This window comes from Pseudomonas sp. RA_15y_Pfl1_P11, assembly GCF_963970975.1.
GTDB lineage: Bacteria > Pseudomonadota > Gammaproteobacteria > Pseudomonadales > Pseudomonadaceae > Aquipseudomonas > Aquipseudomonas tritici.
The window spans coordinates 113,189-168,907 of the sequence record NZ_CAXAOY010000013.1 but is presented as its reverse complement, the minus strand read 5'-3'; the positions used below and the strand labels follow the sequence as shown (position 1 = coordinate 168,907).

Genomic DNA, 55,719 nt, shown 5'->3' with positions numbered 1-55,719 from the left:
CGACCACCTGGGTAACCGTCGTGTTCGCTGCGTAGGCGAAATGGCCGAGAACCAGTTCCGCGTTGGTCTGGTGCGTGTTGAGCGCGCGGTCAAAGAGCGTCTGTCGATGGCCGAAAGCGAAGGCCTGATGCCGCAAGACCTGATCAACGCCAAGCCGGTGGCTGCGGCGGTGAAAGAGTTCTTCGGTTCCAGCCAGCTCTCGCAGTTCATGGACCAGAACAACCCGCTGTCCGAGATCACCCACAAGCGCCGTGTATCTGCACTGGGCCCGGGCGGTCTGACGCGTGAGCGTGCGGGCTTTGAAGTTCGTGACGTACACCCGACGCACTACGGTCGTGTTTGCCCGATCGAAACGCCGGAAGGTCCGAACATCGGTCTGATCAACTCCCTGGCTGCCTATGCGCGCACCAACCAGTACGGCTTCCTTGAGAGCCCGTACCGTGTCGTGAAAGACGCTCTGGTCACCGACGAGATCGTGTTCCTGTCCGCCATCGAAGAAGCTGATCACGTGATCGCTCAAGCTTCGGCCACGATGAACGACAAGAAAATGCTGATCGACGAGCTGGTAGCTGTTCGTCACTTGAACGAGTTCACCGTTAAGGCGCCGGAAGACGTCACCTTGATGGACGTATCGCCCAAGCAGGTAGTTTCGGTTGCAGCGTCGCTGATCCCGTTCCTGGAACACGATGACGCCAACCGTGCGTTGATGGGTTCCAACATGCAGCGTCAAGCTGTACCCACCCTGCGTGCTGACAAGCCGCTGGTAGGTACCGGCATGGAGCGTAACGTAGCCCGTGACTCCGGCGTATGCGTTGTGGCTCGTCGTGGCGGCGTGATCGACTCTGTTGATGCCAGCCGTATTGTGGTTCGTGTTGCCGATGACGAAGTTGAAACTGGCGAAGCCGGTGTCGACATCTACAACTTGACCAAGTACACCCGCTCCAACCAGAACACCTGCATCAACCAGCGTCCGCTGGTGAGCAAGGGTGATCGGGTTCAGCGCAGCGACATCATGGCAGACGGTCCTTCCACCGATATGGGTGAGCTGGCACTGGGTCAGAACATGCGCATCGCGTTCATGGCCTGGAACGGTTACAACTTCGAAGACTCCATCTGCCTGTCCGAGCGTGTGGTTCAGGAAGATCGCTTCACCACGATCCACATTCAGGAACTGACCTGTGTGGCACGTGACACCAAGCTTGGGCCAGAAGAGATCACTGCAGACATCCCGAACGTGGGTGAAGCTGCACTGAACAAGCTGGACGAAGCCGGTATCGTTTATGTAGGTGCTGAAGTTGGCGCAGGCGACATCCTGGTCGGTAAGGTCACTCCGAAAGGCGAGACCCAACTGACTCCGGAAGAGAAGCTGTTGCGTGCCATCTTCGGTGAAAAAGCCAGCGACGTTAAAGACACCTCCCTGCGTGTACCTACCGGTACCAAGGGCACCGTCATCGACGTACAGGTCTTCACCCGTGACGGCGTTGAGCGTGATGCTCGCGCACTGTCCATCGAGAAGACCCAGCTCGACGAGATCCGCAAGGACCTGAACGAAGAGTTCCGTATCGTTGAAGGCGCGACCTTCGAACGTCTGCGTTCCGCTCTGGTAGGCCACAAGGCTGAAGGCGGCGCAGGTCTGAAGAAAGGTCAGGACATCACCGACGAAATCCTCGACGGTCTCGAGCATGGCCAGTGGTTCAAACTGCGCATGGCTGAAGATGCTCTGAACGAGCAGCTCGAGAAAGCCCAGGCTTACATCGTTGATCGTCGCCGTCTGCTGGACGACAAGTTCGAAGACAAGAAGCGCAAACTGCAGCAAGGCGATGACCTGGCTCCAGGCGTGCTGAAAATCGTCAAGGTTTACCTGGCAATCCGTCGCCGCATCCAGCCGGGCGACAAGATGGCCGGTCGTCACGGTAACAAAGGTGTGGTCTCCGTGATCATGCCGGTTGAAGACATGCCGCACGATGCCAATGGCACTCCGGTGGACGTGGTCCTCAACCCGTTGGGTGTACCTTCGCGTATGAACGTTGGTCAGATCCTTGAAACCCACCTGGGCCTCGCGGCCAAAGGTCTGGGCGAGAAGATCAACCGCATGATCGAAGAGCAGCGCAAGGTCGCAGACCTGCGTAAGTTCCTGCACGAGATCTACAACGAGATCGGCGGTCGCAACGAAGAGCTGGATACCTTCACTGACCAGGAAATCCTGGATCTGGCGAAGAACCTGCGCGGCGGCGTTCCAATGGCTACCCCGGTGTTCGACGGTGCCAAGGAAAGCGAAATCAAGGCCATGCTGAAACTGGCAGACCTGCCAGAAAGCGGCCAGATGCAGCTGTTCGACGGCCGTACCGGCAACAAGTTTGAGCGCCCGGTTACTGTTGGCTACATGTACATGCTGAAGCTGAACCACTTGGTAGACGACAAGATGCACGCTCGTTCTACCGGTTCGTACAGCCTGGTTACCCAGCAGCCGCTGGGTGGTAAGGCTCAGTTCGGTGGTCAGCGTTTCGGGGAGATGGAGGTCTGGGCACTGGAAGCATACGGCGCTGCTTACACTCTGCAAGAAATGCTCACAGTGAAGTCGGACGATGTGAACGGTCGGACCAAGATGTACAAAAACATCGTGGACGGCGATCACCGTATGGAGCCGGGCATGCCCGAGTCTTTCAACGTGTTGATCAAAGAAATTCGTTCCCTCGGCATCGATATCGATCTGGAAACCGAATAACACGTGACGCGAATCGAGAGCGGGGCTGTTTAGCCCGCTCTCTGCTCCGCCAGGAGGAAAGGCCTTGAAAGACCTACTGAATTTGCTGAAAAACCAGGGTCAAGTCGAAGAGTTCGACGCCATCCGTATTGGATTGGCATCGCCTGAGATGATCCGTTCGTGGTCGTTCGGTGAAGTTAAAAAACCGGAAACCATTAACTACCGTACGTTCAAACCTGAACGTGACGGCCTGTTCTGCGCCAAGATCTTTGGCCCGGTTAAGGATTACGAGTGCCTGTGCGGTAAGTACAAGCGCTTGAAGCACCGTGGTGTGATCTGCGAGAAGTGCGGCGTTGAAGTCGCACTGGCCAAGGTTCGTCGTGAGCGTATGGCGCACATCGAACTGGCTTCGCCGGTTGCGCACATTTGGTTCCTGAAATCGCTGCCGTCCCGTATCGGCTTGCTGATGGACATGACCCTGCGTGATATCGAACGCGTTCTCTACTTCGAGAGCTATGTCGTTATCGACCCGGGCATGACCACCCTTGAAAAAGGTCAGCTGCTGAACGACGAGCAGTACTTCGAAGCGCTGGAAGAGTTCGGCGACGATTTCGATGCCCGCATGGGTGCTGAAGCTGTCCGTGAACTGCTGCACGCTATCGACCTGGAACACGAGATTGGCCGTCTGCGTGAAGAAATTCCGCAAACCAACTCCGAAACCAAAATCAAGAAGCTGTCCAAGCGTCTGAAGTTGATGGAAGCCTTCCAGGGTTCCGGCAACTTGCCAGAGTGGATGGTGCTGACCGTTCTGCCGGTTCTGCCGCCAGACCTGCGTCCGCTGGTACCGTTGGACGGTGGTCGTTTCGCGACGTCCGACCTCAACGACCTGTACCGCCGCGTGATCAACCGTAACAACCGTTTGAAGCGCCTGCTCGATCTGTCCGCTCCGGACATCATCGTGCGCAACGAAAAGCGTATGTTGCAAGAAGCTGTCGATGCCTTGCTCGACAACGGTCGTCGTGGTCGTGCCATTACCGGTTCCAACAAGCGTCCTCTGAAATCCCTGGCTGACATGATCAAGGGTAAGCAAGGTCGTTTCCGTCAGAACTTGCTCGGTAAGCGCGTTGACTACTCCGGTCGTTCGGTAATTACCGTAGGCCCGACCCTGCGTCTGCACCAGTGCGGTCTGCCTAAGAAGATGGCACTTGAGCTGTTCAAGCCATTCATCTTCGGCAAGCTGGAAATGCGCGGTCTTGCGACCACCATCAAAGCGGCCAAGAAAATGGTCGAGCGCGAACTGCCAGAGGTTTGGGACGTTCTCGCTGAAGTGATTCGCGAACACCCGGTTCTCCTCAACCGTGCACCGACCCTTCACCGTCTGGGTATCCAGGCGTTTGAACCAGTACTGATCGAAGGTAAGGCTATCCAGCTGCACCCTCTGGTCTGTGCTGCGTACAACGCCGACTTCGACGGCGACCAAATGGCCGTGCACGTACCGCTGACACTGGAAGCCCAGTTGGAAGCGCGTGCGTTGATGATGTCGACCAACAACATTCTGTCGCCAGCCAACGGTGAGCCAATCATCGTTCCGTCGCAGGACGTTGTATTGGGTCTGTACTACATGACCCGTGAAGCGATCAACGCCAAAGGCGAAGGTCGTGTGTTCGCTGACCTGCAAGAAGTTGACCGTGTGTTCCGTGCCGGCGAAGCCGCACTGCACGCCAAGGTCAAAGTGCGGATCAACGAAACCGTCAACGACCGTGACGGTGGCAGCGTGAGCGGCACTCGTATTGTCGACACCACTGTCGGCCGTGCGCTGTTGTATCAAGTTGTGCCCAAAGGTCTGTCGTACGACGTCGTCAACCTGCCGATGAAGAAAAAGGCGATCTCCAAGCTGATCAACCAGTGCTACCGCGTGGTTGGTTTGAAAGAGACCGTGATCTTCGCTGACCAGCTGATGTACACCGGTTTTGCTTATTCGACCATCTCCGGCGTTTCCATCGGCGTTAACGACTTCGTTATCCCTGATGAAAAAGCGCGCATCATCGCGGCTGCAACCGATGAAGTGAAAGAGATCGAGAGCCAGTACGCCTCGGGCCTGGTAACACAGGGTGAGAAGTACAACAAAGTGATCGACCTTTGGTCCAAGGCCAACGACGAAGTGTCGAAGGCGATGATGGCTAACCTCTCGAAAGAGAAGGTTATCGACCGTCATGGCGTAGAAGTCGATCAAGAGTCGTTCAACTCGATGTACATGATGGCCGACTCGGGCGCACGGGGTTCTGCCGCGCAGATCCGTCAGCTCGCCGGTATGCGTGGCCTGATGGCCAAACCGGACGGTTCCATCATCGAAACGCCGATTACTGCGAACTTCCGTGAAGGTTTGAGCGTACTTCAGTACTTCATCTCGACTCACGGTGCTCGTAAAGGTCTGGCGGATACCGCGTTGAAAACCGCTAACTCCGGTTACCTGACTCGTCGTTTGGTAGACGTTGCGCAAGACTTGGTTGTGACTGAAGTTGACTGCGGTACCGAGCACGGTCTGCTGATGACTCCGCACATCGAAGGCGGCGATGTTGTAGAGCCTTTGGGCGAACGCGTACTGGGCCGAGTCATTGCCCGTGACGTATTCAAGCCAGGTACCGAGGAAGTTATCGTTCCTGCTGGCACCCTGGTGGATGAAAAGTGGGTCGAGTTCATCGAACTCAACAGCATCGACGAAGTGATCGTTCGCTCGCCGATCAGCTGCGAAACCCGCTACGGCATCTGCGCCAAATGCTACGGCCGTGACTTGGCTCGTGGTCACCAGGTGAACATCGGTGAAGCGGTCGGCGTTATCGCTGCTCAGTCCATCGGTGAGCCGGGTACCCAGCTGACCATGCGTACGTTCCACATCGGTGGTGCGGCAAGCCGGACCTCCGCAGCCGACAGCGTTCAGGTGAAGAATGGCGGTACCGTCCGTCTGCACAACCTGAAACACGTTGAGCGAGTGGATGGTTGCCTGGTTGCGGTGTCCCGTTCCGGTGAGCTGGCGATCGCTGATGACTACGGTCGTGAGCGTGAGCGTTACAAGCTGCCGTACGGTGCTGTGATTTCGGTTAAAGAAGGTGACAAGGTCGACGCTGGCGCAATCGTGGCCAAGTGGGATCCGCACACTCACCCAATCGTTACCGAAATGAAAGGTACCGTGACCTACGTGGGCATGGAAGAAGGCATCACGATCAAGCGTCAGACTGACGAATTGACCGGTATGACCAACATTGAAGTACTCGACGCGAAAGATCGTCCAGCTGCCGGTAAAGACATCCGTCCTGCCGTGAAGATGGTTGATGACAACGGCAAGGATCTGTTGCTGCCAGGCACTGACGTAATCGCTCAGTACTTCCTGCCAGCCAACGCCCTGGTCGGTGTAGCGGATGGTGCGAAGATCGCGATCGGTGATGTTATCGCGCGTATCCCGCAAGAAACTTCGAAGACCCGTGACATCACCGGTGGTCTGCCGCGTGTTGCCGACTTGTTCGAAGCGCGTCGTCCGAAAGAAGCGTCGATTCTGGCTGAGGTCAGCGGCACCATCGCGTTCGGTAAAGAGACCAAAGGCAAGCGCCGTCTGGTCATTACCCCGAACGACGGTAGCGATCCGTACGAAGAGCTGATTCCGAAGTGGCGTCACCTGAACGTCTTCGAAGGCGAACAGGTAAACCGCGGCGAAGTTATCTCCGACGGCCCAAGCGATCCACACGACATCCTGCGTCTGCTGGGTGTGAGTGCGCTGGCCAAGTACATCGTTAACGAGATCCAGGACGTTTATCGCCTGCAAGGCGTGAAAATCAACGATAAGCACATCGAGACCATCCTGCGTCAGATGCTGCGTAAAGTTGAAATCGCTGAATCCGGCGATTCCAGTTTCATCAAGGGTGACCAGATGGAATTGACTCACGTACTCGTAGAGAACGAGCGTCTGGCTGGCGACGAGAAATTCGTTTCCAAGTTCACTCGCGTGCTGCTGGGTATCACCAAGGCGTCGTTGTCCACTGAGTCGTTCATCTCGGCGGCCTCCTTCCAGGAGACCACTCGCGTACTGACCGAAGCAGCGGTAACCGGCAAGCGCGATTACCTGCGCGGCCTTAAAGAAAACGTGGTTGTGGGTCGTTTGATCCCAGCCGGTACCGGTTTGGCTTACCACAGCGAGCGCAAGCGCCGCCGTGATGCTGACAAGCCGCTGCGCGTGAGCGCCAGTGAAGTGGAAGCTGCACTGACCGAAGCGCTGAACTCTAGCGGTAACTGAGTTCTGCGATAAATAAGTCTGGGCCCTGGCAGCCCCCATTCGTCGGATCGAGGCAGTTTTGCCCCGTTTCGATGAGAGGGGATGTCGGGGCCTTGCCTTGACTGGGGGCAAGATCCTCTTTAGACTCTTGTACCCCTAAATTTGGCGGGAATTCGTTCCTGCCATTTTGCTTTTCTTGCAAGACAATAGCGTCGCAAGACAACAGTGGAGCTAGTAGATGGCAACTATCAACCAGCTGGTACGTCAGCCGCGTAAGCGTATCGTCGAGAAATCCGACGTGCCTGCGCTGCAGAACTGCCCGCAACGTCGTGGCGTATGCACTCGCGTGTATACCACTACGCCGAAAAAACCTAACTCGGCACTGCGTAAAGTATGCCGTGTGCGTCTGACCAACGGTTTCGAGGTTTCCTCGTACATCGGTGGTGAAGGCCACAACCTGCAAGAGCACAGCGTGGTGCTGATCCGTGGCGGTCGTGTAAAAGACTTGCCAGGTGTTCGTTACCACACCGTACGCGGCTCCTTGGATACCTCCGGCGTTAAAGGTCGTAACCAGGGTCGTTCGAAGTACGGTACCAAGAAGCCTAAGTAGTAGCGGCTTTTTGTAAACTGAATCATCTTATTTTCTGAGTCGATAAGAGTAAGGTCGGAGGCGTCCCGCAAGGGCACTGATTCCGAACGAACCTGAAGACCGTTTGAGGGCTTATCCATGCCAAGAAGACGCGTAGCAGCCAAGCGCGAAGTGCTTGACGATCCAAAATACGGAAGCCAAATCCTGGCCAAGTTCATGAACCACGTGATGGAAAGCGGCAAGAAAGCCGTTGCCGAGCGTATTGTTTATGGCGCGCTGGAAAAGGTTAAAGAACGCAAGAACAGCGATCCCCTGGAAATCTTCGAGAAAGCTCTCGACGCCATCGCTCCGCTGGTCGAAGTAAAGTCGCGCCGTGTAGGCGGTGCTACTTACCAGGTTCCGGTCGAAGTTCGCCCGTCCCGTCGTAACGCGCTGGCAATGCGCTGGTTGGTAGACTTCGCCCGCAAGCGCGGCGAGAAGTCTATGGCTCTGCGTTTGGCTGGCGAGCTGTTGGATGCTGCTGAAGGTAAAGGTGCTGCTGTTAAGAAGCGTGAAGACGTGCACCGTATGGCCGAAGCTAACAAAGCTTTCTCGCACTACCGCTTCTAATTTCAGCTTCACTAATTTTGCGAGGGCTTTATGGCTCGTACTACTCCGATTAGTCGCTACCGTAACATCGGTATCGTCGCTCACGTGGATGCTGGTAAAACCACCACCACCGAGCGCGTCCTTTTTTACACTGGCAAAAGTCACAAGATGGGCGAGGTGCATGACGGCGCCGCGACCACAGACTGGATGGTGCAGGAGCAGGAGCGTGGTATTACCATTACTTCTGCTGCCATTACCGCCTTCTGGAAAGGTTCTGCGAAGCAGTACAAGGACGAGCACCGCTTCAACGTCATCGATACCCCGGGCCACGTAGACTTCACCATTGAAGTTGAGCGTTCCCTGCGTGTACTCGACGGCGCGGTCGTTGTGTTCTGCGGTACCTCGGGCGTTGAGCCTCAGTCGGAAACCGTATGGCGTCAAGCCAACAAGTACGGCGTTCCGCGTCTTGTTTACGTCAACAAGATGGACCGTGCAGGTGCGAACTTCCTGCGCGTGATCGGTCAGATCAAGCAGCGTCTGGGTCACACTCCGGTGCCTATCCAGTTGGCTATCGGTGCCGAAGACAATTTCCAGGGCCAGATCGATCTGCTGACCATGGAAGCTGTTTACTGGAACGATGCTGACAAGGGCATGACTCCTCGTCGCGAAGCTATTCCTGCTGAACTGCAGGAGCTGGCTGACGAGTGGCGTAACAACATGGTTGAAGCTGCGGCCGAAGCCAACGAAGAGCTGATGAACAAGTACCTCGAAGGTGAAGAGCTCACCAACGAGGAGATCAAGGCTGCTCTGCGTCAGCGTACTATCGCTGGTGAGATCGTCTTGGCTGTTTGCGGTTCCTCGTTCAAGAACAAGGGTGTTCCCCTGGTTCTCGACGCTGTTATCGACTACCTGCCTGCTCCTACCGACATTCCTGCCATCAAGGGTACTGACCCGGATGACGAGGAAAAGGAAATGGAGCGTCATGCAGACGACAACGAGCCGTTCTCGGCTCTGGCGTTCAAGATCGCTACCGACCCATTCGTGGGTACCCTGACTTTCGTCCGTGTTTACTCGGGCGTGTTGAACTCCGGCGACGGCGTCATCAACTCGGTCAAGGGCAAGAAAGAGCGTGTGGGTCGTATGGTGCAAATGCACGCAAACGCCCGTGAAGAGATCAAGGAAGTGCGCGCTGGCGACATCGCGGCCCTGATCGGCATGAAGGACGTCACCACTGGTGAAACTTTGTGCAACGCTGACAAGCCAATCATCCTGGTTCGCATGGACTTCCCGGAGCCGGTAATTTCGGTTGCCGTTGAGCCCAAGACCAAGGATGACCAGGAAAAAATGGGTATCGCTCTGGGCAAGCTTGCTCAGGAAGACCCATCTTTCCGCGTCAAAACTGATGAAGAGACTGGTCAAACGATCATCTCTGGCATGGGCGAGTTGCACCTGGACATCCTGGTTGACCGGATGCGCCGTGAGTTCAACGTCGAAGCCAACATCGGTAAGCCTCAGGTTTCCTATCGTGAGCGCATCACGAAGAACTGTGAAATCGAAGGCAAGTTCGTTCGTCAGTCCGGCGGTCGTGGCCAGTTCGGTCACTGCTGGATCCGTTTTGCTCCTGCTGACGAAGGTCAGGAAGGTCTGCAATTCGTGAACGAAGTGGTTGGTGGTGTGGTTCCTAAGGAATACATCCCGGCGATCCAGAAGGGTATCGAAGAGCAGATGAAGAACGGTGTTGTTGCCGGCTATCCGCTCATCGGCCTGAAGGCGACCGTTTTTGATGGTTCTTACCATGACGTCGACTCCAACGAGATGGCGTTTAAGGTGGCTGCTTCCATGGCTACCAAGCAACTGGCCCAGAAGGGCGGTGGTGAGTTGCTTGAACCAATCATGGCAGTAGAAGTTGTTACGCCTGAAGACTATATGGGTGACGTGATGGGCGACCTTAACCGTCGTCGCGGCATGATCCTGGGTATGGAAGACACGGTTTCCGGCAAAGTAATTCGTGCCGAGGTTCCGTTGGGTGAGATGTTCGGTTATGCAACCGACGTTCGTTCCATGTCCCAAGGTCGCGCAAGCTACTCTATGGAATTCAAAAAATACAATACAGCGCCGTCGCATATCGTCGAAACTGTTACCAAAAAACAAGGCTGATTCAGTCCTTTAGGCAAGGAGTTAATTGTCGTGGCTAAAGAAAAATTTGATCGTTCCCTACCGCACGTCAACGTTGGCACTATCGGTCACGTTGACCACGGTAAAACCACTCTGACTGCTGCTCTGACTCGCGTTTGCTCCGAAGTTTTCGGTTCTGCAATCGTTGATTTCGATAAAATCGACAGCGCACCAGAAGAGAAAGCTCGTGGTATCACCATCAACACCGCTCACGTTGAATACAACTCGCTGATCCGTCACTACGCTCACGTCGACTGCCCAGGTCACGCTGACTATGTGAAGAACATGATCACTGGTGCTGCTCAAATGGACGGCGCTATCCTGGTTTGCTCGGCCGCTGATGGTCCGATGCCACAAACCCGTGAGCACATCCTGCTGTCCCGTCAGGTAGGCGTTCCGTACATCGTGGTTTACCTGAACAAGGCTGACCTGGTAGACGACGCTGAGCTGCTGGAACTGGTTGAGATGGAAGTGCGCGATCTGCTGAGCACTTACGACTTCCCAGGCGACGACACTCCGATCATCATCGGTTCTGCTCGTATGGCTCTGGAAGGCAAAGACGACAACGAAATGGGCACCACGTCCGTTCGTAAACTGGTTGAGACTCTGGACAGCTACATCCCAGATCCAGTTCGTGTTATCGACAAGCCGTTCCTGATGCCAATCGAAGACGTATTCTCGATCTCCGGTCGCGGTACTGTTGTGACTGGTCGTATCGAGCGCGGTATCGTTAAGGTTCAAGATCCACTGGAAATCGTTGGTCTGCGTGACACTACTGTCACCACCTGCACCGGTGTTGAAATGTTCCGTAAACTGCTCGACGAAGGTCGTGCGGGCGAGAACTGCGGCGTTCTGCTGCGTGGTACCAAGCGTGACGACGTTGAGCGTGGCCAGGTTCTGGTTAAGCCAGGTTCGGTTAAGCCGCACACCAAGTTCGAAGCAGAAGTGTACGTGCTGAGCAAAGAAGAAGGCGGTCGTCACACTCCGTTCTTCAAAGGCTACCGTCCACAGTTCTACTTCCGTACTACTGACGTGACTGGTAACTGCGAGCTGCCGGAAGGCGTTGAGATGGTAATGCCGGGCGACAACATCAAAATGGTTGTTACCCTGATCAAAACCATCGCAATGGAAGACGGCCTGCGTTTCGCTATTCGCGAAGGCGGCCGTACCGTTGGTGCTGGCGTTGTAGCTAAAATCATCGAGTAATTATCTCTTCTGAGGTAGTTTCGATGTTTTGAGAGGGCCCCCGCTTAGCGGGGGCCTTTTTTATTGGGTTGACACCTATCTGGGGCGTCTATAGAATTGCGCCTCCTTTTAACGGGCGTATTGCGCTCGCTGGGAATAGCAGCCGGAGTCTGAAATCCAATGCAAAATCAGCAAATCCGTATCAGGTTGAAGGCTTTTGACCATCGCCTGATCGACCAATCCACCCAGGAAATCGTGGAAACCGCGAAACGTACTGGTGCTCAAGTGCGTGGTCCAATTCCACTGCCTACCCGTAAAGAGCGGTTCACCGTTCTGGTCTCCCCGCACGTCAACAAAGACGCGCGTGACCAGTACGAGATCCGTACTCATAAGCGCGTACTGGACATCGTCCAGCCAACGGATAAAACCGTTGACGCACTTATGAAGCTCGATCTGGCGGCCGGTGTGGAAGTACAGATCAGCCTCGGCTAAGACTTGGGTCTTAGTCGTGTAACGCTCTGAAATGGGCGGCCATAGCGGGTGAAAGCCCCGTACACTCATGAGGTTTACAACATGACTATTGGTGTAGTCGGTCGTAAATGCGGTATGACCCGTATTTTCACCGAAGAAGGTGTCTCCATTCCGGTTACGGTCATTGAGATCGAGCCGAATCGCGTCACCCAGTTCAAAACTGAAGAGACCGATGGCTATCGTGCAGTGCAAGTCACTGTCGGCGAGCGTCGTGCTTCGCGTGTGACTGCTGCTCAAGCAGGTCACTTCGCTAAAGCAAACGTTGCAGCTGGTCGCACTGTTATGGAGTTCCGTCTCGAAGACGGCGACTACCAGGCTGGCGATCTGATCAACGCTGAAATCTTCGCCGCTGGTCAACTGGTTGATGTAACCGGTCAGTCCAAAGGTAAAGGCTTCCAGGGTACGATCAAGCGTTGGAATTTCCGTGGCCAAGACAACACTCACGGTAACTCCGTCTCCCACCGCGTCCCGGGCTCTATTGGCCAGTGCCAGACTCCTGGTCGTGTATTCAAGGGCAAAAAAATGTCCGGTCATATGGGCGCTGAGCGCGTGACCGTGCAGTCCCTCGAAGTAGTGCGCGTCGACGCTGAACGCAATCTGTTGTTGGTCAAGGGTGCTGTTCCTGGCGCTACTGGCGGCAACCTGGTTGTACGTCCAGCGGCCAAGGCTCGCGGTTAAGGGGAAGCTGACATGCAATTAAATGTAAATGACGCTCAAGCGATCGAAGTTTCCGAACTGACATTTGGCGGCGAATTCAACGAGACGCTCGTTCACCAAGCAGTCGTGGCCTACATGGCCGGCGGCCGTCAAGGTAGCAAGCAGCAAAAGACCCGTTCCGACGTTCGTGGTGGCGGTAAGCGCCCTTGGCGTCAGAAAGGTACTGGCCGTGCTCGTGCCGGTACTATCCGTAGCCCAATCTGGCGTGGCGGTGGTACCACTTTCGCAGCTCGTCCACAGGATCACTCGCAGAAGCTCAACAAGAAGATGTATCGCGCAGCACTGCGCTCTATCCTTGCTGAACTCGTGCGTACCGATCGTCTGGTTGTGGTTCAGGACTTCGCTGTTGAAAGTCCAAAAACTAAAGACCTGCTGGGCAAACTGAACGACATGAGCCTGACCGACGTTTTGATCGTGTCTGAAGCTGTTGATCAGAACCTGTACCTGGCTGCTCGCAACCTGCCACACGTTGATGTACGTGACGTGCAAGGTTCCGATCCAGTTAGTCTGATCGCATACGACAAGGTGTTGATCACCGTGTCGGCCGTGAAGAAATTCGAGGAGCTGCTGGGATGAACCAGGAACGCGTATTTAAAGTTCTGCTTGGCCCGCACGTTTCCGAAAAGGCTACGGTTCTGGCTGACAAGAAAGGCCAGTTCGTTTTCAAGGTTGCAACTGACGCAACCAAGCTGGAAATCAAGAAGGCCGTCGAAAGCCTGTTCAGCGTGAAAGTAGAGCGTGTTACTACCCTGAATGTTCTGGGTAAGAGCAAGCGCACTGCTCGCGGTCTGGGCAAGCGTAATGACTGGAAGAAGGCAGTTATCTCCCTTCAGCCAGGCCAAGATCTCGATTTCAGCAGCAGTGCTGAGTAAGGAAGGGGTGCATCATGGCAATCGTTAAATGCAAACCGACTTCCCCTGGCCGCCGTTTTGTGGTCAAGGTGGTCAACCAGGAGCTGCATAAAGGCGCTCCTCACGCACCGCTGCTCGAGAAAAAATCGAAGACTGGTGGTCGTAACAACAATGGTCGTATTACCACTCGTCACATCGGTGGTGGCCATAAGCAGCATTATCGTCTGGTCGATTTCCGTCGCAACGACAAAGATGGCATCTCTGCCACTGTCGAGCGTATTGAATACGATCCAAACCGTACTGCTCACATCGCTCTGCTGCTGTACGCAGATGGCGAGCGTCGCTACATCATCGCCCCTAAAGGCGTGAGCGCTGGCGACCAGCTGATCGCAGGTGCCTTGGCACCGATCAAGCCGGGCAACGCTCTGCAACTGCGCAACATTCCAGTTGGTAGCACCGTACACGGCATCGAATTGAAGCCAGGTAAAGGCGCACAGATCGCTCGTTCCGCTGGTGCTTCGGCTCAGCTGATCGCTCGTGAAGGTGTCTACGTGACCCTGCGTCTGCGTTCTGGTGAGATGCGTAAAGTGCTGGCTGAATGCCGCGCGACCTTGGGTGAGGTCTCGAACTCCGAGCACAGCCTTCGTTCGCTGGGTAAAGCTGGTGCCAAACGCTGGCGTGGCGTTCGCCCAACCGTTCGTGGTGTTGCCATGAACCCGGTTGACCACCCACACGGTGGTGGTGAAGGTCGTACCTCTGGTGGTCGTCATCCGGTATCGCCATGGGGCTTCCCGACTAAGGGCGCGAAGACTCGTGGTAATAAGCGTACCGACAAAATGATCGTCCGTCGTCGCAAGTAAATAGAGGGATACGACAGTGCCACGTTCTCTGAAAAAAGGTCCTTTTATTGATCTTCACCTACTGAAGAAGATCGAAGTGGCGGCGGAAAAGAACGATCGCAAACCAGTTAAGACCTGGTCGCGTCGTTCGATGATCCTGCCACAAATGGTCGGTTTGACCATCGCTGTACACAACGGTCGCTTGCACGTCCCAGTTCTCGTGAACGAAGACATGGTCGGCCACAAACTAGGCGAGTTTGCCGGTACCCGCACATATCGTGGGCACGTGGCAGACAAGAAAGCCAAGCGTTAAGGGGTTAGGAAATGGAAGTAGCCGCTAAGTTGTCGGGCGCTCGAATCTCCGCCCAGAAAGCCCGCTTGGTCGCCGACCAGATCCGCGGGAAGAAGGTGGGCGAAGCGCTCAACCTGTTGGCTTTCAGCAGTAAGAAAGCCGCCGAGATCATGAAGAAAGTGCTGGAGTCGGCCGTAGCCAACGCCGAGCATAACGAAGGCGCAGACGTTGATGATCTGAAGGTCAGCACCGTTTTCGTCAACGAAGGGCGTTCGCTGAAGCGCATCATGCCACGTGCCAAAGGCCGTGCTGATCGCATCGTCAAGCGGTCTTGCCATATCACTGTCAAGGTTGCTGACAAGTAACGGAGTCGAAGAGATGGGTCAGAAAGTACATCCCATTGGCATTCGCCTGGGAATCGTCAAGGAGCACACCTCCGTCTGGTACGCAGACGGTCGGACTTATGCGGACTATTTGTTCGCTGATCTGAAGGTGCGTGAGTATCTCCAAGACAAACTAAAAAGCGCGTCCGTAAGCCGTATCGATATCCATCGTCCGGCACAAACTGCACGTATCACCATCCACACAGCTCGTCCAGGTATCGTTATCGGGAAGAAAGGTGAGGATGTTGAGAAACTGCGTCAGGACCTGACCAAGCAAATGGGTGTGCCTGTGCACATCAATATCGAAGAGATCCGCAAGCCGGAGCTCGACGGTATGCTGGTTGCGCAGAGCGTAGCTCAGCAGCTGGAGCGTCGCGTAATGTTCCGTCGCGCTATGAAGCGCGCTGTACAGAACGCCATGCGCATTGGTGCCAAAGGTATCAAAATCCAAGTGAGCGGTCGTCTCGGCGGTGCTGAAATCGCACGTACTGAATGGTATCGCGAAGGTCGTGTGCCACTGCACACCCTGCGTGCCGACATCGACTATGCCAACTACGAAGCTCACACCACTTACGGTGTGATCGGTGTAAAGGTTTGGATCTTCAAAGGCGAAGTAATTGGTGGTCGCCAAGAAGAACTGAAACCACAAGCACCAGCGCCTCGTAAAAAAGCTGCTAAGTAAGGGGTACGCCAAATGTTGCAACCTAAGCGTACGAAGTTCCGCAAGCAGATGACAGGCCACAACCGTGGTCTGGCTCAGCGCGGTAGCAAAGTCAGCTTCGGCGAGTTCGCGCTGAAGTCTGTAGCTCGTGGTCGTCTCACCGCTCGTCAGATCGAGTCAGCGCGTCGTGCTCTGACCCGTCACGTTAAACGTGGCGGCAAGATCTGGATCCGTGTATTCCCGGACAAGCCTATCTCCAAAAAACCCCTCGAAGTTCGTATGGGTAAAGGTAAGGGTAACGTGGAGTACTGGGTTGCCCAGATTCAGCCAGGCAAAGTCCTGTATGAAATCGAGGGTGTTACTGAAGAGCTGGCGCGTGAGGCTTTTGCCCTGGCTGCTGCAAAGCTGCCGCTCGCCACCGCCTTTGTTAAACGGACGGTGATGTGATGAAAGCGAATGAACTTCGTGAAAAATCCGCACAGCAGCTGAACGAGCAATTGCTCGGCTTGCTGCGCGACCAGTTCAATCTGCGTATGCAGAAAGCAACTGGCCAGTTGGGGCAGTCTCATCTGCTCTCGCAAGTTAAGCGTGACATCGCTCGCGTGAAGACTGTGCTCAACCAGCAGGCAGGTAAGTGATCATGGCTGAAGCCGAAAAGACTGTCCGTACGCTGACTGGCCGTGTTGTCAGCGACAAGATGGACAAAACCATCACCGTACTGATCGAGCGTCGCGTTAAGCACCCGATCTACGGTAAATATGTTAAGCGTTCGACTAAGCTGCACGCGCACGACGAAACCAACCAGTGCCACATCGGCGACAAAGTCACTATTCGTGAAACTCGTCCGCTGGCCAAGACCAAGTCTTGGGCATTGGTTGATGTTCTCGAACGCGCTGTGGAAGTCTAAGGACTAGGGGTCGGAGAAATTATATGATTCAGACTCAATCCATGCTCGATGTGGCCGATAACAGCGGCGCTCGCCGTGTTATGTGCATCAAGGTGCTGGGTGGCTCCCATCGTCGTTACGCTGGTATCGGTGACATCATCAAAGTTACCGTGAAGGAAGCAATTCCTCGCGGTAAAGTGAAAAAAGGCCAAGTGATGACTGCTGTAGTAGTCCGCACTCGTCACGGCGTACGTCGTGCTGATGGCTCCATTATCCGCTTTGATGGCAACGCTGCTGTTCTTCTGAACAACAAGCAAGAGCCGATCGGCACCCGTATCTTTGGGCCAGTGACCCGTGAACTTCGCACTGAGAAGTTCATGAAGATCGTCTCGCTCGCCCCAGAAGTGCTGTAAGGAGATCCGACATGCAAAAGATTCGTCGTGACGACGAGATCATCGTGATCGCCGGCAAAGACAAAGGTAAGCGCGGTAAGGTGCTTAAGGTTCTCGCTAATAACCGTTTGGTTGTCGGTGGTCTGAACCTGGTTAAGCGCCATACCAAGCCTAACCCGATGTCGGGCGTACAAGGCGGTATCGTCGAGAAAGAAGCTCCACTGGACGCTTCTAACGTCGCCATTTTCAACGGTGAAACCAACAAGGCTGACCGCGTTGGTTTCAAAGTAGAAGATGGCAAGAAAATTCGTGTCTTCAAGTCGACCCAAAAAGCGGTTGATGCTTGAACACTGCTAGGTAGAAGACCATGGCACGACTAAAAGAGATTTACTGGAAAGAAATCGCACCGAAACTTAAGGAAGAACTTAAGCTTTCGAACGTGATGGAAGTTCCACGCGTTACCAAAATTACCCTGAACATGGGTCTGGGCGAAGCGGTCGGCGACAAAAAAGTCATCGAACACGCCGTTGCTGACCTGGAAAAGATCACCGGTCAAAAAGTCGTTGTGACTTACGCTCGGAAATCCATCGCTGGCTTTAAAGTCCGTGAAGGTTGGCCGATCGGCGTCAAAGTGACTCTGCGCCGTGAGCGTATGTATGAATTCCTGGATCGTCTGCTGTCGATCTCCCTGCCTCGGGTTCGCGACTTCCGCGGCCTGAATGCCAAGTCCTTCGATGGTCGTGGTAACTACAGCATGGGCGTGAAAGAGCAGATCATCTTCCCGGAAATCGACTACGACAAGATCGATGCTCTCCGCGGTCTGGACATCACCCTGACCACCACTGCCAAGAACGATGATGAAGGTCGCGCCCTGTTGCGTGCTTTCAAATTCCCGTTCCGCAACTGATTGGAGTAGGACCATGGCCAAGATGAGCATGAAAAACCGCGAGCTGAAGCGTCAGCTCACGGTTGCCAAGTACGCCAAGAAGCGTGCAGCACTGAAAGCAATCATCGTTGATCTGAACGCAAGTCCAGAAGCACGTTGGGAAGCTACAGTTGCTCTGCAGAAGCAGCCACGTGACGCAAGCGCTTCGCGTATGCGTAACCGCTGCCGCCTGACCGGTCGTCCACACGGCGTTTACCGCAAGTTCGGCCTCGGCCGTAACAAACTGCGTGAAGCGGCAATGCGTGGTGACGTACCAGGTCTGGTTAAAGCCAGCTGGTAAGTACTTTCAGCGTCCAGGTGGTCGGTATCGCAAGATAACGACCGCCGGTGACCTTGAATCTGGAACAAGCCCCTTTTGGGGCTTGTTTCATTTCTGGAGTGTGTTTAAAATACGCGGCTCGCCTGAGCCCGTGTTATTTATGCCCGGAGATTCTCGGCGACATATGTAGCCGCAAGGCTAATTTTTTTGTATTAGGAGCGTCTAGCCCATGAGTATGCAGGACCCGTTAGCGGACATGCTAACTCGTATCCGTAATGCCCAGATGGCTGAAAAGTCCGTCGTAAGCATGCCATCTTCCAAGTTGAAGGTAGCTGTTGCCAAAGTCCTGAAAGACGAAGGTTACATTGCGGGTTATCAGATCAGCAGCGAAATCAAACCACTGCTGTCCATCGAGCTGAAGTACTTCGAGGGCCGTTCGGTCATCGAGGAAGTGAAGCGCGTTAGCCGTCCAGGCCTGCGTCAGTACAAGTCCGCTGAAGATCTGCCGAAAGTTCGTGGCGGTCTGGGCGTGTCTATCGTCTCCACCAACAAAGGTGTGATGACGGATCGTGCTGCGCGCGCTGCCGGTGTCGGCGGCGAAGTTCTTTGCACTGTGTTCTAAGGGGGGATAAGCATGTCTCGCGTCGCTAAGAACCCCGTTAAGCTGCCAGCTGGTGTCGAAGTAAAATTCGCAGGCCAACAGCTTTCGGTGAAGGGTGCCAAGGGCACTCTTGAACTGAACATCCATTCGTCCGTTGAGATCGTTGAAGAAGCTGGTGAGCTGCGTTTCGCTGCTCGCAATGGCGATCAACAAACTCGCGCAATGGCCGGTACCACGCGTGCGTTGGTAAACAACATGGTCCAAGGCGTAAGCCAAGGCTTCGAGCGTAAGCTCCAGCTGGTCGGTGTTGGTTACAAAGCGCAAGCAAAAGGCACGGTTTTGAACCTGGCCCTTGGCTTCTCGCACCCAGTGGATTACGAACTGCCGGAAGGCATCACCGCTGAGACCCCTAGCCAAACCGATATCCTGATCAAGGGCATCGATAAGCAGCTGGTAGGTCAGGTGGCCGCTGAGATCCGCGACTTCCGTCCACCAGAGCCGTACAAAGGCAAAGGTGTGCGCTACGCGGACGAAGTCGTCCGTCGTAAAGAAGCCAAGAAGAAGTAGGGCATAGCAAATGACCGACAAAAAAGTTACTCGACTGCGTCGCGCTCGCAAAGCACGCCTGAAAATGCACGAACTCGAAGTCGTGCGTCTCTGCGTGTATCGCTCGTCGCAGCACATCTACGCCCAGGTCATCTCGGCCGACGGCAACCAGGTCCTGGCAAGCGCCTCGACTTTGGATAAAGAACTGCGTGATGGTGCCACCGGCAACATCGACGCGGCCACTAAGGTTGGCCAGCTGGTCGCTACGCGTGCTAAGGCCGCTGGCGTCTCGCAAGTGGCTTTCGACCGCTCTGGCTTCAAGTACCACGGTCGCGTGAAAGCGCTGGCTGATGCTGCTCGTGAAGCTGGGCTGGAGTTCTAAGTTATGTCAAATAACGACCAAAAGCGCGACGAAGGCTACATTGAGAAGCTGGTTCAAGTTAACCGCGTAGCCAAAACCGTTAAAGGCGGCCGTATCTTCACTTTCACCGCGTTGACCGTGGTTGGTGATGGTAAAGGGCGTGTTGGCTTCGGCCGTGGCAAGTCACGTGAAGTGCCTGCCGCGATCCAGAAGGCAATGGAAGCTGCTCGTCGCAACATGATCCAAGTTGATCTGAACGGCACCACTCTGCAGTACGCAATGAAGTCCGCCCATGGCGCTTCGAAGGTGTACATGCAGCCTGCTTCTGAAGGTACCGGTATCATCGCAGGCGGCGCTATGCGTGCTGTCCTCGAAGTTGCTGGCGTTCAGAACGTTCTGGCCAAGTGCTACGGCTCGACTAACCCGGTAAACGTGGTTCACGCCACTTTCAAAGGTTTGAAAGCTATGCAATCTCCTGAGTCCATCGCTGCGAAGCGTGGTCTGACTGTCAAGGAGATCTTCTGATCATGGCTACCGTTAAAGTAACGCTGATCAAAAGCATGACCGGCCGCATCCCTAACCACAAACTGTGCGTTAAAGGTCTGGGTCTGCGTCGCATCGGTCACACTGTAGAAGTCCAGGATACTCCCGAGAATCGCGGGATGATCAACAAGGCTTACTACATGCTGCGTGTAGAGGGTTAATCGATGAAACTCAATGATCTGAGTCCAGCGCCGGGTTCCCGTCGCGAAAAGCATCGTCCGGGCCGTGGTATCGGTAGCGGTTTGGGTAAGACTGGTGGCCGTGGCCACAAAGGTCAAACCTCCCGCTCCGGTGGCACAATCGCTCCGGGCTTTGAAGGCGGTCAACAGCCGCTGCATCGTCGCCTGCCTAAGTTCGGTTTCGTATCCCTGAAAGCCATGGACCGCGCAGAAGTGCGCTTGTCCGAGCTGGCCAAAGTGGAAGGCGACATCGTTACTGTGCAGACCCTGAAAGATGCCAACGTGATCAACGTCAACGTACAGCGTGTGAAAATCATGCTGTCCGGTGAAGTGACTCGCGCTGTCACTATCGGCAAGGGAATCGGCGCCACCAAAGGTGCGCGTTCGGCTATCGAAGCAGCTGGCGGCAAGTTCGAGGAATAAATGGCTAAGCAAGGTGCTCTCTCAGCGCTCGGCAAAGGCGGTATGTCTGAACTTTGGGCTCGTCTGCGTTTTCTGTTCCTGGCGATTATCGTCTACCGAATAGGCGCACACATCCCGGTTCCAGGTATCAACCCGGACCGACTCGCAGACCTGTTTCGACAGAATGAGGGGACCATTCTTAGCTTGTTCAACATGTTTTCCGGCGGCGCGCTGGAACGTATGAGTATCTTTGCACTGGGGATCATGCCGTATATTTCGGCATCGATCATCATGCAACTGATGACAGCCGTCAGCCCGCAGCTGGAGCAGTTGAAGAAGGAAGGTGAAGCTGGCCGTCGCAAGATTAGCCAGTACACCCGCTACGGCACTGTCATCCTCGCCTTGGTTCAAGCTATCGGCATGTCCGTTGGTCTGGCCGGGCAGGGTGTTGCGTTCACTGGTGACTTTGGCTTCCATTTCGTCGCGGTATCCACTTTTGTGGCTGGTGCGATGTTCATGATGTGGCTGGGTGAGCAGATTACTGAGCGTGGTGTTGGTAACGGTATCTCGATGTTGATTTTCGCAGGTATCGTCGCCGGTCTTCCGAGAGCAATTGGGCAGTCTTTCGAGTCTGCACGTCAGGGTGATATCAATATTTTCGCTTTGGTTGCTATCGGTTTGCTGGCAGTAGCGATTATCGGTTTTGTGGTGTTCATTGAGCGTGGCCAGCGTCGTATTGCTGTTCATTACGCCAAGCGTCAGCAGGGCCGTAAGGTTTTTGCTGCGCAGACCAGCCACTTGCCGCTGAAAGTGAATATGGCCGGCGTTATTCCGGCAATTTTCGCGAGCAGCATTTTGCTGTTTCCGGCTTCGTTGGGTACCTGGTTTGGTCAGTCTGAAAATATGGGCTGGCTGCAGGACCTCTCTCAGTCGATCGCTCCTGGTCAGCCGTTGAATATTCTGCTGTTTAGTGCAGGGATTATTTTCTTCTGCTTCTTCTATACGGCGTTGATGTTCAATCCGAAAGACGTAGCGGAAAACCTGAAGAAGTCCGGTGCCTTTATTCCGGGTATCCGTCCAGGTGAGCAGTCTGCACGCTACATTGATGGCGTTCTGACCCGTTTGACCCTGTTCGGTGCTCTATATATGACGGCCGTGTGCTTGCTTCCCCAGTTCCTGGTGGTTGCAGCAAACGTTCCGTTCTACCTTGGCGGGACCTCGTTGCTGATCGTGGTCGTGGTTGTGATGGACTTCATGTCCCAAGTACAATCGCACCTCGTTTCGCACCAGTACGAATCCCTGATGAAGAAAGCCAACCTGAAGGGCTACGGCAGCGGCATGTTGCGCTGAGTACCCCATAAGGTTCGAGGAGTTGGTGATGAAAGTTCGTGCATCGGTGAAAAAGCTGTGCCGTAACTGCAAGATTATTCGCCGCGAAGGTGTTGTTCGAGTAATTTGCAGCGCGGAACCGCGTCACAAACAGCGCCAAGGCTGAGTGTGATCCGCTTGAAGCCCGGCAGCTAGTGCGCTGCCGGGTTGATTATTTGTTATTACAGCGATATTATCTCGCGCCCTATTTCTTGGCTTCCGGGGCGTAGGTAGCTGTCAATTGGAGTCCCACTGAATGGCCCGTATTGCAGGCGTTAACATTCCAGATAACAAGCACACTGTTATCTCGCTGACCTACATCTATGGTGTTGGTCGCACTACTGCGCAGAAAATTTGCGCAGACACTGGGGTAAACCCAGCCGCAAAGATCAAAGATCTGAGCGACGAGCAGATTGAGCTGTTGCGTGGCGAAGTGGCGAAGTTCACCACTGAAGGTGACCTGCGTCGCGAAATCAACATGAAAATCAAGCGTTTGATGGACCTCGGTTGCTACCGTGGTCTGCGTCATCGTCGTGGTCTTCCAGTACGCGGTCAGCGTACCAAGACTAACGCGCGTACCCGTAAAGGTCCGCGTAAGCCGATCCGCAAGTAATCGCCCACGCGAATCGACAGGAAAATTATCATGGCTAAACCTGCTGCTCGTCCTCGTAAAAAAGTTAAAAAGACAGTGGTTGATGGCATCGCCCACATCCATGCTTCTTTTAACAACACAATCGTGACCATCACCGACCGTCAAGGTAACGCGCTTTCTTGGGCTACCTCCGGTGGTTCGGGTTTCCGCGGTTCCCGCAAGTCCACCCCGTTCGCTGCTCAAGTAGCTGCTGAACGTGCTGGTCAAGCTGCGCTGGAATATGGCCTGAAAAACCTTGACGTTAACGTCAAAGGTCCAGGTCCAGGTCGTGAGTCTGCTGTCCGTGCTTTGAACGGCTGTGGCTATAAGATCGCCAGCATCACCGACGTGACGCCAATCCCGCACAACGGGTGCCGTCCGCCGAAGAAGCGCCGCGTGTAATCCAGGAGATTGTAAAGAATGGCTCGTTACATTGGTCCAAAATGCAAACTCGCTCGTCGTGAAGGCACCGATCTCTTCTTGAAGAGCGGCGTGCGCGCGATCGAATCGAAGTGCAACATTGAAGCAGCACCTGGTATCCACGGCCAACGCCGCGGTCGCCAGTCCGATTACGGCACCCAACTGCGTGAAAAGCAGAAGGTCCGTCGTATCTACGGCGTTCTCGAGCGTCAATTCAGCGGCTACTACAAAGAAGCTGCTGGCAAGAAAGGTGCAACCGGTGAAAACCTGCTGCAACTGCTCGAATGCCGTCTGGACAACGTTGTATACCGTATGGGCTTTGGTTCGACTCGCGCCGAATCCCGTCAGCTGGTATCGCACAAATCCGTCAGCGTAAACGGCCAAACCGTTAACGTCCCGTCCTACCAGGTTCGTGCTGGTGACGTGGTCGCGATTCGCGAGAAAGCAAAAAACCAACTTCGCATTGTCCAAGCTCTCGATCTGTGTGCCCAACGTGGCCGCGTAGAATGGGTAGAAGTAGACACTGAGAAGAAGTCGGGCGTTTTCAAGAACGTTCCTGCTCGCAGTGATCTGTCCGCCGACATCAACGAAAGCCTGATTGTCGAGCTCTACTCCAAGTAAGGGCTAGAAAATAGGTGCATCCATGCAGATTTCGGTAAATGAGTTCCTGACACCCCGCCACATTGATGTGCAGGTTGTCAGTCCAACCCGCGCCAAAATTACTCTCGAGCCTCTCGAGCGTGGTTTTGGCCACACCCTGGGCAACGCGCTGCGCCGCATCCTGTTGTCCTCAATGCCCGGCTGTGCAGTAGTCGAGGCCGAGATTGACGGTGTGCTCCACGAGTACAGCGCCATCGAAGGTGTACAGGAAGACGTAATTGAAATCCTGTTGAACCTTAAAGGTCTGGCTATCAAGCTGCACGGCCGTGACGAAGTTACGCTGACCTTGTCGAAGAAGGGTTCGGGGGTGGTTACCGCTGCCGATATTCAGCTGGATCATGATGTCGAGATCGTTAATCCCGATCACGTAATCGCTAACCTGGCGTCTAACGGCGCCCTGAACATGAAGCTCACTGTAGCTCGTGGTCGTGGTTATGAACCGGCCGACTCGCGTCAGAGCGATGAAGATGAAAGCCGCAGCATTGGTCGCTTGCAGCTTGATTCTTCGTTCAGCCCGGTTCGCCGTATCGCATACGTGGTGGAAAACGCCCGTGTCGAGCAGCGTACTAACCTGGACAAGCTGGTTATTGATCTGGAAACCAACGGTACTCTCGATCCTGAAGAGGCTATACGCCGCGCTGCAACCATTCTGCAACAGCAGTTGGCTGCGTTCGTCGACCTCAAAGGTGACAGCGAACCAGTGGTAATCGAGCAGGAAGACGAGATCGATCCGATCCTGCTTCGCCCGGTTGACGATCTGGAACTGACTGTACGTTCGGCTAACTGCCTTAAGGCGGAAAACATTTACTACATCGGTGACCTGATTCAGCGCACCGAAGTAGAACTGTTGAAGACTCCGAACCTCGGCAAGAAATCCTTGACTGAAATCAAGGACGTTCTGGCCTCCCGCGGTCTGTCCCTCGGCATGCGCCTCGACAACTGGCCGCCTGCAAGTCTTAAGAAGGACGACAAGGCGACTGCCTGATCGTCGTAATCACCGAACGTGAGTTTGGTAAGGAATGAACCATGCGTCATCGTAAAAGTGGTCGTCACCTGAGCCGTACCAGCTCGCACCGCAAGGCCATGTTTCAAAACATGGCGGTGTCGCTGTTCGAGCACGAGCTGATCAAAACTACACTGCCAAAAGCTAAAGAACTGCGTCGCGTTGCTGAGCCGCTGATCACTTTGGCTAAGACAGACAGCCTGGCTAACCGCCGTTTGGTTTTCGACCGTACTCGTTCGAAAGCTATCGTTGGTAAGCTCTTCAACGACCTGGGCAAGCGTTACGCTACCCGTGAGGGTGGCTACCTGCGCATCCTCAAGTGCGGTTTCCGCACTGGCGACAACGCGCCAATGGCGTACGTCGAGTTGGTTGATCGTGCTACTGCCGGCGAAGCTGTAAGCGCCGAGTAAGACGACAAGCTGTAACGAAGAACCGGGCCTAGTGCCCGGTTTTTTGTGTGCGTAATAAAAGCGCGATTTTACAAGCGTTCACGGGCTGTGCTCGGCACTATGAGTGCTGGGGATGTTGTTAGTTATTTTCTATCGATGCCGACAATTTAATAAATTTGATAGCTTCATATCGATGATCAATACTCCCTCCAAGCCGACTAGCCGGCAGTTCCAAGTCCGACCTGAGGAAGATTGCATGAGCCAGAATAAAATCCTTACTACCGCCAGCGGCGCGCCCGTTGCGGACAATCAGAATTCCCGTTCCGCCGGTCCACGTGGCCCATTGCTGCTCGACGATTTCCACCTGATCGAGAAGCTCGCGCACTTCAACCGTGAAAACATTCCGGAACGTCGCGTGCACGCGAAAGGTTCGGGTGCCTTCGGTACTTTTACGGTGACTCAAGACATTACCCGATACACCAGCGCCAAGTTGTTTGAGTCTGTTGGCAAGCAAACCCCGACCTTCTTGCGCTTTTCCACCGTTGGTGGTGAGCGCGGTTCGGCTGATACCGAGCGCGATCCACGCGGCTTCGCCTTGAAGTTCTACACCGAAGAAGGCAACTGGGACGTCGTCGGTAACAACACCCCAGTGTTCTTCATTCGCGATCCTTTAAAGTTTCCGGACTTCATCCACACCCAAAAGCGCCTGCCGCAAAGCAATCTCAAAAGCGCTCAGATGATGTGGGACTTCTGGTCGCACTCTCCGGAGGCACTGCACCAGGTCACCATTCTGTTTTCGGACCGTGGCATCCCTGATGGCTATCGCCACATGCACGGCTTCGGCAGTCACACCTACAGCCTGATTAACGCCAATGGCGAGCGCCACTGGGTGAAGTGGCACTACAAGACTAAGCAAGGCATCAAGAACTTGGCGCCGGCTGAGGCCGCGCGCCTGGCCGGTACCGACCCGGATTACGCCCAACGCGATCTGTTCGGCGCGATTGAGCGCGGTGATTTCCCGAAATGGCGGGTCTGCATCCAGATCATGACGGAGGCCCAGGCTAATGCCCACTACGAGAACCCCTTTGACGTGACCAAGACCTGGTCGCAGAAGGAGTTCCCGTTAATCGAGGTTGGCGAGCTCGAACTCAACCGCAATCCGCAGAACTACTTCGCTGAAGTGGAGCAGGCTGCGTTCGGCCCGAGCAACATGGTGCCAGGTGTAGGCCTGTCGCCAGACCGTATGCTGCAAGGTCGTGTGTTCGCATACGCAGATGCTCACCGTTACCGCGTCGGCACCAATCACCAGCAACTGCCGGTGAATGCCCCGCGTAACCAGGTGAACAGCTATCAGCGTGATGGTTCGATGGCATTTGGCAGCAACGGTGGTGCGGCGCCCAATTATGAGCCGAACAGCTACGCAGACGCCCCGAAGCAGGCACCACAATACGCAGAGCCTGTGTTGGCATTGAGCGGTGCTGCTGACCGTTATGATCACCGGGAAGACACCGATTACTACAGCCACGCAGGTGCGCTGTTCCGCCTGATGAACGATGAGCAGAAAGCGTTGCTCACCAACAACATCGCCGGTGCAATGGGGGGCGTTTCCAGTGATGTGGTTCAGCGCCAGTTGCAGCATTTCTACAAAGCAGATCCTGCTTATGGAGAAGCAATCGCAAAGGCACTGGGTGTATCGCTTAACTAACTCTAAACGATAAGCAGAACCGCCCTCAATTGGGCGGTTTTTGCGTTATTTCAGCCACTTTTCTCGGGAAATCTTCACTTTTCTGCCGTTGATCCCGTGACCTCCGGGTCATCATGGTTCAAACTACAGACTTTCAAGCAGGGAGATGTAGGGCGATGCAAGGTCACCCCGACGTAATCGATTACCTCAACACGTTGCTGACGGGCGAACTGGCTGCTCGTGACCAATATTTCATCCATTCGCGCATGTATGAAGACTGGGGCTTTACCGAGCTCTACGAGCGTATCAACCATGAGATGGAAGAAGAGGCACAGCACGCCGACGCACTGATGCGCCGTATCCTCATGCTCGAAGGCACGCCACGTATGCGTCCCGATGATCTGGATGTGGGCACCACGGTGCCTGACATGCTCGCTGCCGACCTGCGCCTCGAGTACAAGGTCCGTGCCGCGCTCTGCAAAGGCATCGAGCTCTGTGAGCAGCATAATGACTATGTCACCCGGGAAATCCTGCGGGTGCAGTTGAATGACACCGAAGAAGATCATACCTATTGGCTTGAAAAGCAGTTGGGCCTGATCAAGCTGGTCGGCTTGGAGAATTACCTGCAATCGCAGTTCTGATTCCCGGCTACAAAAAAGCCCCTCTCACCGCAACGTGACAGGGGCTTTTCATTGGGCCTGAAAAATTCAGGCCCGGTCGCGCTCCAGTAACGGCTTCAAGTAGAAGCCCGTGTGTGATTGCGTCATTTCGGAAACTTGCTCCGGTGTGCCTACCGCGATGATCTGGCCACCTTTCGAGCCACCTTCAGGCCCCAAGTCAACCAACCAGTCGGCGGTCTTGATCACATCCAGGTTGTGCTCGATCACTACAACGGTGTTGCCGTGGTCGCGCAGGCGGTGCAACACGTCCAGCAGTTGCTGTATATCCGCAAAATGCAGGCCGGTGGTCGGCTCATCGAGGATGTACAGGGTCTTGCCGGTGTCGCGCTTGGACAACTCGCGGGACAGCTTCACCCGTTGCGCCTCACCACCGGACAACGTGGTCGCCGATTGACCCAGCTTGATATACGACAGGCCTACATCCATCAGTGTCTGCAGCTTGCGCGCCAACGCCGGAACCGCGTCAAAGAACACCCGCGCTTCCTCGATGGTCATCTCCAGGGTTTCGTGGATGCTTTTGCCCTTGTATTTGATCTCCAGGGTCTCGCGGTTATAGCGCTTGCTCTTGCACACATCGCACGGCACGTAAATGTCCGGCAGGAAGTGCATCTCCACCTTGATCAAGCCATCGCCTTGGCACGCTTCACAGCGACCGCCCTTGACGTTGAACGAGAACCGGCCCGGCCCATAACCCCGCGAGCGGGACTCCGGAACGCCAGCAAACAACTCACGAATGGGTGTAAACAACCCGGTGTAGGTCGCCGGGTTGGAACGCGGCGTGCGGCCAATAGGGCTCTGGTCGATATCGACGACTTTGTCCAGCAGCTCCAAACCCTTGATGCTGTCGTGAGCAGCCGCTTCCAGAGTCGTCGCGCCGTTCAAGGCGGTGGCACTCAAGGGGAACAGCGTGTTGTTGATCAGCGTTGATTTGCCCGAGCCGGAAACACCGGTCACGCAGGTCAGCAGGCCCAGCGGAATTTCCAGGTCGACATTGCGCAAGTTGTTGCCGCGCGCGCCCTTGAGGTGCAGCGCCTGCTTCTTGTTGCGCGGTGTACGTTTGGCCGGCACGGCAATTTTCACACGGCCAGACAAGTACTTGCCGGTCAGCGAGTCCGGATGGGCCATGACTTCTGCAGGCGTACCTTCGGCGACAATATGGCCGCCATGCACACCCGCGCCCGGGCCAATATCAACCACGTAATCCGCCAGGCGAATCGCATCTTCATCGTGCTCGACCACGATCACCGTGTTGCCGATGTCCCGAAGGTGTTTCAGCGTGCCCAGCAGGCGATCGTTGTCGCGTTGGTGCAAGCCAATCGACGGTTCATCGAGGATGTACAGCACCCCCACGAGCCCGGCACCAATCTGGCTGGCCAAGCGAATTCGCTGGGCTTCACCACCAGACAAGGTGTCGGCACTTCGATCCAGCGACAGGTAATCCAGGCCAACGTTGACCAGGAACTGCAACCGCTCGCGAATTTCCTTGAGAATCTTGTCGGCGATTTCCCCACGGCGACCGGTCAACTTGAGCACACCAAAGTACTCGCAGGCATCACCGATGGGCAGGTTGGTCACCGCAGGCAATGTCTTCTCGCCCACCCACACATGCCGCGCCTCTCGACGCAGGCGAGTACCACGGCAATCCGGGCAAGGCTGGGTGCTGAGGAATTTTGCCAACTCTTCGCGCACGCTGGCCGATTCAGTCTCGCGGTAGCGACGCTCAAGGTTCGGCACGATGCCTTCGAACGGGTGCGAGCGCTTGACGATATCGCCACGGTCATTCAAGTACTTGAAGTCGACATTCTGCGAACCACTGCCGTGGAGGATGACCTTCTGTTGGTCCGCCGGCAGTTGGTTGAATGGCACTTCCAGGCTGAATTTATAATGCGACGCCAACGACCCCAACATTTGGAAGTAGTAAACGTTACGCCTGTCCCAGCCACGTATCGCGCCTTCCGCCAGGGTCAAGTCACCGTTGACCAGACGCTTGATGTCGAAGAACTGCTTCACCCCCAGGCCATCACAGGTCGGGCACGCGCCGGCCGGGTTGTTGAAGGAGAACAGCTTGGGTTCCAGCTCACTGATGGCGTGCCCGCAGATCGGGCAAGCAAAGCGCGCGGAGAAGATGATCTCTTCGCCCGGCTCGTCATCCATCGGGGCCACGAGGGCAATGCCGTCGGCCAGCTTCAACGCGGTTTCGAAGGATTCCGCAAGGCGCTGCTGCAGGTCTGCCCGTACCTTGAAGCGGTCGACTACCACATCAATCGAGTGCTTCTTCTGCTTGTCGAGCTTCGGCGCTTCGTCCAGCTCGTAGAGCTTGCCGTTGATTCGCGCCCTTACAAAGCCTTGCGCACGCAGTTCTTCGAAGACGGAAAGGTGTTCGCCCTTGCGCTCACGAATCACCGGTGCCAGCAGCATCAGCTTGGCGCCTTCCGGCTGGGCGAGCACCAAGTCGACCATTTGGCTCACGGTCTGGGCTTCCAGGGGAATATCGTGGTCCGGGCAACGCGGAATACCCACGCGTGCGTACAGCAGACGCAGGTAGTCGTAGATTTCGGTAATGGTGCCCACGGTGGAGCGCGGGTTATGGGAAGTCGATTTTTGCTCGATGGAAATGGCCGGCGACAGGCCTTCAATGGTGTCGACGTCGGGCTTTTCCATCATCGACAGGAACTGGCGGGCATAGGCCGACAGCGATTCCACATAGCGACGCTGGCCCTCGGCATACAGCGTGTCAAACGCCAGCGACGATTTGCCGGATCCGGACAAGCCGGTGATGACAATCAGTTTGTCCCGTGGCAGGGTCAGGTCGATGTTCTTCAGGTTGTGGGTTCTAGCCCCACGAATCAGGATCTTGTCCAAGATGGCCTCGCACGGCGGGCGTAAATAATGCCGGAGTATACGGCTAAAGACTGGATGAATATACACTGCCAAAAGGCCGCTTGCAGCCTTAGATGAAAGCTGCGCGGCAAAGCGCCGCATATACCCTCTCAATCGATGGGACTGGTAGAATCGCCGCCGGTTCACACGAGGTTTTTCCATGCACGATCCCCACAGCGAACGCATGAGTAGCGGCGAGACCCGAGCGGCAAGCGGTCTTGCCCTGGTGTTCGCCTTCCGTATGCTGGGCATGTTTATGGTGTTGCCGGTGCTGGCGACCTATGGGATGGACCTCCCAGGCGCGACCCCGGCATTGATCGGCCTCGCCATTGGCGCCTATGGCCTGACCCAGGCGATTTTTCAGATTCCATTCGGGATCATTTCTGACCGCATCGGCCGCCGTCCGGTGATCTATCTGGGTCTGATCGTGTTCGCTCTCGGCAGTGTGCTCGCGGCGCAATCGGATTCGATATGGGGCGTGATTGCCGGACGCATCCTGCAAGGGGCCGGTGCGATTTCCGCCGCGGTCATGGCGCTGCTATCAGACCTGACCCGTGAACAACACCGCACCAAGGCCATGGCCATGATCGGCATGACCATCGGCCTGTCGTTTGCCGTGGCCATGGTCGTCGGCCCCCTGCTGACACGCGCGTTCGGCTTGCACGGGCTGTTTCTGGTCACCGGCGGCATGGCGCTGTTCGGTATCGTGATCGTTGCCTTTATGGTGCCGCGCTCCACCGGTACGTTGCAGCACCGCGAGTCGGGCGTCGCGCGCAAGGCGTTATTGCCGACGCTCAAGCATCCCGACCTGCTGCGCCTGGATTTAGGTATCTTCGTATTACACGCCATGCTCATGTGCAGCTTCGTCGCCTTGCCCCTGGCGCTGGTGGAAAAAGCCGGGCTACCCAAGGAACAGCACTGGTGGGTCTACCTCACCGCGCTGTTGATTTCGTTCTTCGCCATGATCCCGTTCATCATCTATGGCGAGAAGAAACGCAAAATGAAACGAGTTCTCTTGGGTGCCGTCGCGACGTTGATGCTCACTGAGCTATTCTTCTGGCAGTTCGGCGACAGCCTGCGGGCGCTGGTAATCGGCACGGTGGTATTTTTCACCGCGTTCAACCTGCTGGAGGCTTCATTGCCTTCGCTGATCAGTAAGGTTTCACCGGCCGGTGGCAAAGGGACGGCCATGGGGGTGTATTCCACCAGCCAGTTCCTGGGTTCTGCACTGGGCGGCATCATGGGTGGCTGGATGTTCCAGCATGGCGGTTTGTCGGTTGTGTTCCTTGGATGCGCAGGGCTGGCTGCACTTTGGCTGGCCTTTGCTGTTACCATGCGCGAACCTCCATACGTCACAAGCCTGCGCCTGCCGTTGTCGCCCGAAGCCATTCGTGACGCTGGCCTGGTAGAGCGCCTTAAGGCCGTTGTTGGAGTAACAGATGCAGTCGTGGTCGCTGAAGAAGCGGCCATTTACATCAAATTGGACACCGAATTATTGGATCGCGCGACGCTTGAGCAACTGGTCAACCCAGTGCCGACAGCGCGCCCAGCCTAGGAGAACGTTATGGCCCGTGGGGTTAACAAAGTCATATTGGTCGGTACATGCGGCCAGGATCCCGAAGTTCGCTACTTGCCTAACGGTAACGCCGTGACCAACCTGAGTCTGGCGACCAGCGAGCAGTGGACCGACAAGCAGACCGGTCAGAAGGTCGAGAAAACCGAGTGGCACCGTGTGTCGATGTTTGGCAAAGTGGCTGAAATCGCCGGTGAGTACCTGCGCAAAGGTTCGCAGGTCTACATCGAAGGCAAGCTGCAAACCCGTGAGTGGGAAAAAGACGGCATCAAGCGTTACACCACTGAAATCGTGGTCGACATGCAAGGCACCATGCAACTGCTGGGCGGCCGTCCACAGCAGGGCGACCAACAAGGCGGGGGCAATAACTACCAGCAGTCCGCCCCGGCCCCACGCCAGCAGGCTCCGCGTCCGCAGCAGTCGGCACCGCAACAGTCGCGCCAGGCGCCGCCTCCACAGCAGGCTGCTCCGCAACCGGCTCCGGATTTCGACAGCTTTGATGACGATATTCCGTTCTAGGATATAGCCAAAGTTGTAGAGTGTTCCCGAAAGCCCCTGAGCCCTGCGCCAGGGGCTTTTTGTTAATACCCGCAAGAGCACGCACCCCACATACTCATGGACGAACACCGTGTATAAAAAACGTCTCTCATGGGCATTGAGCACCGTTCTACTCACCGGCTGCACTGCCCTCCAGGGAAACCCGAAGCCCGAAGTCTCCCTCGCTGACGACAAAAGCCAGATCGTAGGCCTCTGGGCCATGCAAGCGCTGAACGAAGGTCAAACGACCGTGGCTGACTTCAGGGCAGACGGCCAACTGGTGCTGCACGCGTTCGATTGCGTGACGTCCAGCCAGAAGCCGCCTGATGTAATGGGCTATTCCGTGGTCGAGGATGGGCAGGTGATCAACATGATATTGCCGTCCAAAACCCTCGAACTGAAGGTGCTGACCTTCTCTCCTGAGTTCATGCAGTTCACCAGCCGGACCGGCGGAATGACGATCAGATACGATTTTGAAAAAGTCGACAAGGTCGACTCCTTATGTGAACGCTACCCCGATCTCAAGGCTGAACAGGCCCGAATTGCACCCTATAAGGCCAGCGATTTTGTGGCCGCTCCAACCATTCCCAAACATCCGGGCATCGACCGCTATGTCGGTACCTGGGGCTCCGACAACGTAATGATGGTCACCATCGCGCGCGATGCCAGCGGCGGCTTTTATCTCAGTACGCCCAGTGACAAGAACTGGCATTACCTCTACAACAACGTCCATTGGGTGGGCGATGTGCTGCACTTTCAGCGTTACACCTATTCGGACAGTGAAGCCTCCTTTCGCTCCCCCAAGCACAGGCTACAAACCCCGACCAGCCTTGAACCGATGCCCGACGGCAGCCTGCGTGAGGACTTCATCCTCAATGGCGACCCCTACATGAGCACGTTGACACGGATGAAATAACGCAGCGCCTAATCGGTGATCAGGCGTCCGCCTCGGCCGCCGTCACCACCATCTCTTTGAACCGGCGTAACACTGCGGATCCGTCATCAATCCGCGTCGCCAAATGCAGTGGCGCCACCAGGCTCTGACACTCCGTCAGTTCCCGGTACACGATGCCGTCCCCGCGCAACCGCTGCATCGACGCTGGCACGATGGACACCCCAAGTCCCGCCGCTACCAGGCTGAGTGTCGCGGTCATGCGCGGGGCTTCCTGCACCACCTGCGGGCTGAACCCCGCTTCGCGGCACGCCACCAGAATCGCGTCATACAAACCCAACCCAACGCGGCGGCGATAGAGCACGAAGGACTCGCTCGCCAATGCCTTCAAGGGCAGGGGAGAGCCCGCATCGAGTGCCAGCGGATGATCAGTGGGCAGCGCCAGCAGCATCGGCTCCACCAGGATGGGGTCGTCCTGCAGCGATTGAGTCCCGCTGAGGGGCGAGCGGATAAACGCCGCGTCCAGTTTCTCGTGCCCCAACGCGTCCAGCAGTTCGCCGGTGCCAGCTTCTTCCAACACCACCGTGACGCCGACATAGGTTTCGCGAAACAACCGCAACACACTCGGCACAAAGGGATGCAGTGCAGCCGAGCTGGTGAACCCGATTGCCAGCCGTCCGCGCTCGCCCCGTGCGGCACGGCGCACTACATCGGCAATGCCTTCAGCCTGCGCGAGTAGTTCACGGGCTTCGTCCAGTAAAGCGAGCCCAGCGGTAGTGGGTCGCACGCCTCGGGGCAAACGCTCCATCAGCATCACGCCCAACTCGGCTTCGAGGCTTTGCAGCATCCGTGTCAACGGCGGCTGCTGCATGCCCAAGCGTTCGGCAGCGCGGGTGATATAACCTTCTTCGGCGATGGCAACGAAGGCCTTGAGTTGGCGAAGCTCCAGCATATGGATACTTTTCAGGTATGGGAGAGTGCCAATCTTGGCATTTGTTCTCATGGCTCACAAGATTTAGGCTGTGGCCAGCCTCAAACAGAAGGAAGCCGCGATGACCTGGTCAGCCAAGCAATACACGATGTTTGAACAACAACGCACTCGTCCCGTCCGCGACCTGGTCGCGGCCATTCCGAATACCGAGGTGCGCACGGCTGTCGACCTGGGCTGCGGCCCCGGCAACTCTACCGAGGTGCTGGCCGAGCGCTTCCCGCATGCGCACGTTACCGGCATGGACAGCTCCGACGACATGCTGGTCGATGCACGCCAACGGCTACCGGCGCAGAACTTCGAACTGGCGGACATCGGCGCCTGGAACCCCGCGCAGACTTTCGATGTGATCCTGGCCAACGCTTCGCTGCAATGGCTGCCTGACCACGCCACGCTTTACCCGCACTTGGTCCACCAACTGACACCCGCTGGCACGCTGGCGGTGCAAACGCCGGACAACCTCGATGAGCCTGCCCACCGACTTGCCGGTGAAGTTGCCGCTGATGGCCCGTGGTCTGCCAAGATCGGCGCGGTCAAACACAATGAACGCCACGCCGCGAGCTACTACTACGAGCTGCTGAGCAACCATTGCAGCACCGTCGATGTGTGGCGCACCACCTATCAGCACCCGCTGGCGGATCACGCTGCGGTGGTGGAGTGGTTCAAGGCCTCGGCCCTAAGACCCTTCCTGGCGCCGTTGACCGATCGCGAAAAGGCTGCCTTCCTGCAGGAGTACCAGGCGCGGATTACCCAGGCTTACCCAGCCCTGGCCGATGGCACCGTGCTGCTGCCTTTTCCGCGCCTGTTCATTATCGCTACCCGCTAACTTCGCCAAGACACGTGGCGGTTATGCCGCCGCCGCTTGCGCCTTCAAATACTCATTTGCCGACACCACGCCCGCATACCCGAATGCCAGCGACGCCATATACGCCCCATGCACCTGCGCAGCCGGGATCACCTGGCCATTGAACTCCAGGTCCCGGGTCGCACACGCGTCATGAATGACCGTGACCTTGTAGCCCAGGTCCGCCGCCGCCCGCACCACCGCATCGATACACATATGGCTCATGCTGCCGACCACCACCAGTTCGGTGATGCTGCGTTGTTCCAGCAGCGCGCGCAGGTTGGTCTCGCGAAACGAATTCACAAAATGTTTAAGCACCACCGGCTCATTGTCTTCGTTCAGCACTTTGGTATGCAGATGCGCACCCTCGGAGCCCGGTGTGAAGAACGGCGCGTCCTCAGACGTGAACTCATGACGCACATGAATCACCGCATCGCCCGCCTGGCGAAACGCCTGCAACACCTGCACGGCCTTGTCCGCTGCGGCTTCGACGCCGTCGAGTGGCCACTTGCCTTGAGGGAAGTAGTCGTTCTGGATATCGATTAGGATGAGCGCTTGCTTGGCCATGTGTGTTGCCTCGTGATGGGTTGATGGGCCCAGTATCTTAGCTGGCGCCTGCACTTGGGATTGGCTGCACCGACAATAACAGGGGGAAAACTGACAATGGTCGTGGTTGAGTTGGGCGTGTTGATCTATCAGGGGGCGCAGATGGCGGCCGTGCACGGCCTGACCGACCTGTTCGGCGTCGCCAACCGCATCGCCGCCGAGCACCAGTCCGCGCAATTGCCGCTGTTGCGGATCAGCCATTGGCAGGTGGAGGCTACCGGTGAAACGGTGCGCGTATTCGATAGCCACCCCGGCCCTGATCAACCCATGATGGCCGTACTGGTGCCCCCGTCGATTGGTGAGTTCACCGAAGAACAAGCGCCGCCTGCGCTACTGGCATGGCTTCGCCGGCAACATGCGGCAGGTACCGTACTGGGTGGCGTCTGCATGGGTTCGATCATGCTCGCGCGCAGCGGATTGCTCGATGGGCGCAGTGCCACCACCCATTGGTCTTCCGCCAAATCCTTCGCCGCGCGTTACCCGGCCGTGCGCCTTGAAGCGGATAAACCCATCGTTGATGACGGCGACCTGATTACCACCGCTGGCTTAATGGCCTGGTCCGAACTCGGCCTGCGCCTGGTCGATCGCTTGATGGGCCCCAGCATTGCGGCGGATACCGCGCGTTTCCTGGTGATCGAGCACAGTGACAGCGCCAGCCAGTGCGGCAGTAACTTCGCGCCGATTCTTGGCCACGGTGACGGTGCCATTCTCAAGGTTCAGCACTGGTTGCAGGCCAGCGGTGCAGTGGATGTTTCCGTGGCGGCGATGGCACTGGAGGCCGGCTTGGAGGAGCGCACATTCCTACGGCGCTTTCGCAACGCCACCGGTTTGAAACCCACCGAATACTGTCAGCATCTGCGCGTGGGCAAGGCTCGGCAGATGCTCGAGTTTACCAACGGCACCATTGATCACATCGCGTGGACCGTGGGCTATCAGGACCCCAGCGCCTTCCGCGCCACCTTCAAGAAGATCACCGGCCTGGCGCCCAGCGATTACCGCAACCGTTTTGGCGTCTGAATCGTGCAGAACGCCGCGACGCCGACGCGCTGTCGTGCAGAATGGAGCAGGCCAACTGCCATCGGTTTTTCGGCAACTGCTTGATTTCACAACCATCCGCCCCGAAAGCGCCTTGGCCTGATCCCTGCAACCTCTCTTGCACACACATGGCGGCAAGGCCAAGGGGGACGCATGACCCCGACTCAACGCAAGAAGCTGGTGGTCGCTCACTCCACACGTGAAGGCGCCCCTCTTCATGAGATCGAAACCAACCGCGCCCTGGCGCGCTGGCTGGCGCAGATTCTCGGGCTAAAATTCGGTGGCAGCTACGACCCTGCTCTGCATGCGGGACGATCACTTTACCTGCTGCCCACGCAAACCCTGGTCGGTGCAGCCCAGGTGCGTGCGCTCAATATCAAGGGGCCGGAGGATGTGTGGGGCGGTTACGTCGACCACGATTTCATCTGCACCAAAGCCATCAGCCATGGTCTGCTCGGGCCTGAAGCCAAAGCGCCCGAAGGTTGGTCAGCGCTATTCTGCGAACGTGTGCGAAACGTCGTGCTGGATGGTTTGAGCGTCTTCGCGCTGGAAGACGCCCGGCCCGCTGCCACGCGCTTGCTCTACAGCGGACCCATTCGCCTGAAACCCGTGCAGGCCTGCGCCGGCCGAGGCCAGGAAGTTATCCACAGTCTCGATGAGTTCGAAGCCGTGCTGGCTCGACCTGAGGCCGCGAAGCTCTTCAGCGATGGTGTGGTGTTGGAGCAAGACCTGCAGGACGTGATCACCCACAGCGTCGGCCAAAGCTTCATCGGCGATCACGTGTTCAGCTACTGCGGCGAGCAATCCCTGACGAAAGACGGGCAGGGCGAAGACGTCTACGGCGGCTCCGACCTGTTGGCGGTGCCGGGTGGCTACGAAACCCTGCTGCAACTCGAACTGCCCGACGACGTTCGCGAAGCCATCGAACAAGCACAGGTGTTCGACGCGGCCGCCGATGAAGCCTATCCCGGCTTCTACGCATCGCGGCGCAACTACGACATCGCTCAGGGCCTGGACAGCGACGGCCAACGCCGCAGCGGCGTGCTCGAACAATCCTGGCGCATGGGCGGGGCCAGCAGCGCGGAAGTCGCAGCGTTGCAGAGTTTTATCAACAACCCCGGCCTGCGTGCTATCCGTGTGTCCTCTGTGGAAACCTACGCGGACCAACCCTTGCCGGCTGATGCCATTGAGGTGTATCGCGGCCCGGCGCAAAACAGCGCCTTTCTTCTCAAGTACGTGACGGTTAAATCTTATGACGGCTAGAAGCGAAAGCATTGCGATCGACATCGACGACGAACAGATGAGCGGCACCTTCCTGAGCCCCAAATCCAAAGTACCTGGCGTGTTGTTTGTGCACGGCTGGGGCGGTAGCCAAGAGCGTGATCTTGAACGAGCCAAAGGCATCGCCGGCTTGGGCTGTGTGTGCCTCACCTTCGACCTGCGCGGCCATGCCGCCACTGGCATTCCGCTGTCTCGCGTCACCCGCGAAGACAACCTGCGCGACCTGCTGGCGGCCTATGATCGACTGCTGTCCCACCCGGCCATCGACACCTCGGCGGTGGCGGTGGTGGGCACCAGTTACGGCGGCTACCTCGCGGCAATTCTCACCTCACTGCGCCCGGTGCGCTGGCTGGCGCTGCGCGTGCCGGCGCTGTACCGCGACCAGGAATGGCTCAAACCCAAGCGTGATCTGGATAAGGCCGACCTGATGGATTACCGCAGCACGCGGGTCCACGCCGAAACCAATCGCGCCTTGCACGCTTGTTCTGCGTTTACCGGTGATGTGCTGATCGTTGAGTCGCAAACCGATGCCCACGTGCCCCACGCCACCATCATGAGTTACCGCGCGGCGTGCCAGCAGACCCATTCCCTGACTCATCGCATCATCGATGGTGCCGACCACTCGCTCAGCGACCCGGTGTCTCAGCAGGCGTACACCTCAATCCTGGTGGACTGGATTACCGAGATGGTGGTGGGTGAGCGGTTGAGCATTATCCAGTCTCAATAATCGGGTGCTCTTTAGGCCGCCTTCGCGAGCAAGCCCGCTCTCACATTCGACTGCATTCCAAAGGATGTACACGATTAAACGGGGGAGCGGGCTTGCTCGCGAAGGCGGTCGACCAGTCACTACAGTCTTAAGCCGGTGCTTTCTTCACCCGCAACGCCTTGGCCTTGGCCTCTACGCCAAGGTACATCACCAGAGCGATCAGCAGCGGCAAGATGAAGTAGATCGCCCGATACGCAATCAACCCCGCCAGCAAACTGCCCCGCGACGCTTCATGCTGCAACAGCGCGATAAACACCGCCTCCAGCACCCCAAGCCCAGCCGGGATGTGGGTGAGCACGCCAGCAATCGCGCTGATCAGCAACACCCCCAACACCAGCGGATAATCCAGTTTGGCCGGCAGCAACGTGAAAATCACCGCCGCCATCAGCGACCAGTTCAACGCGCCCAACATCAGTTGCAAACACGCCATACGCAGCGACGGCAGGTTGATTTCCATGCCGCGAATCGTCCACGCACGCTTTTTCGAAAACTGGCAGGCCACCAGGTAACCCAGGCTGGCCAGTACCAACAACGCGCCAATGCCTTGCAATGCCGTGGTGCTGACCTTCCAGCCTGGTGGCATCGTGACGAGGCCGCTGCTGAAAACCACGCCGGCTATCGCCATATAGCCAAACCAATTGGTCGCCAGGCTCAGACCGAGGATCTTGGCGATATTGCCTGTGCTCACCCCCAAGCGCGAATACAGTCGATAGCGCATGGCGATGCCGCCCACCCAGGCGCTCAAGTTGAGGTTGAAGGCATAGCTGATGATCCCCACTGGCAGGATTTGCTTCCACCCCAGGGGCTGGCGAATGTACGTTCGGCCGATCAGGTCAAAGCTGGCGTAGACCAGAAAGCTGCATAACGTCAGTGCGCTGGCGATCACCAGCGTGCGCACTTTGAAGTCGCCCAGGGTCTGAACCACTTCGCTCCAATCGATGCGCCGCGCGAGCAGGGTGAACAGCGCAATCAGCAGCAAGAAGAAGACGATGGTCAGCGGCTTCTTCCAGCGTTTGAACTGCGAGCCTTTGGTTTCAGACGTCATGGCGCTGAGCCTCAAAAGGTTTCAAACGCGGCTTGTGCGCGGGCAACCAGCCGGTGAGTGCAGGAAAGTGGCGCATCACATGGAACACCAGGAAACCCACGGTCAAACGCCACAGCCACAGGCGCGGCTTGCGTTTTTCCGGCATGGTCTGGCAGTGGTTTTTTGCCAGGGCTTCCAGTCGTTCATACAGCTGTTGATTGAACGCACGGTCGCGAATCAACACGTTGGCTTCCAGGTTCAGCGACAAGCTCAATGGGTCCAGATTGCTCGACCCCACCGTGCTCCATTCGTCATCCACCAGTGCGACTTTGCCGTGCAGTGGGCGCTGGCAATACTCGTGGATCACCACGCCGTCCTTGAGCAAATAGTCGTAGAGCATGCGCGCCGCCAGCTTGGCCAGCAGTACATCGGGCTGGCCCTGCATGATCAATTGCACGTGCACGCCACGGCGCGCGGCGTTGCGGATTTCCCGCAGCAGGCGGTAGCCGGGGAAGAAGTAGGCGTTGGCGATCACCGCGCGTGTCTGGGCTTTGCTCAAGGCGTGGATATACGCTTCTTCGATGTCATCGCGATGCTGCGCGTTGTCGCGGTAAATCAGGCGCACCTGGCCATCGCCCTTATCGGTCGACCAGATCTGCGGCCGCTGCTGGCGTCGTCGCCAACCGCGTCGCGTGCGTACTTGGCGGCCGCTTTGGGCCAAGGCGAAATGATGCAAGTCCGCTACCGCCGGGCCGATCACCTTCACCGCGTAATCCTGCTTGGCCTCGGGACCGTAATCGCCCAGGTGGTCGGCGGAGAAATTGATTCCGCCGATGAAGGCCACCTCCGCGTCCACTACCACGATCTTGCGGTGCAGGCGGCGAAACCAATTGGTGCGAATGCCCAGGGTCTTTGGCGCGGGGTCGAACATCTGCACCGCAACGCCGGCCGCGGCCAGCTCGCCGAGAAACGACGGGCTCAGTTCGCCACAGCCAAAGCCATCCAGGCTGACCACTACGTTGACCCCACGGCGCGCCGCCTCGATCAGGATGCCATGCAGCTCATGGCCCACTTTGTCTTCGAAGAGAATGAAGGTCTCCAGCAGAATCTCGCGCCGGGCTTCGCGCAGTGCAGTGAACACCTCAGGGAAGTACGCTTCGCCGTTCTCCAGCAATTGGACCTGGTTGCCACTCTGCCAGCCGTAATCCAGGTCACGTGCCTTGGCTTGGTCCGGCGGCTGGTCGGTGGAAATATGTTCTACGGCGACGTTCATAGCTCAATCTCCACTGACAGGGGGACATGGTCTGATAGATGGGACCAGGGCCGTGTCGTCAGTACTCGGGGGTTATGCACCTTCAAATTGCGCACATAAATCCGGTCCAGCGGCAGCAGAGGCAAGCGCGCCGGGAAGGTGCGCGCGGGTTTGCCCTGGGTTTCGATGAATACTTCTTTTAGGCCGCTCTGGCTCAGGTCGGCCTTTTGGCGCCAATCGTTGAAATCACCGGCAACCAGCAGCGGCGCGTCGGCAGGAATTTCGCTGATGCGCTGTTCGATCAAGCGCAATTGCTGCTGGCGGTGCACTTCGCGCAGCCCCAAGTGAATGCAGATCGCATGCACCTCTTGGCCGGTGCCCGGCAGGCGCATCACGCAATGCAAAAGGCCACGGTTTTCATGGCCGCTTTGCGAGATATCGAGGTTGTCGTAGCGCACGATCTGGAATTTCGACAGCAACGCATTGCCGTGATCGCCGTGGGGGTAGACCGCATTGCGCCCGTAAGCAAACTGCGGCCAGATGCTGTCAGCGAGGAACTCGTACTGCGGCATGTTCGGCCAGTCGCTGAAGCGCTGGGGGTGGCGCTCATGGGTGCCGTGAATTTCTTGCAGGAACACCATGTCGGCGCCCACGCTGCGTACTGCTTCACGCAGCTCGGGCAAGATGAAGCGTCGATTCAAGGCAGTGAAACCCTTGTGGATATTGACCGTCAGCACGGTGAAGCGCGTGATGGCGGCGGTGGGCGTCACGGGAATCAATTCCGGATGAGTCATGGCAGCACCCCCAATTCTGGTAGTTTGCCGGGCTCAGTGGTCATTGCTTTATCCCGCTCGAAGCGCTGTAGCAATTGGCGCGTATCGAAGGGCGCGCGCACCTTGATGTCGTTGTCGAAGAAGCAGAACACGTCGCGCGGCTTGCGTTTCGGGTCCATCAGGTGGGCGTCTGACGGTTGTTTGCCGTGGCGCCAGCACTCGATTCGGTCTGGCGTATCGGCGTACCATTGGGCGTAGCGCTGCGACGTTTGCAGCGCGTAGAACGAACCATTGATCTCAATGCTGTTGACCGCCCGTGACGCAAACTGCAACTCACGTTTCTGGGTCAGCCCCTCGGGGTAGAAGCCCCCCCGCCAAGGCGTGTAGCGCCAGCCGGAAATGCCGATATGAATCGCGGACATGGTTGCTCCCGTGGTTAATGGGTCGAATGACCTCCATGGAGGGATGACTGTGGGATTTGCGAGAAAGTTTCCAGCGCCTTACGGACGGCACGCCCCAGCGCATTTCGTTTTAGACGGGAACGATCAGCGCCAAAACCCGTCAGCTCGTTACAGACCTACCTCAAGGAGCCCGGTGTTTTGCTGAATTCAAAGACTGCATTACTGCTCGGCGCGCTGCTGTTTTGCGGCAGCGGCGCAGTGCACGCCGCGGCGGCCGCGCCTGAAGCCGAAACGCCGGCCAAGCCGGAAATTCTGGTCGAGGGCGGCCTGCTCGGGGCCATCAGCTCCAGCATCGTTGATGTGCAGGACAAGCTTGATCTCAACCAGAACCTCCTTGACGCTTGGCGCCTGCGCGCCGACCGTGCGGCCAATGAGGTGGGGCGCCTGGTCAACCGTCCCTCGGACCGCTCGCCATGGAGCGTGGCCGGGGACTTCCTGCTGTTGTCCGGCGTCTGGATCGGCGCCTTCGCGCTGTTGACCTTACTGGGGCGCAGGCTGGTCAGGCGTGTCAGCCAACGTCCCTTTGTCCATCGGCGCGGACGCTTGCAAGGCGTACTCGGTTATTTAGTGCCCTACACGATCCCGGCCGTGATCTGTCTGCCGCTGACGCTTTACGTCAGTCACTTTTTGCCGACCTCCATCGGCCGGGCGCTGGCGTTGTGTTTTGCCTATGCGACCAGTAGCGGCATCTTCTCCACGTCCATCCTGTTGTGCGTGATCGTTATGTTTGACGTCGGGCATAAACGCATGGCCGTGCAGATCATCCGCGATTACTGCCCAAAGCCGATGTTCATGATCGGGTTCCTCGCCGCCCTCAGCGATGCGCTGACCAGCCCGCAGATCGCCCGCCAGTTCGGCGGCAATATCACCAGCGGCATTGCGATGTTTACCGGCCTGTTTGCGGCGGTAACCTTCGGCATGCTGGTGATTCGCCTGCGTCGCCCGGTCGCGCACTTGATCCGTAATCAGGCGCTGACCCAGCGCCTTAAACACCCGGCGTTGCAACAATCGCTGCGGATATTTTCCGGGCTCTGGTACTGGCCGATCCTGCTGATGGTGCTGGTTTCGGCGATAAACCTGATCGGCGCCGGGGACGATAACCAGAAAGCCCTGCGCTGCGCGCTGCTCACCACCATTTTGCTAATCGGCACGGTGTTCCTGAGCACTGTGCTGCAACACCTGTTCAAGTCGCGCAGCCAAGTGGCGATCCAGCGCAGCAGTGCTTACAAGGAGCGTTTCCTCAGCTTGCTGCACGCGATCTTGCGCATTGCGATGGCGCTCGGGTTTATTGAAGTCCTTGGGCGTATCTGGGGTGTCTCGCTGTTTGAATTCGCCGAGCGCAACTCGATCGGTCGGGCGATCAGCGATTCCCTCAGCAGCATTGGCTTGATCCTGCTGATGACCGGGTTGTTCTGGGTGGTCCTGGATACGGCGATTCAGGAAGCGCTGAAACCGCCGGTCAACGATCGCTCGAGCCGCCAGCCCAGTACCCGGGTGAAAACCATCCTGCCGCTGGTGCGCAACGCGGTGAAAATCATCCTGGTGGTGATTTGCGCAATCACCACCATGGCCAACCTCGGCATCAACGTCGCACCGCTGCTGGCCGGTGCCGGCGTGGTCGGCCTGGCTATCGGTTTTGGTTCCCAGCAGTTGGTGCAGGATGTGATCACCGGGCTGTTCATCATCATTGAAGACACCCTGTCCATCGGCGACTGGGTGGTGCTCGACTCCGGCCACGCCGGCACTGTCGAAGGCCTGACCATCCGCACCCTGCGCCTGCGCGACGGCAAGGGGTTTGTGCATTCGGTGCCGTTCGGGCAGATCAAGGCGGTTACCAACCAGTCGCGGCAGTTTGCCTATGCATTCTTCTCAGTGCAGTTCACCTACGACACGGACGTGGACAAGGCGCTGGAATTGATCCGCGAGGCCGGGCAATCGATTCGCGACGATGTGTTCCTCAAGTACAACCTGCAAGGCCCGCTGGAGGTGTTTGGTGTCGACAAGATGGACCTCAACGGCGTGGTGCTGACGGCGCAGTTCCGCACGGTCTCGGGCGGGCAATACGCGGTGAGTCGCGCGTTTAACCAGCGGCTGAAAAAGCGTGTGGATAATTGTGACGAGGTGCACTTCGCGCAGACTTATCCACAGCAGATTTTGTTGCCCAAGCGTGCGCTGCTGGCGGATGAACCTGATGCAGAGGTGCCGGCTTCGGTGGTGGTCACGGAGCCGCCTCGGGCTCAGTGACCTTCACAACCCGTAGCAGCTGGCGCTCGACAGCTGCTAAGTTACGGACGCTTAATCAGTTTATTCTGCACCGCCACCTGATCCACCTCCAACAACACCTGCTGCTTGCCCGCGACCATCACCGCCGCCGGCAACCCGTCCCGATACACAATTCGATTACCACTCAAGGCCGGCACCTTGGTGCCCGGCAACAACGTGCCCACCAGGTTCAGCGGATCAGGCCCACACACAACAATCAAACTGCCGTCATGGGCCCGACGTCGCACTTCACGCAGCAACGGGATCGCCTCCGGCAACGCAAACTGTTCCCCCGCCAACCCACTGACAAATCGCCCCCCGCGAATCTCCCCGCGTGCTTCCAGCCGATGAAAAGTGCGCAGCAACTCGCGCCAGCTTGGTAGCCAATCCGCCTCACGCTCGAGCAAGCGCCAGAACACCACGCCATAGCGGCGCAGCAAGGTCATTGCCACATGCTCCAGCGTCTCGGCCGAATGCGCGCCGGCGGCGGTGGGTGAACGCCGCACCAAGGCCCAGCGCCCGGCGTCGTCCATGCCGCCGATAAACGCGCCGCGCCCACGCCGACTGCTGCGCGCCTGGCGTTTGCTGGCGGGCGTGGTCAGGGCGCGCAGGCCGGCGAAGCTGTCGGCGTTTACCAGCCCGGCGCCGACCAGTTCCTGCAAGGCGCTTTCCAGTTCGCTGCGCAGCAAGTGGGCCTCGTGCACCAGCTCATCAAAAAACAGCGCGCCGTGGTCGCGCAGGGCTTGATGCACCTTCTGCGCCTTGGGTGACAGCGTGGTGGCGTCGGTGAGTTCGGTCAGTCCGCTCCACAGTCCCACCTGGCTGCGGGGCAGCAACACCACTGGCGTACTGCGTAATGCCATGGCGCCGGGTTTGTTGCTCAAGCGCGTCCACACCAGTTTGCCGCTGCGGCACAGGTCATCGAGCCAGGTGGAGGAGTAATCCTTGAGCCGTGCGCTGAGCAGGTCGCTGTCCCAGGCGGATGTGGCGGCGGCATACCCTTCAAACTGCGCAACGATCTGCGGCAACATCGCGCTGCCCTGACCGCGTGTGCCGTCGGACAGGTGCTGCCAATCGAACAGAAAACGCATGAAATCCTGCAGTGCCACCGGCTCGATTTCCCGGCGCAAGCGCTTGACCGTATAGCGATGAATACGCGCCAGCAGGTGGCGTTCGCACCATTGCTCCTCAGTGGCAGCGGGGCTGAAATGGCCGCGTAATACATAGCCTTCCTGCTCCAGGCGGGCCAGCGCCTGGACCCCATCAGATTCTCGCAAGGCCAGGGGCGCGGCGATCTCGCTCAGGCTCAGCGGGCCGAACCCACCGAGGCGTGCGCGCAGCACTTCCACCACGGCCTCATCAAAGGTCCAGGGCTCATCGAAACCAGGTAACAGCGGCAAGTCGTTGGGGAAGATTGCCTGCAAGCAACTCAAGCGTTCAACGGCGACCCACAGGTCATTGTGCAATTGAAAGGCGCGGCCGCTCTTGGCCAAGGCGTGCAACCATTGCGCCCATTGCGGCGTGACTTCGCTGGCGGCGATACACGCCAGACTCATCAACGCCTCGTGCATTTCATCCAGCCCGTTGGGCGCCGGCCAGGCTTCTTCGCGCACGCCAGCAATAGCGTCAGCATCCAGCGCCCCTAGGTCGTCGGTACTTTGCGGGTCGCTCCAGCGTCGGTTGAGCACGGCCTGGGTTCGGCGCTCTTCCAGTGGCGCATCGTCAAGAAAGGTGTAGGGCCGCGCACTGAGGATTTCGGCGGCCATCGGCGAGGGCGCTGGCAAGTCGCGGCTGATCAGGCGCACGTCGCCGTGCTCCATGCGCCGCAGCAGGGCCAGCCAGGCGTCGCTGTCCATGGCTTCGTGAAGGCAGTCGTCGAGGGTTTGCTCGACCAGCGGGTGTTCAGGCACTTCGCGCTCGCCGGCGAGGTTTTCCAGGCAGGCGATCTGGTCGGGAAACACACTGGCGATCAGGTCTTCGCTTTTCATGCGCTGGATCTGCGGCGCCACCTTGCGCCCGCCGGTAAAGCGCGGCAATGCCAGCGCCACACCGGCATTCCAGCGCCAGCGCACGCCGAAGAGCGGCGCCTCCAGCACGGCCTGGATCAGGATATGTTCGGCGCTGTGGCTGTTGAGGTAGCGCCACACCGCGTCCAGCTCGAAACTGTGGCTGGTGGACAGCGACAGCACGATCGCATTTTCGCTGGCGGCGGCCTGCAATTCGAAATTGAAGGTGCGGCAAAAACGCTTGCGCAAGGCCAGGCCCCAGGCGCGGTTGACGCGGCTGCCGAACGGCGTGTGGATGATCAGTTGGGTGCCGCCAGACGCGTCGAAGAAACGCTCCATGATCAACGTGTCCTGGGACGGCAGGGCGCTCAGGGCCAAGCGTGTGCGCGCCAGGTAATCGAGGATTTGTTCGGCGCTGGCGCGGTTCAGGCCGAGGGTTTCGGTGAGCCAGTCTTGCGCGGCTTGCAGGTTGCCGGACGTGGCGCTGAGCAGCGCGTCCAATTGGCCCTGCAAACGCGCCACCGCCGCCGACAATTCGTTGCTGCGCCCGGGCGCTTCGCCGAGCCAGAACGGAATGGTCGGCGGCTGGCCATGGGCATCCTCGACGCGCACCTTGCCGGCGTCGACCCGCAGGATTCGGTAGGACGTATTGCCGAGCTGGAAGATATCCCCGGCGATGCTTTCCACCGCAAAGTCTTCGTTGACGCTGCCGATGTTCAGGCTTTGGGGTTCGAGCAACACGCTGTAGTCGGCATTGTCGGGGATGGTGCCGCCGCTGGTCACGGCAGTGAGTCTGGCGCCGCGCCGACCGCGCAAGGTGCGGCTCAGGGCGTCGCGGTGCAGGTAGGCGCTACGGATGCCCTGGCGACCGTTGTAGCCGTCGCTGAGCATCTGCAGCAGCGCTTGGTAATGGCGTTCATCCAGCTCGGCATAGGGCGCGGCGCGGCGGATAAGGTCGAGCAAGGCCTGCTCCGACCATTCCTGGGCGCTGACCTCGGCGATGATCTGTTGGGCCAGCACGTCCAACGGCGCGACCGGTATGTGCAAGGTGTCCAGCTCACCCCGGCGTACGCAATCGAGCAGCGCGGCGCATTCGATCAAGTCGTCGCGTGTGGTGGCGAACAAGCGCCCTTTGGGCGTGCCGCCGACCTGGTGGCCGGAGCGTCCCACTCTTTGCAGAAAGCCGTTGATGGAGCCGGGCGAGCCGATCTGACAGACCAAATCCACGTCGCCGATATCAATCCCCAGCTCCAGGGACGCGGTGGCGATCAGCACTTGCAGCTCACCGGCCTTGAGTCGTTGTTCGGCGTCCAGGCGCATTTCCTTGGCCAGGCTGCCGTGGTGCGCGGCCACGGCGCTTTTGCCCAGGCGTTCGCTCAAATGCCGGGCCAGGCGTTCTGCCAGGCGGCGGGTGTTGACGAACACCAGCGTGGTGCGGTGCTCGCGGGCCAATTCGGCGAGGCGGTCGTAGACCCGTTCCCACACATCGTTGGCCATTACTGCCGAGAGCGGCACTGGCGGTACTTCGATATCCAGGTCGCGGGGGCGGGCGTGGCCGATATCCACAATCGCGCAGTGGCGGCCGGTGCCCACGAGAAAACGTGACACCGCGTCGATGGGCTTTTGCGTGGCCGACAAGCCAATGCGTGTCAGTGGTTCGGCGCACAGACCTTGCAGGCGCTCCAGGCTCAACGCCAAGTGGCTGCCACGTTTGCCGGCCGCGATAGCGTGGATTTCATCGACGATCACCGTGCGCGTGCGGGCGAGCATTTGCCGCCCGGAGTCCGACCCCAGCAGCACGTAGAGCGATTCCGGAGTGGTCACCAGAATGTGCGGCGGGCGCTTGCGCATCTGCACGCGGTCTTTTTGCGGGGTGTCGCCCGTGCGCACGGCGGTGCGGATCACCAGCGGCGGCAGGCCCTGGCTCTGCAAGTGCTGAGTGATTCCGGCAAGCGGATTCTGCAGGTTGATCTGGATGTCATTGGACAGCGCCTTCAGCGGCGACACGTAGACCACCAGGGTTTCGTCCGGCAGTTGCCCGCCGTGCGCCAAGCCTTGCTGGACCAAGTCATCCAGCACCGCCAAAAAGGCTGTGAGCGTCTTGCCGGAGCCGGTGGGCGCGGCGATCAGCGTCGATTGGCGCTGGCGGATCAGCGGCCATGCCTGGGCCTGGGCGCTTGTCACCGAAGGGAAGGTGCTGCGGAACCAGGCGCTGACGGCGGGGTGGAAGCCGTGCAACGCGCTGTCGGTGGATTCAGGAAGGTTCATGGAGTGATTGATACCGCCCGCTCCAACAAGTTGCAATCGCGCAGTTTGTCCGTGACGGTTGCGCTACGAACCCGCAAAATGCAACGATTCTGACAAATACATGAATAACCTTCGTTCCAACCAGACCGGGCCTGCTCAATCTATGCGAATGCGCCTTATGTTACTGGGCGGCGGGAATGCCCTCGGGCAGGCGCTGATTCGCCTCGGTGCAGAGGAAGACATTGGTTTCCTCGCACCCAAACCGCCCCAAGACGGCTGGGATGCCGCGAGCCTCACCCAATTGCTCGACGACACCCGTCCCGATGCGTTGATCAACCTCGCCTACTATTTCGACTGGTTCCAGGCCGAAGCGGTCAGCGAAACCCGCCTGGCCTCCCAAGAGTTCGCTATCGAGCGTCTGGCCGAGCTGTGCCAGCACCACAACATCACCTTGCTGCAACCGTCCAGCTACCGCGTGTTCGATGGCTCTCGCGCCACCGCTTACAGCGAAAAAGACGAGCCGGTGCCCCTGGGCCTGCGCGGCCAGGCGTTGTGGCGTATCGAACAAAGCGTGCGCGCCACTTGCCCGCAACATGTGTTGCTGCGGTTTGGTTGGCTGCTGGATGACAGCGTCGACGGCACCCTCGGGCGCTTCCTGGCCCGGGCCGAAAAAACCGATGAATTACTGATGGCTGACGACCGGCGCGGCAACCCGACGCCAGTGGACGATGCGGCGCGGGTGATCATTTCGGTGCTCAAGCAACTCGATTGCGCGGCGCCGTTGTGGGGCACTTACCACTACGCCGGCCATGAGGCGACCACGCCGTTGGCGCTGGGCCAGGCGATTCTCACTGAAGCGCGCAATTTTCATCCGTTGGCGATCGAATCCCCCACCGCCCAGGCCCATGCGGCCCGGCCGGATGCAAGTGAAGAACCGCAACACGCGGTGCTCGCCTGCAAGAAAATCCTCCATACCTTTGGCATCAAGCCACGGGCATGGCGGGCGGGGCTGCCGGCGTTGCTGGATCGCTTCTACCGGCACAACTGAATACACGCAAAACCAAAATGTGGGAGCGGCGGTGCGCCGCTCCCACATTTGGTTATGCAGTGTTGCTTAGGTCGGGATTAGAACTTGTAGCCAATACCCACCATGTAAACCATTGGGTCAACGTCCACATTGACCTTGGCACGCGTGCCAGGTGCCACGGCGTTGTTTTCCACGGTGGCCTTGGTGCTGATGTCGATGTAGCGCGCCTGGGCGTTGATCATCCACTTGTCGTTGATCATGTAGTCCGCGCCGATCTGTGCGGCCCAGCCCCAGGAGTTTTCAGCCTTGAAGTTGCTGAAACCTGCGCCTTGGGCACGGCTGCCGACGTGCTCGTCGTAGATCCAGGTGTAGTTGATACCGGCGCCTACGTAAGGTTGGAAGGCCGATTTGTTATCCAGCGGGTAGTACACGACGCTCAGGGTTGGCGGCAGGTGTTTCAGGGTACCAAGCTTGCCGTTTGCGGCGCCCAGGGCGGTGCCTTTGATCTTCACGTCGTGCTCGAACGGTGTGGCGGCCAGCAGTTCGATACCCACGTGGTTGGTCAGCATGTAGGCAAAGTTCAAGCCCAGTTGGGTATCGCTGCTCATGGTCGCCTTGCCGCCCAGGTTGGTGCCGGCCAATGGGCCCTGGTCAACTTTGACGGTGCTGCTGTCAGCCTTCGGATTCACGGTGATTGCACCGGCGCGAACCAGAATGTCGCCCGCTTCGTGAGCGTGTGCGACAGGGGCAACGAGGGCGAGCGCGAAGAGGGACGCGCCGAGCAGAGACTTGTTCATGGGAGCTCCAAAAGGACGTTAAAAGTTGTACGTCCAATGGTAAAGATCGTTCCGCTCAATCTTTTGACTCAGCTCAACGAAAGCGCGATCAGCGTTACTCCGGCAGCTCGTAGATGTAAATCTTCTCGGCATCCATCTGGTAACCGGCGTCGGCCAGTTCGCTGGTGGACGGTTTGACCCGCATCGCGCCTTCGATCCAGTACGGTTGATACAGTTCATCGAGCTTCACGCCGACTTCACTTTTAACGTGCACGATCTGGTTCGACGGCGGTGGCGGAACGTGGATGCACGCGCCGAAATACGGCACCAGCAAGAATTCAGTGGTGCGGCCGTTTTCGCCGACTTCCAACGGCACGATATAACCGGGCAGGCGGATGTGCTTGCCATCAAGGCTTTGCACCACAGGCGCGTGGGGCATTTCCTGCTTGGCCGCCGGCGCCGACTCCAGTGCATCCGCCATGCCGGACAGGTTGTGCAGCGGCTGCATATTGGGCACTTCGGGCATGGCATCCGGCGGGATCAGCTCCGACCAAGTCAGTTCCTTGGGCTCGGCGGCCCAGGCGGGCAGGGCCACCAGCAAAAACAGTGCAGCGAGGGCGCGACGCATTAAAACTCCTCAGTAGGTAGCTAGAAGCCGCAAGCTTTAAGTTAAAGCCGATTCGCTTGCAGCTTAACGCTTGAAACTTGCAGCGGCTGTTCTACAGCCTAATCGACAGGCCGTCGGCCAGTGATTGTCGATAGGCGCGCCACGCGGGCACGCTGCCCATCAACAGCGCGGCGGCCAGGATACCGGCGAGCAGCGTCCATTCATATTCGCTGGGCCACGACATGGGCAGGTCCAGGCCGTAATTGGCCTGCAGGTAACCGCGCGAGGCGGCGATGCACACGTACAGCAGGCCCACGCCTGCGATCACGCCGGACAGCGCCAGGGCGAAGGCTTCCACGATCAGCAAGGTTGCAATATGCCACGGCCGTGCGCCCACTGAGCGCAGGATCGCCATTTCGCGACGGCGCTCGTTGAGGCTGGTGAGGATCGCCGTGAGCATGCCGATCAAGCCGGTCAGCACCACGAACAGCGAGATCACGAACAGCGCTTTTTCAGCGGTGCCCATCATGCTCCACAGTTCTTGCAGCGCCACGCCCGGCAGGATCGCCAGCATCGGCTCGCCACGGAATTCGTTGATCTCCCGTTGCAGGGCGAACGTGGAAATCTTGTTGTTCAGCCCGAGCATGAACGCGGTAATGGCCTGCGGCGTGAGGTCCATGTTGCGCGCTTGATCGGCGCTGATGCGGCCTTTGCCTTGAGCCGGCACACCGTTGTGCCAGTCGATATGGATCGCCTCCATGCCGCCGAGGCTGATGTGCAACGTGCGGTCCACCGGCGTGCCGGTGCGCTTGAGGATGCCGACCACGGTGAAGGGTTTGTCATCGTGCTTGACCAGGCTGACCACCGCGACGCCATGGGCCAGCACCAGTTTGTCGCCGAGTTTGTAGTGCAGTGCGTCAGCCACTTCGGCGCCGAGCACCACTTCGAACGGGTCGGTGGCGAAGGCGCGGCCGCTGGCCAGTTCGAGGTGTTGCTTGCGACCGTATTGGTAGTGCTCGAAGTAGGACTCGTTGGTGCCCATCACGCGGTAGCCACGGTGGGAATCCCCCAAGGAAATCGGGATCGCCCATTTCACCTGAGGGCTGGCGGCGAAGTGTTCGTAGCTGTCCCAACGGATGTTGTTAGTGGCATTGCCGATGCGAAACACCGAATACAGCAGCAGGTTCACCGAGCCGGAGCGGGCGCCGACGATCAGGTCGGTGCCGCTGATGGTGCTGGCGAAACTGTTGCGCGCCTCGACACGGACGCGTTCCACGGCCAGCAGCAGGCACACAGACAGGGCGATGGCGAATGCGGTGAGGATCGCGGTAAAGCGGCGGTTAGCCAGGCTGGCCATGGCTAGACGGAACAGATACATCTCAAACCTCTGCGGGCGTGGCGGCGCGATTGAGTTCGGCCAGCGACAGGTGGCGGTCGAACAGCGCGGCCAGACTTTGGTCATGGCTGACAAACAACAGGCTGGCGCCGGCTTCGCGGCATTCAGCGAACAACAGCTGAAGGAAAGCTTCGCGGGCGTCGTAGTCCAGTGCCGAGGTGGGCTCGTCGGCGATCACCAACTCGGGTTGACCGATCAGCGCGCGAGCGGCGGCCACCCGTTGTTGCTGGCCGATGGACAGCGAGTCGGCGCGGCGCTCCAGCAGGTCTTTGTCTTTCAACCCCAGGTGCGCCAGCAAGGTCGCGGCGGCGCGGTCGACACTGCCGTGACGTTGTTTCGCCCGTTGCGCGCGCAGCTTGGAGAAGTGGCAGGGCAACTCGACGTTCTCGCGCACCGACAGGAACGGCAGCAGGTTGAACTGCTGGAAGATGTAGCCGGTGTGGTCGACACGGAAGCGGTCGCGGGCGCCGGCCGACAGTTCGGTCAGCTCCTGGCCGAGCAGGCGGATGCTGCCCTGGCTGGGTTTCTGTACGCCCCCGAGCAGGCCCAGTAGCGTGGTTTTGCCACTGCCACTCGGGCCCTTCAGAAACAGGGTTTCTCCTGCTTCCAGGCGGAAAGCGGGGATGTCCAGCAACTGTGGCTGCCCGGGCCAGTTAAAGCCCAGGTCAGACAGTTCGATCAATGCATGGGTCATGTTAAATCAGTATTGCCTGGTTGTAGAAAATGGCGCCGATCCCTTGTAGGCGCTGGCTTGCCTGTGATGCGGGCGACTCGGTTGTTCCAGACATACCGAGGCATCCGTTCGCAGGCAAGCCAGCTCCCACATTGACCGTATTTTCAAATCAGAACTTCAGGGTGGCTGCTGTGGCCGTCGCTTCAACACCTTGCTGGCCGCTCGGGCCGATCAGTTGTACCTGAATTTTCTGGGTGGCGGGGAAGGTCTTGAACACTTGGCTCAGGTCGAGATTGCTCAAGGCTGTCGGCGTGGCGCAGGTGAACTGGTAGTGGGCGTGGATCTCGCTGTGGTCGTGATGGTGCTCGTGGGCGCCGTCTTTGGCGTCATCATCATGATCATGATCATGGTCGGCTTCGGGCTTGTCGCCGAACAACGGGCTATTGAGTTCCTGGTTGCCGACGACGCAGCCGGCGGCCTTGGGCAAGTTGAACAGGGCGACAGGGTTTTCCAGCTGTTTACGTGCAGCGGCGACTTTAGCTTTGTCCGCCGCGCTGGTGGCCACGTGTTCGAAACCCACCAGGTTCATCGCCGGGCTGTCCAGCTCAAGTTCAAGGGCTTGGCCGTCGAGCACCGCGTTGAGCCGACCAACGCCGTGTTCATGGGCGCCGAGGCTGCCGTGTTCATGGTCGTGATCGTCGTGAGCATAAGCGACCGCCAGTGGCAGCAGGGCAAACGGCAAAGCAAGCAACAGACGGCGCATGGTGAAACTCCTGAGCGAAGATAAAAGTTTTGTTATGTGATCTTATAACAATAGGGCCGGGAGTTTGACCGGCTGCTTGGCGTTGCGCAAGCCGCATGGGAGCATGCCTGTCGGAAAATGTGCAGGAGTAACGACGATGTTGCGAATTCGTGGAACCGTCGGCGACCTGCCGGTGGACTTGACCCTGGAGCTGGACGACGCTGATTGGGCACGCCTGGGCGCGCAATTGCAGGCCGCCCCAGTAGAGAGTACGCCGCCAGTTGTGCCGATAAAACAGAACGATGACCTGTGGCAGAACGCTCAGGATCTGTTGCGCGAGGCCGGGCAACTCAGTGGCCTCGAACTGCTCGACCAGTTGGAAGGCTTGGCGGGGGACGCCTCGGCGGGCAAGCGCCTGTTGGTGCGCCTGCGCCATAGCGCCAAGGTGAAAGTGGCCAGCGGCGGTGATACGCCGCTGTACAGTTGGGTCGGCGATTAATACAACGCGGCAAACAGCTTGCGGCGGTACACGGTCACCAGCGGGTGATCATTGCCCAGCAGTTCGAACACCTGCAGCAAGGTCTTGTGCGGCAGGCCTTCGTTGTAGCTGCGGTTGCGGATGAACAGCTTGAGCAAACCTTCCAGCGCCGCATCGTACTGCTGGCGCGCCAGTTGCTGGATTGCCAGTTGATAGGCCGCTTCGTCGTCCTGCGGGTTTTGCGCCAGGCGGCTTTTCAAGTCGGCGGCGTCCGGCAGGTCGGCAGCCTGGCGCAGGAAAGTGATCTGCGCCTTGGCCCCAACGAGGGCGGCTTTGTGGTCGTCGCTTTTCACGGCGTCCAGCACGGCCTGGGCTTCGCCCAACTCACCGCGCTCGGCCAGGCAGCGTGCATACAGGATCAGTGCGGCGGCGTTGGTGTTGTCCTCGCCCAGCAGCGCGACCAGCAGGGCTTCGGCATCACTGATGCGACCTTCGGCAAACAGCGCCTGGGCCTGCTCCAACGGGTCCGCCGCAGCTGGCGGCGGCATCTGCACATGCGGCTCCAACAGCGCCCGCACCGCCGACTCCGGCTGCGCCCCGGCAAAACCGTCGACCGGCTGGCCATCCTTGAACAGCACCACCGTCGGCAGGCTTTGAATGCCAAAACGCGCGACGATGTCCTGCTCGGCCTCGCAATCAACCTTGGCCAGCAGCAACTCGCCCTGATAACTCTCGGCAACTTTCGCGAGCATCGGCATCAACGCCTTGCACGGCGCGCACCACTCGGCCCAGAAATCCACCAGCACGGGTTTTTCGAAGGAGTTCTGGATCACTGCCTGGTCGAAGGTGGCAGTAGTAACGTCG

60 protein-coding genes (2 of these 60 only partly in view) are annotated in these 55,719 nt (G+C 58.1%); 46 read left to right on the top strand and 14 right to left on the bottom strand.

What is annotated here, in order from left to right:
• From rpoB to bfr, 36 genes are all read left to right on the top strand, one after another.
• Positions 1-2,725: the 3' portion of a DNA-directed RNA polymerase subunit beta gene (gene rpoB, locus AACY44_RS17750; RefSeq protein WP_339417034.1), read on the top strand. 1,349 nt of this gene lie to the left of the window's left edge; 2,725 of the gene's 4,074 nt are visible here — the last part of the coding sequence; the start codon falls outside the window, past its left edge; it ends in the stop codon at positions 2,723-2,725.
• A gap of 64 nt (positions 2,726-2,789) precedes the next feature.
• The gene (gene rpoC, locus AACY44_RS17745) at positions 2,790-6,989 is read left to right on the top strand and encodes a DNA-directed RNA polymerase subunit beta' (RefSeq protein WP_049711295.1); all 4,200 of its coding nucleotides are present in this window, start codon (positions 2,790-2,792) and stop codon (positions 6,987-6,989) included.
• A gap of 217 nt (positions 6,990-7,206) precedes the next feature.
• Positions 7,207-7,578 carry a 30S ribosomal protein S12 gene (gene rpsL, locus AACY44_RS17740; protein WP_002555494.1) on the top strand — a complete coding sequence of 124 codons (372 nt, stop codon included), beginning with the start codon at positions 7,207-7,209 and terminating at the stop codon, positions 7,576-7,578.
• Positions 7,579-7,695: 117 nt separating this feature from the next.
• A complete protein-coding gene (gene rpsG / locus AACY44_RS17735; protein WP_002555493.1) occupies positions 7,696-8,166 on the top strand; it encodes a 30S ribosomal protein S7 in 471 nt (156 codons plus the stop codon).
• Between the two features lie 30 nt (positions 8,167-8,196).
• Positions 8,197-10,302: an elongation factor G gene (gene fusA / locus AACY44_RS17730; RefSeq protein WP_339417031.1), complete on the top strand. Its 2,106-nt coding sequence runs from the start codon at positions 8,197-8,199 to the stop codon at positions 10,300-10,302.
• A gap of 30 nt (positions 10,303-10,332) precedes the next feature.
• Complete coding sequence (gene tuf, locus AACY44_RS17725) at positions 10,333-11,526, top strand: elongation factor Tu (protein WP_003176426.1); 1,194 nt, start codon at positions 10,333-10,335, stop codon at positions 11,524-11,526.
• Positions 11,527-11,685: 159 nt separating this feature from the next.
• Positions 11,686-11,997, top strand: a complete 312-nt coding sequence (rpsJ, locus tag AACY44_RS17720) for a 30S ribosomal protein S10 (protein ID WP_003186070.1) — start codon at positions 11,686-11,688, stop codon at positions 11,995-11,997.
• Between the two features lie 81 nt (positions 11,998-12,078).
• Entirely contained in the window at positions 12,079-12,714 is a 636-nt protein-coding gene (gene rplC / locus AACY44_RS17715) for a 50S ribosomal protein L3 (protein WP_003194649.1), read from the top strand.
• 12 nt (positions 12,715-12,726) lie between these two features.
• Positions 12,727-13,329: a 50S ribosomal protein L4 gene (rplD, locus tag AACY44_RS17710; protein WP_049711296.1), complete on the top strand. Its 603-nt coding sequence runs from the start codon at positions 12,727-12,729 to the stop codon at positions 13,327-13,329.
• Positions 13,326-13,625 (top strand): 50S ribosomal protein L23, encoded by a 300-nt coding sequence (gene rplW / locus AACY44_RS17705; protein ID WP_002555488.1) that lies wholly within the window; start codon positions 13,326-13,328, stop codon positions 13,623-13,625. Before rplD ends, rplW begins: the two co-directional genes overlap by 4 nt.
• Before the next feature lie 14 nt (positions 13,626-13,639).
• Complete coding sequence (gene rplB / locus AACY44_RS17700) at positions 13,640-14,464, top strand: 50S ribosomal protein L2 (RefSeq protein WP_003176423.1); 825 nt, start codon at positions 13,640-13,642, stop codon at positions 14,462-14,464.
• Between the two features lie 16 nt (positions 14,465-14,480).
• Complete coding sequence (rpsS, locus tag AACY44_RS17695) at positions 14,481-14,756, top strand: 30S ribosomal protein S19 (RefSeq protein WP_003232420.1); 276 nt, start codon at positions 14,481-14,483, stop codon at positions 14,754-14,756.
• Between the two features lie 11 nt (positions 14,757-14,767).
• Positions 14,768-15,100, top strand: coding sequence for a 50S ribosomal protein L22 (gene rplV / locus AACY44_RS17690; protein ID WP_003103908.1), 333 nt, complete (start codon positions 14,768-14,770; stop codon positions 15,098-15,100).
• Positions 15,101-15,113: 13 nt separating this feature from the next.
• Positions 15,114-15,800, top strand: coding sequence for a 30S ribosomal protein S3 (rpsC, locus tag AACY44_RS17685; RefSeq protein ID WP_003176422.1), 687 nt, complete (start codon positions 15,114-15,116; stop codon positions 15,798-15,800).
• A gap of 12 nt (positions 15,801-15,812) precedes the next feature.
• Positions 15,813-16,226: a 50S ribosomal protein L16 gene (gene rplP / locus AACY44_RS17680; RefSeq protein ID WP_003232424.1), complete on the top strand. Its 414-nt coding sequence runs from the start codon at positions 15,813-15,815 to the stop codon at positions 16,224-16,226.
• Complete coding sequence (gene rpmC, locus AACY44_RS17675) at positions 16,226-16,417, top strand: 50S ribosomal protein L29 (RefSeq protein ID WP_002555481.1); 192 nt, start codon at positions 16,226-16,228, stop codon at positions 16,415-16,417. Before rplP ends, rpmC begins: the two co-directional genes overlap by 1 nt.
• A 2-nt stretch (positions 16,418-16,419) precedes the next feature.
• Positions 16,420-16,686 (top strand): 30S ribosomal protein S17, encoded by a 267-nt coding sequence (rpsQ, locus tag AACY44_RS17670; protein ID WP_003176419.1) that lies wholly within the window; start codon positions 16,420-16,422, stop codon positions 16,684-16,686.
• A gap of 23 nt (positions 16,687-16,709) precedes the next feature.
• On the top strand, positions 16,710-17,078 hold the full coding sequence (gene rplN, locus AACY44_RS17665) for a 50S ribosomal protein L14 (RefSeq protein ID WP_002555479.1): 369 nt from the start codon (positions 16,710-16,712) through the stop codon (positions 17,076-17,078).
• Between the two features lie 11 nt (positions 17,079-17,089).
• Positions 17,090-17,404, top strand: coding sequence for a 50S ribosomal protein L24 (gene rplX, locus AACY44_RS17660; protein WP_186546713.1), 315 nt, complete (start codon positions 17,090-17,092; stop codon positions 17,402-17,404).
• 20 nt (positions 17,405-17,424) lie between these two features.
• Positions 17,425-17,964 carry a 50S ribosomal protein L5 gene (gene rplE / locus AACY44_RS17655; RefSeq protein ID WP_003176415.1) on the top strand — a complete coding sequence of 180 codons (540 nt, stop codon included), beginning with the start codon at positions 17,425-17,427 and terminating at the stop codon, positions 17,962-17,964.
• Positions 17,965-17,977: 13 nt separating this feature from the next.
• Positions 17,978-18,283, top strand: a complete 306-nt coding sequence (rpsN, locus tag AACY44_RS17650; protein WP_003176414.1) for a 30S ribosomal protein S14 — start codon at positions 17,978-17,980, stop codon at positions 18,281-18,283.
• Between the two features lie 208 nt (positions 18,284-18,491).
• Positions 18,492-18,884: a 30S ribosomal protein S8 gene (gene rpsH, locus AACY44_RS17645; RefSeq protein WP_003176413.1), complete on the top strand. Its 393-nt coding sequence runs from the start codon at positions 18,492-18,494 to the stop codon at positions 18,882-18,884.
• Positions 18,885-18,896: 12 nt separating this feature from the next.
• The gene (gene rplF, locus AACY44_RS17640; RefSeq protein WP_003176412.1) at positions 18,897-19,430 is read left to right on the top strand and encodes a 50S ribosomal protein L6; all 534 of its coding nucleotides are present in this window, start codon (positions 18,897-18,899) and stop codon (positions 19,428-19,430) included.
• 10 nt (positions 19,431-19,440) lie between these two features.
• Positions 19,441-19,791, top strand: coding sequence for a 50S ribosomal protein L18 (gene rplR, locus AACY44_RS17635; RefSeq protein ID WP_003176410.1), 351 nt, complete (start codon positions 19,441-19,443; stop codon positions 19,789-19,791).
• Between the two features lie 3 nt (positions 19,792-19,794).
• Positions 19,795-20,295, top strand: a complete 501-nt coding sequence (gene rpsE, locus AACY44_RS17630) for a 30S ribosomal protein S5 (RefSeq protein WP_003176409.1) — start codon at positions 19,795-19,797, stop codon at positions 20,293-20,295.
• Positions 20,296-20,297: 2 nt separating this feature from the next.
• Positions 20,298-20,474, top strand: a complete 177-nt coding sequence (rpmD, locus tag AACY44_RS17625) for a 50S ribosomal protein L30 (RefSeq protein WP_003176408.1) — start codon at positions 20,298-20,300, stop codon at positions 20,472-20,474.
• Between the two features lie 3 nt (positions 20,475-20,477).
• Positions 20,478-20,915 carry a 50S ribosomal protein L15 gene (rplO, locus tag AACY44_RS17620; protein ID WP_003176407.1) on the top strand — a complete coding sequence of 146 codons (438 nt, stop codon included), beginning with the start codon at positions 20,478-20,480 and terminating at the stop codon, positions 20,913-20,915.
• Positions 20,916-22,244 (top strand): preprotein translocase subunit SecY, encoded by a 1,329-nt coding sequence (secY, locus tag AACY44_RS17615; protein ID WP_003176406.1) that lies wholly within the window; start codon positions 20,916-20,918, stop codon positions 22,242-22,244.
• Between the two features lie 28 nt (positions 22,245-22,272).
• Entirely contained in the window at positions 22,273-22,389 is a 117-nt protein-coding gene (rpmJ, locus tag AACY44_RS17610) for a 50S ribosomal protein L36 (protein ID WP_002555468.1), read from the top strand.
• A gap of 129 nt (positions 22,390-22,518) precedes the next feature.
• A complete protein-coding gene (gene rpsM, locus AACY44_RS17605; protein WP_003210063.1) occupies positions 22,519-22,875 on the top strand; it encodes a 30S ribosomal protein S13 in 357 nt (118 codons plus the stop codon).
• Between the two features lie 30 nt (positions 22,876-22,905).
• A complete protein-coding gene (gene rpsK, locus AACY44_RS17600; RefSeq protein WP_002555466.1) occupies positions 22,906-23,295 on the top strand; it encodes a 30S ribosomal protein S11 in 390 nt (129 codons plus the stop codon).
• A gap of 18 nt (positions 23,296-23,313) precedes the next feature.
• Positions 23,314-23,934 carry a 30S ribosomal protein S4 gene (gene rpsD / locus AACY44_RS17595; RefSeq protein WP_003210056.1) on the top strand — a complete coding sequence of 207 codons (621 nt, stop codon included), beginning with the start codon at positions 23,314-23,316 and terminating at the stop codon, positions 23,932-23,934.
• Positions 23,935-23,956: 22 nt separating this feature from the next.
• Positions 23,957-24,958: a DNA-directed RNA polymerase subunit alpha gene (locus tag AACY44_RS17590; protein WP_003176403.1), complete on the top strand. Its 1,002-nt coding sequence runs from the start codon at positions 23,957-23,959 to the stop codon at positions 24,956-24,958.
• A gap of 41 nt (positions 24,959-24,999) precedes the next feature.
• On the top strand, positions 25,000-25,386 hold the full coding sequence (gene rplQ, locus AACY44_RS17585; protein ID WP_017135967.1) for a 50S ribosomal protein L17: 387 nt from the start codon (positions 25,000-25,002) through the stop codon (positions 25,384-25,386).
• 235 nt (positions 25,387-25,621) lie between these two features.
• Entirely contained in the window at positions 25,622-27,070 is a 1,449-nt protein-coding gene (locus AACY44_RS17580; protein ID WP_339457347.1) for a catalase, read from the top strand.
• 155 nt (positions 27,071-27,225) lie between these two features.
• Entirely contained in the window at positions 27,226-27,690 is a 465-nt protein-coding gene (gene bfr, locus AACY44_RS17575) for a bacterioferritin (protein WP_015886133.1), read from the top strand.
• A gap of 66 nt (positions 27,691-27,756) precedes the next feature.
• Here the strand turns inward: bfr and uvrA are convergent, their stop codons facing one another.
• Positions 27,757-30,591: an excinuclease ABC subunit UvrA gene (gene uvrA / locus AACY44_RS17570; protein ID WP_339436999.1), complete on the bottom strand. Its 2,835-nt coding sequence runs from the start codon at positions 30,589-30,591 to the stop codon at positions 27,757-27,759.
• Positions 30,592-30,769: 178 nt separating this feature from the next.
• Between uvrA and AACY44_RS17565 the strand changes: the two genes are divergently transcribed.
• The 3 genes from AACY44_RS17565 to AACY44_RS17555 all read left to right on the top strand — a co-directional run bounded on the left by AACY44_RS17565 (position 30,770) and on the right by AACY44_RS17555 (position 33,635).
• Entirely contained in the window at positions 30,770-32,164 is a 1,395-nt protein-coding gene (locus tag AACY44_RS17565) for an MFS transporter (RefSeq protein ID WP_339428436.1), read from the top strand.
• Between the two features lie 9 nt (positions 32,165-32,173).
• On the top strand, positions 32,174-32,701 hold the full coding sequence (locus AACY44_RS17560) for a single-stranded DNA-binding protein (RefSeq protein WP_010467282.1): 528 nt from the start codon (positions 32,174-32,176) through the stop codon (positions 32,699-32,701).
• 109 nt (positions 32,702-32,810) lie between these two features.
• Positions 32,811-33,635 (top strand): hypothetical protein, encoded by an 825-nt coding sequence (locus tag AACY44_RS17555; RefSeq protein WP_339530761.1) that lies wholly within the window; start codon positions 32,811-32,813, stop codon positions 33,633-33,635.
• Positions 33,636-33,654: 19 nt separating this feature from the next.
• Here AACY44_RS17555 and AACY44_RS17550 read toward each other — a convergent pair whose 3' ends face one another.
• The gene (locus AACY44_RS17550) at positions 33,655-34,563 is read right to left on the bottom strand and encodes a LysR family transcriptional regulator (protein ID WP_339417019.1); all 909 of its coding nucleotides are present in this window, start codon (positions 34,561-34,563) and stop codon (positions 33,655-33,657) included.
• A gap of 100 nt (positions 34,564-34,663) precedes the next feature.
• Between AACY44_RS17550 and tam the strand changes: the two genes are divergently transcribed.
• Positions 34,664-35,425 carry a trans-aconitate 2-methyltransferase gene (gene tam / locus AACY44_RS17545; protein WP_339457350.1) on the top strand — a complete coding sequence of 254 codons (762 nt, stop codon included), beginning with the start codon at positions 34,664-34,666 and terminating at the stop codon, positions 35,423-35,425.
• Positions 35,426-35,446: 21 nt separating this feature from the next.
• On the opposite strand, the gene AACY44_RS17540 is transcribed toward tam, so the two are convergent.
• Positions 35,447-36,010 carry a cysteine hydrolase family protein gene (locus tag AACY44_RS17540; protein WP_339417016.1) on the bottom strand — a complete coding sequence of 188 codons (564 nt, stop codon included), beginning with the start codon at positions 36,008-36,010 and terminating at the stop codon, positions 35,447-35,449.
• 96 nt (positions 36,011-36,106) lie between these two features.
• On the opposite strand from AACY44_RS17540, the gene AACY44_RS17535 reads away from it, so the two are divergent.
• From AACY44_RS17535 to AACY44_RS17525, 3 genes are all read left to right on the top strand, one after another.
• Positions 36,107-37,066 carry a GlxA family transcriptional regulator gene (locus AACY44_RS17535; RefSeq protein ID WP_339530759.1) on the top strand — a complete coding sequence of 320 codons (960 nt, stop codon included), beginning with the start codon at positions 36,107-36,109 and terminating at the stop codon, positions 37,064-37,066.
• A 171-nt stretch (positions 37,067-37,237) separates the two neighbouring features.
• Positions 37,238-38,347 carry a DUF3182 family protein gene (locus AACY44_RS17530; RefSeq protein WP_339457355.1) on the top strand — a complete coding sequence of 370 codons (1,110 nt, stop codon included), beginning with the start codon at positions 37,238-37,240 and terminating at the stop codon, positions 38,345-38,347.
• Entirely contained in the window at positions 38,337-39,092 is a 756-nt protein-coding gene (locus AACY44_RS17525; RefSeq protein ID WP_339417011.1) for an alpha/beta hydrolase family protein, read from the top strand. The genes AACY44_RS17530 and AACY44_RS17525 overlap by 11 nt, the downstream gene beginning before the upstream one ends.
• 127 nt (positions 39,093-39,219) lie before the next feature.
• Here the strand turns inward: AACY44_RS17525 and AACY44_RS17520 are convergent, their stop codons facing one another.
• The 4 genes from AACY44_RS17520 to AACY44_RS17505 are packed head-to-tail and all read right to left on the bottom strand — an operon-like array spanning position 39,220 to position 42,602.
• Positions 39,220-40,176 (bottom strand): lysylphosphatidylglycerol synthase domain-containing protein, encoded by a 957-nt coding sequence (locus AACY44_RS17520; RefSeq protein WP_339530757.1) that lies wholly within the window; start codon positions 40,174-40,176, stop codon positions 39,220-39,222.
• Positions 40,166-41,428 (bottom strand): cardiolipin synthase ClsB, encoded by a 1,263-nt coding sequence (gene clsB, locus AACY44_RS17515; protein ID WP_339457357.1) that lies wholly within the window; start codon positions 41,426-41,428, stop codon positions 40,166-40,168. The genes AACY44_RS17520 and clsB overlap by 11 nt, the downstream gene beginning before the upstream one ends.
• Complete coding sequence (locus tag AACY44_RS17510; protein ID WP_339417004.1) at positions 41,425-42,201, bottom strand: endonuclease/exonuclease/phosphatase family protein; 777 nt, start codon at positions 42,199-42,201, stop codon at positions 41,425-41,427. The genes clsB and AACY44_RS17510 overlap by 4 nt, the downstream gene beginning before the upstream one ends.
• Positions 42,198-42,602, bottom strand: coding sequence for a DUF72 domain-containing protein (locus AACY44_RS17505; protein WP_339530755.1), 405 nt, complete (start codon positions 42,600-42,602; stop codon positions 42,198-42,200). The genes AACY44_RS17510 and AACY44_RS17505 overlap by 4 nt, the downstream gene beginning before the upstream one ends.
• Positions 42,603-42,779: 177 nt before the next feature.
• Between AACY44_RS17505 and AACY44_RS17500 the strand changes: the two genes are divergently transcribed.
• On the top strand, positions 42,780-44,885 hold the full coding sequence (locus AACY44_RS17500; RefSeq protein ID WP_339530753.1) for a mechanosensitive ion channel family protein: 2,106 nt from the start codon (positions 42,780-42,782) through the stop codon (positions 44,883-44,885).
• A gap of 41 nt (positions 44,886-44,926) precedes the next feature.
• Here the strand turns inward: AACY44_RS17500 and AACY44_RS17495 are convergent, their stop codons facing one another.
• Positions 44,927-49,177 (bottom strand): DEAD/DEAH box helicase, encoded by a 4,251-nt coding sequence (locus AACY44_RS17495; RefSeq protein WP_339417001.1) that lies wholly within the window; start codon positions 49,175-49,177, stop codon positions 44,927-44,929.
• A 142-nt stretch (positions 49,178-49,319) separates the two neighbouring features.
• Between AACY44_RS17495 and AACY44_RS17490 the strand changes: the two genes are divergently transcribed.
• Positions 49,320-50,204, top strand: a complete 885-nt coding sequence (locus tag AACY44_RS17490; protein ID WP_339417053.1) for a sugar nucleotide-binding protein — start codon at positions 49,320-49,322, stop codon at positions 50,202-50,204.
• Positions 50,205-50,281: 77 nt separating this feature from the next.
• On the opposite strand, the gene AACY44_RS17485 is transcribed toward AACY44_RS17490, so the two are convergent.
• The 5 genes from AACY44_RS17485 to AACY44_RS17465 all read right to left on the bottom strand — a co-directional run bounded on the left by AACY44_RS17485 (position 50,282) and on the right by AACY44_RS17465 (position 54,398).
• The gene (locus AACY44_RS17485; protein WP_339417000.1) at positions 50,282-50,980 is read right to left on the bottom strand and encodes an OmpW/AlkL family protein; all 699 of its coding nucleotides are present in this window, start codon (positions 50,978-50,980) and stop codon (positions 50,282-50,284) included.
• Positions 50,981-51,074: 94 nt separating this feature from the next.
• Positions 51,075-51,587, bottom strand: coding sequence for a DUF3299 domain-containing protein (locus tag AACY44_RS17480; protein WP_339416999.1), 513 nt, complete (start codon positions 51,585-51,587; stop codon positions 51,075-51,077).
• Positions 51,588-51,678: 91 nt separating this feature from the next.
• Complete coding sequence (locus AACY44_RS17475) at positions 51,679-52,944, bottom strand: ABC transporter permease (protein ID WP_339416998.1); 1,266 nt, start codon at positions 52,942-52,944, stop codon at positions 51,679-51,681.
• 1 nt (position 52,945) lies between these two features.
• On the bottom strand, positions 52,946-53,656 hold the full coding sequence (locus tag AACY44_RS17470) for an ABC transporter ATP-binding protein (RefSeq protein WP_339416997.1): 711 nt from the start codon (positions 53,654-53,656) through the stop codon (positions 52,946-52,948).
• A 148-nt stretch (positions 53,657-53,804) separates the two neighbouring features.
• The gene (locus AACY44_RS17465; protein ID WP_339436992.1) at positions 53,805-54,398 is read right to left on the bottom strand and encodes a DUF2796 domain-containing protein; all 594 of its coding nucleotides are present in this window, start codon (positions 54,396-54,398) and stop codon (positions 53,805-53,807) included.
• Between the two features lie 136 nt (positions 54,399-54,534).
• Here AACY44_RS17465 and AACY44_RS17460 point away from each other — a divergent pair, with 136 nt between their 5' ends.
• Positions 54,535-54,876 (top strand): hypothetical protein, encoded by a 342-nt coding sequence (locus AACY44_RS17460; protein ID WP_339416995.1) that lies wholly within the window; start codon positions 54,535-54,537, stop codon positions 54,874-54,876.
• On the opposite strand, the gene trxA is transcribed toward AACY44_RS17460, so the two are convergent.
• On the bottom strand, positions 54,873-55,719 hold the 3' portion of the coding sequence (gene trxA / locus AACY44_RS17455; protein WP_339530750.1) for a thioredoxin. 26 nt of this gene lie beyond the right edge of the window; the window shows 847 of its 873 coding nt (coding positions 27-873); its start codon lies off the right edge, out of view — the gene reads right to left on this strand; its stop codon occupies positions 54,873-54,875. The genes AACY44_RS17460 and trxA overlap by 4 nt on opposite strands.

What these genes read in the sequence shown, in the direction of transcription:
- rpsL (WP_002555494.1), top strand. Translation starts at nt 7,207, where the DNA reads ATGGCAACTATCAACCAGCTGGTACGTCAGCCGCGTAAGCGTATCGTC.
- rpsG (WP_002555493.1), top strand. Translation starts at nt 7,696, where the DNA reads ATGCCAAGAAGACGCGTAGCAGCCAAGCGCGAAGTGCTTGACGATCCA.
- fusA (WP_339417031.1), top strand. Translation starts at nt 8,197, where the DNA reads ATGGCTCGTACTACTCCGATTAGTCGCTACCGTAACATCGGTATCGTC.
- rpsJ (WP_003186070.1), top strand. Translation starts at nt 11,686, where the DNA reads ATGCAAAATCAGCAAATCCGTATCAGGTTGAAGGCTTTTGACCATCGC.
- rplC (WP_003194649.1), top strand. Translation starts at nt 12,079, where the DNA reads ATGACTATTGGTGTAGTCGGTCGTAAATGCGGTATGACCCGTATTTTC.
- rplD (WP_049711296.1), top strand. Translation starts at nt 12,727, where the DNA reads ATGCAATTAAATGTAAATGACGCTCAAGCGATCGAAGTTTCCGAACTG.
- rplW (WP_002555488.1), top strand. Translation starts at nt 13,326, where the DNA reads ATGAACCAGGAACGCGTATTTAAAGTTCTGCTTGGCCCGCACGTTTCC.
- rplB (WP_003176423.1), top strand. Translation starts at nt 13,640, where the DNA reads ATGGCAATCGTTAAATGCAAACCGACTTCCCCTGGCCGCCGTTTTGTG.
- rplV (WP_003103908.1), top strand. Translation starts at nt 14,768, where the DNA reads ATGGAAGTAGCCGCTAAGTTGTCGGGCGCTCGAATCTCCGCCCAGAAA.
- rpsC (WP_003176422.1), top strand. Translation starts at nt 15,114, where the DNA reads ATGGGTCAGAAAGTACATCCCATTGGCATTCGCCTGGGAATCGTCAAG.
- rplP (WP_003232424.1), top strand. Translation starts at nt 15,813, where the DNA reads ATGTTGCAACCTAAGCGTACGAAGTTCCGCAAGCAGATGACAGGCCAC.
- rpmC (WP_002555481.1), top strand. Translation starts at nt 16,226, where the DNA reads ATGAAAGCGAATGAACTTCGTGAAAAATCCGCACAGCAGCTGAACGAG.
- rpsQ (WP_003176419.1), top strand. Translation starts at nt 16,420, where the DNA reads ATGGCTGAAGCCGAAAAGACTGTCCGTACGCTGACTGGCCGTGTTGTC.
- rplN (WP_002555479.1), top strand. Translation starts at nt 16,710, where the DNA reads ATGATTCAGACTCAATCCATGCTCGATGTGGCCGATAACAGCGGCGCT.
- rplX (WP_186546713.1), top strand. Translation starts at nt 17,090, where the DNA reads ATGCAAAAGATTCGTCGTGACGACGAGATCATCGTGATCGCCGGCAAA.
- rplE (WP_003176415.1), top strand. Translation starts at nt 17,425, where the DNA reads ATGGCACGACTAAAAGAGATTTACTGGAAAGAAATCGCACCGAAACTT.
- rpsN (WP_003176414.1), top strand. Translation starts at nt 17,978, where the DNA reads ATGGCCAAGATGAGCATGAAAAACCGCGAGCTGAAGCGTCAGCTCACG.
- rpsH (WP_003176413.1), top strand. Translation starts at nt 18,492, where the DNA reads ATGAGTATGCAGGACCCGTTAGCGGACATGCTAACTCGTATCCGTAAT.
- rplF (WP_003176412.1), top strand. Translation starts at nt 18,897, where the DNA reads ATGTCTCGCGTCGCTAAGAACCCCGTTAAGCTGCCAGCTGGTGTCGAA.
- rplR (WP_003176410.1), top strand. Translation starts at nt 19,441, where the DNA reads ATGACCGACAAAAAAGTTACTCGACTGCGTCGCGCTCGCAAAGCACGC.
- rpsE (WP_003176409.1), top strand. Translation starts at nt 19,795, where the DNA reads ATGTCAAATAACGACCAAAAGCGCGACGAAGGCTACATTGAGAAGCTG.
- rpmD (WP_003176408.1), top strand. Translation starts at nt 20,298, where the DNA reads ATGGCTACCGTTAAAGTAACGCTGATCAAAAGCATGACCGGCCGCATC.
- rplO (WP_003176407.1), top strand. Translation starts at nt 20,478, where the DNA reads ATGAAACTCAATGATCTGAGTCCAGCGCCGGGTTCCCGTCGCGAAAAG.
- secY (WP_003176406.1), top strand. Translation starts at nt 20,916, where the DNA reads ATGGCTAAGCAAGGTGCTCTCTCAGCGCTCGGCAAAGGCGGTATGTCT.
- rpmJ (WP_002555468.1), top strand. Translation starts at nt 22,273, where the DNA reads ATGAAAGTTCGTGCATCGGTGAAAAAGCTGTGCCGTAACTGCAAGATT.
- rpsM (WP_003210063.1), top strand. Translation starts at nt 22,519, where the DNA reads ATGGCCCGTATTGCAGGCGTTAACATTCCAGATAACAAGCACACTGTT.
- rpsK (WP_002555466.1), top strand. Translation starts at nt 22,906, where the DNA reads ATGGCTAAACCTGCTGCTCGTCCTCGTAAAAAAGTTAAAAAGACAGTG.
- rpsD (WP_003210056.1), top strand. Translation starts at nt 23,314, where the DNA reads ATGGCTCGTTACATTGGTCCAAAATGCAAACTCGCTCGTCGTGAAGGC.
- AACY44_RS17590 (WP_003176403.1), top strand. Translation starts at nt 23,957, where the DNA reads ATGCAGATTTCGGTAAATGAGTTCCTGACACCCCGCCACATTGATGTG.
- rplQ (WP_017135967.1), top strand. Translation starts at nt 25,000, where the DNA reads ATGCGTCATCGTAAAAGTGGTCGTCACCTGAGCCGTACCAGCTCGCAC.
- AACY44_RS17580 (WP_339457347.1), top strand. Translation starts at nt 25,622, where the DNA reads ATGAGCCAGAATAAAATCCTTACTACCGCCAGCGGCGCGCCCGTTGCG.
- bfr (WP_015886133.1), top strand. Translation starts at nt 27,226, where the DNA reads ATGCAAGGTCACCCCGACGTAATCGATTACCTCAACACGTTGCTGACG.
- AACY44_RS17565 (WP_339428436.1), top strand. Translation starts at nt 30,770, where the DNA reads ATGCACGATCCCCACAGCGAACGCATGAGTAGCGGCGAGACCCGAGCG.
- AACY44_RS17560 (WP_010467282.1), top strand. Translation starts at nt 32,174, where the DNA reads ATGGCCCGTGGGGTTAACAAAGTCATATTGGTCGGTACATGCGGCCAG.
- AACY44_RS17550 (WP_339417019.1), bottom strand. Translation starts at nt 34,563, where the DNA reads ATGCTGGAGCTTCGCCAACTCAAGGCCTTCGTTGCCATCGCCGAAGAA.
- tam (WP_339457350.1), top strand. Translation starts at nt 34,664, where the DNA reads ATGACCTGGTCAGCCAAGCAATACACGATGTTTGAACAACAACGCACT.
- AACY44_RS17540 (WP_339417016.1), bottom strand. Translation starts at nt 36,010, where the DNA reads ATGGCCAAGCAAGCGCTCATCCTAATCGATATCCAGAACGACTACTTC.
- AACY44_RS17535 (WP_339530759.1), top strand. Translation starts at nt 36,107, where the DNA reads ATGGTCGTGGTTGAGTTGGGCGTGTTGATCTATCAGGGGGCGCAGATG.
- AACY44_RS17530 (WP_339457355.1), top strand. Translation starts at nt 37,238, where the DNA reads ATGACCCCGACTCAACGCAAGAAGCTGGTGGTCGCTCACTCCACACGT.
- AACY44_RS17525 (WP_339417011.1), top strand. Translation starts at nt 38,337, where the DNA reads ATGACGGCTAGAAGCGAAAGCATTGCGATCGACATCGACGACGAACAG.
- AACY44_RS17520 (WP_339530757.1), bottom strand. Translation starts at nt 40,176, where the DNA reads ATGACGTCTGAAACCAAAGGCTCGCAGTTCAAACGCTGGAAGAAGCCG.
- clsB (WP_339457357.1), bottom strand. Translation starts at nt 41,428, where the DNA reads ATGAACGTCGCCGTAGAACATATTTCCACCGACCAGCCGCCGGACCAA.
- AACY44_RS17510 (WP_339417004.1), bottom strand. Translation starts at nt 42,201, where the DNA reads ATGACTCATCCGGAATTGATTCCCGTGACGCCCACCGCCGCCATCACG.
- AACY44_RS17505 (WP_339530755.1), bottom strand. Translation starts at nt 42,602, where the DNA reads ATGTCCGCGATTCATATCGGCATTTCCGGCTGGCGCTACACGCCTTGG.
- AACY44_RS17495 (WP_339417001.1), bottom strand. Translation starts at nt 49,177, where the DNA reads ATGAACCTTCCTGAATCCACCGACAGCGCGTTGCACGGCTTCCACCCC.
- AACY44_RS17490 (WP_339417053.1), top strand. Translation starts at nt 49,320, where the DNA reads ATGCGAATGCGCCTTATGTTACTGGGCGGCGGGAATGCCCTCGGGCAG.
- AACY44_RS17485 (WP_339417000.1), bottom strand. Translation starts at nt 50,980, where the DNA reads ATGAACAAGTCTCTGCTCGGCGCGTCCCTCTTCGCGCTCGCCCTCGTT.
- AACY44_RS17480 (WP_339416999.1), bottom strand. Translation starts at nt 51,587, where the DNA reads ATGCGTCGCGCCCTCGCTGCACTGTTTTTGCTGGTGGCCCTGCCCGCC.
- AACY44_RS17475 (WP_339416998.1), bottom strand. Translation starts at nt 52,944, where the DNA reads ATGTATCTGTTCCGTCTAGCCATGGCCAGCCTGGCTAACCGCCGCTTT.
- AACY44_RS17470 (WP_339416997.1), bottom strand. Translation starts at nt 53,656, where the DNA reads ATGACCCATGCATTGATCGAACTGTCTGACCTGGGCTTTAACTGGCCC.
- AACY44_RS17465 (WP_339436992.1), bottom strand. Translation starts at nt 54,398, where the DNA reads ATGCGCCGTCTGTTGCTTGCTTTGCCGTTTGCCCTGCTGCCACTGGCG.
- AACY44_RS17460 (WP_339416995.1), top strand. Translation starts at nt 54,535, where the DNA reads ATGTTGCGAATTCGTGGAACCGTCGGCGACCTGCCGGTGGACTTGACC.